At 70.6% G+C, this 57,671-nt stretch carries 48 protein-coding genes (2 of these 48 cut by a window edge); 31 read left to right on the top strand and 17 right to left on the bottom strand.

Features of this window, described 5'->3' with window-relative positions:
• Window positions 1-385 carry the start of a lysylphosphatidylglycerol synthase domain-containing protein gene (locus ABH927_RS21330; protein ID WP_370024017.1) on the bottom strand. Its footprint begins 539 nt before the window's first position, so 385 of the gene's 924 nt are visible here — the first part of the coding sequence; the start codon lies at window positions 383-385; its stop codon lies off the left edge, out of view.
• 328 nt (window positions 386-713) lie between these two features.
• On the opposite strand from ABH927_RS21330, the gene ABH927_RS21335 reads away from it, so the two are divergent.
• The 7 genes from ABH927_RS21335 (at window position 714) to ABH927_RS21365 (ending at window position 10,919) form a co-directional block, all read left to right on the top strand.
• The gene (locus tag ABH927_RS21335; RefSeq protein WP_370024018.1) at window positions 714-1,565 is read left to right on the top strand and encodes a methyltransferase domain-containing protein; all 852 of its coding nucleotides are present in this window, start codon (window positions 714-716) and stop codon (window positions 1,563-1,565) included.
• 121 nt (window positions 1,566-1,686) lie between these two features.
• Window positions 1,687-2,613 (top strand): lysylphosphatidylglycerol synthase domain-containing protein, encoded by a 927-nt coding sequence (locus tag ABH927_RS21340; protein WP_370024019.1) that lies wholly within the window; start codon window positions 1,687-1,689, stop codon window positions 2,611-2,613.
• Between the two features lie 283 nt (window positions 2,614-2,896).
• On the top strand, window positions 2,897-4,024 hold the full coding sequence (locus ABH927_RS21345) for a glycosyltransferase family 4 protein (RefSeq protein ID WP_370024020.1): 1,128 nt from the start codon (window positions 2,897-2,899) through the stop codon (window positions 4,022-4,024).
• A gap of 29 nt (window positions 4,025-4,053) precedes the next feature.
• A complete protein-coding gene (locus ABH927_RS21350) occupies window positions 4,054-5,142 on the top strand; it encodes a sugar phosphate nucleotidyltransferase (protein WP_370024124.1) in 1,089 nt (362 codons plus the stop codon).
• 91 nt (window positions 5,143-5,233) lie between these two features.
• Window positions 5,234-6,187 carry a DNA-3-methyladenine glycosylase gene (locus ABH927_RS21355; protein WP_370024021.1) on the top strand — a complete coding sequence of 318 codons (954 nt, stop codon included), beginning with the start codon at window positions 5,234-5,236 and terminating at the stop codon, window positions 6,185-6,187.
• A 63-nt stretch (window positions 6,188-6,250) separates the two neighbouring features.
• The gene (locus ABH927_RS21360) at window positions 6,251-8,941 is read left to right on the top strand and encodes a bifunctional FO biosynthesis protein CofGH (RefSeq protein WP_370024022.1); all 2,691 of its coding nucleotides are present in this window, start codon (window positions 6,251-6,253) and stop codon (window positions 8,939-8,941) included.
• 220 nt (window positions 8,942-9,161) lie between these two features.
• Window positions 9,162-10,919, top strand: coding sequence for a substrate-binding and VWA domain-containing protein (locus ABH927_RS21365; RefSeq protein ID WP_370024023.1), 1,758 nt, complete (start codon window positions 9,162-9,164; stop codon window positions 10,917-10,919).
• A gap of 11 nt (window positions 10,920-10,930) precedes the next feature.
• Here the strand turns inward: ABH927_RS21365 and ABH927_RS21370 are convergent, their stop codons facing one another.
• Window positions 10,931-12,214, bottom strand: coding sequence for a coenzyme F420-0:L-glutamate ligase (locus ABH927_RS21370; protein ID WP_370024024.1), 1,284 nt, complete (start codon window positions 12,212-12,214; stop codon window positions 10,931-10,933).
• A 135-nt stretch (window positions 12,215-12,349) separates the two neighbouring features.
• A complete protein-coding gene (gene cofD, locus ABH927_RS21375; protein WP_370024025.1) occupies window positions 12,350-13,303 on the bottom strand; it encodes a 2-phospho-L-lactate transferase in 954 nt (317 codons plus the stop codon).
• A gap of 175 nt (window positions 13,304-13,478) precedes the next feature.
• Here cofD and ABH927_RS21380 point away from each other — a divergent pair, with 175 nt between their 5' ends.
• The 4 genes from ABH927_RS21380 (at window position 13,479) to ABH927_RS21395 (ending at window position 21,069) form a co-directional block, all read left to right on the top strand.
• Window positions 13,479-15,968: a hypothetical protein gene (locus ABH927_RS21380; protein ID WP_370024026.1), complete on the top strand. Its 2,490-nt coding sequence runs from the start codon at window positions 13,479-13,481 to the stop codon at window positions 15,966-15,968.
• 192 nt (window positions 15,969-16,160) lie between these two features.
• Window positions 16,161-16,418 (top strand): WhiB family transcriptional regulator, encoded by a 258-nt coding sequence (locus tag ABH927_RS21385; RefSeq protein WP_370024027.1) that lies wholly within the window; start codon window positions 16,161-16,163, stop codon window positions 16,416-16,418.
• Between the two features lie 245 nt (window positions 16,419-16,663).
• Window positions 16,664-19,528: a glycosyltransferase gene (locus ABH927_RS21390; protein WP_370024028.1), complete on the top strand. Its 2,865-nt coding sequence runs from the start codon at window positions 16,664-16,666 to the stop codon at window positions 19,526-19,528.
• Window positions 19,525-21,069: a DUF5719 family protein gene (locus ABH927_RS21395; RefSeq protein WP_370024029.1), complete on the top strand. Its 1,545-nt coding sequence runs from the start codon at window positions 19,525-19,527 to the stop codon at window positions 21,067-21,069. The genes ABH927_RS21390 and ABH927_RS21395 overlap by 4 nt, the downstream gene beginning before the upstream one ends.
• 249 nt (window positions 21,070-21,318) lie before the next feature.
• Here the strand turns inward: ABH927_RS21395 and ABH927_RS21400 are convergent, their stop codons facing one another.
• Window positions 21,319-21,714: a metallopeptidase family protein gene (locus ABH927_RS21400; RefSeq protein WP_370024125.1), complete on the bottom strand. Its 396-nt coding sequence runs from the start codon at window positions 21,712-21,714 to the stop codon at window positions 21,319-21,321.
• Between the two features lie 341 nt (window positions 21,715-22,055).
• Between ABH927_RS21400 and ABH927_RS21405 the strand changes: the two genes are divergently transcribed.
• The 5 genes from ABH927_RS21405 to ABH927_RS21425 all read left to right on the top strand — a co-directional run bounded on the left by ABH927_RS21405 (window position 22,056) and on the right by ABH927_RS21425 (window position 26,209).
• Window positions 22,056-22,421 carry a DUF3499 domain-containing protein gene (locus ABH927_RS21405; protein WP_370024030.1) on the top strand — a complete coding sequence of 122 codons (366 nt, stop codon included), beginning with the start codon at window positions 22,056-22,058 and terminating at the stop codon, window positions 22,419-22,421.
• A gap of 116 nt (window positions 22,422-22,537) precedes the next feature.
• Window positions 22,538-23,899, top strand: coding sequence for a phosphomannomutase/phosphoglucomutase (locus tag ABH927_RS21410; protein WP_370024031.1), 1,362 nt, complete (start codon window positions 22,538-22,540; stop codon window positions 23,897-23,899).
• Window positions 23,900-23,904: 5 nt separating this feature from the next.
• A complete protein-coding gene (locus tag ABH927_RS21415; RefSeq protein ID WP_370024032.1) occupies window positions 23,905-24,078 on the top strand; it encodes a Trm112 family protein in 174 nt (57 codons plus the stop codon).
• The gene (locus tag ABH927_RS21420) at window positions 24,075-25,241 is read left to right on the top strand and encodes an SIS domain-containing protein (RefSeq protein WP_370024033.1); all 1,167 of its coding nucleotides are present in this window, start codon (window positions 24,075-24,077) and stop codon (window positions 25,239-25,241) included. Before ABH927_RS21415 ends, ABH927_RS21420 begins: the two co-directional genes overlap by 4 nt.
• A 32-nt stretch (window positions 25,242-25,273) precedes the next feature.
• A complete protein-coding gene (locus ABH927_RS21425) occupies window positions 25,274-26,209 on the top strand; it encodes a cation diffusion facilitator family transporter (protein ID WP_370024034.1) in 936 nt (311 codons plus the stop codon).
• Between the two features lie 140 nt (window positions 26,210-26,349).
• On the opposite strand, the gene ABH927_RS21430 is transcribed toward ABH927_RS21425, so the two are convergent.
• On the bottom strand, window positions 26,350-26,964 hold the full coding sequence (locus ABH927_RS21430) for a LuxR C-terminal-related transcriptional regulator (protein WP_370024035.1): 615 nt from the start codon (window positions 26,962-26,964) through the stop codon (window positions 26,350-26,352).
• A gap of 337 nt (window positions 26,965-27,301) precedes the next feature.
• Complete coding sequence (locus ABH927_RS21435) at window positions 27,302-27,634, bottom strand: MerR family transcriptional regulator (protein ID WP_370024036.1); 333 nt, start codon at window positions 27,632-27,634, stop codon at window positions 27,302-27,304.
• Window positions 27,635-28,110: 476 nt separating this feature from the next.
• Here ABH927_RS21435 and ahcY point away from each other — a divergent pair, with 476 nt between their 5' ends.
• Both ahcY and ABH927_RS21445 read left to right on the top strand, forming a co-directional pair.
• Complete coding sequence (gene ahcY / locus ABH927_RS21440) at window positions 28,111-29,538, top strand: adenosylhomocysteinase (RefSeq protein ID WP_370024037.1); 1,428 nt, start codon at window positions 28,111-28,113, stop codon at window positions 29,536-29,538.
• A 249-nt stretch (window positions 29,539-29,787) separates the two neighbouring features.
• Window positions 29,788-31,059 carry an adenosylhomocysteinase gene (locus tag ABH927_RS21445; RefSeq protein ID WP_370024038.1) on the top strand — a complete coding sequence of 424 codons (1,272 nt, stop codon included), beginning with the start codon at window positions 29,788-29,790 and terminating at the stop codon, window positions 31,057-31,059.
• A 153-nt stretch (window positions 31,060-31,212) separates the two neighbouring features.
• Here the strand turns inward: ABH927_RS21445 and ABH927_RS21450 are convergent, their stop codons facing one another.
• The gene (locus ABH927_RS21450) at window positions 31,213-32,151 is read right to left on the bottom strand and encodes an RDD family protein (RefSeq protein WP_370024039.1); all 939 of its coding nucleotides are present in this window, start codon (window positions 32,149-32,151) and stop codon (window positions 31,213-31,215) included.
• A gap of 41 nt (window positions 32,152-32,192) precedes the next feature.
• Here ABH927_RS21450 and ABH927_RS21455 point away from each other — a divergent pair, with 41 nt between their 5' ends.
• Complete coding sequence (locus ABH927_RS21455; RefSeq protein WP_370024040.1) at window positions 32,193-33,185, top strand: stage II sporulation protein M; 993 nt, start codon at window positions 32,193-32,195, stop codon at window positions 33,183-33,185.
• Between the two features lie 34 nt (window positions 33,186-33,219).
• On the opposite strand, the gene ABH927_RS21460 is transcribed toward ABH927_RS21455, so the two are convergent.
• The 5 genes from ABH927_RS21460 to ABH927_RS21480 are packed head-to-tail and all read right to left on the bottom strand — an operon-like array spanning window position 33,220 to window position 39,265.
• Entirely contained in the window at window positions 33,220-34,701 is a 1,482-nt protein-coding gene (locus ABH927_RS21460; protein WP_370024041.1) for a DUF58 domain-containing protein, read from the bottom strand.
• A gap of 28 nt (window positions 34,702-34,729) precedes the next feature.
• Entirely contained in the window at window positions 34,730-35,791 is a 1,062-nt protein-coding gene (locus ABH927_RS21465; RefSeq protein ID WP_370024042.1) for an AAA family ATPase, read from the bottom strand.
• The gene (locus tag ABH927_RS21470; RefSeq protein ID WP_370024043.1) at window positions 35,788-36,987 is read right to left on the bottom strand and encodes a DUF4350 domain-containing protein; all 1,200 of its coding nucleotides are present in this window, start codon (window positions 36,985-36,987) and stop codon (window positions 35,788-35,790) included. Before ABH927_RS21470 ends, ABH927_RS21465 begins: the two co-directional genes overlap by 4 nt.
• Complete coding sequence (locus ABH927_RS21475; protein WP_370024044.1) at window positions 36,984-37,622, bottom strand: DUF4129 domain-containing protein; 639 nt, start codon at window positions 37,620-37,622, stop codon at window positions 36,984-36,986. Before ABH927_RS21475 ends, ABH927_RS21470 begins: the two co-directional genes overlap by 4 nt.
• Window positions 37,619-39,265 (bottom strand): glycerophosphoryl diester phosphodiesterase membrane domain-containing protein, encoded by a 1,647-nt coding sequence (locus tag ABH927_RS21480; RefSeq protein WP_370024045.1) that lies wholly within the window; start codon window positions 39,263-39,265, stop codon window positions 37,619-37,621. Before ABH927_RS21480 ends, ABH927_RS21475 begins: the two co-directional genes overlap by 4 nt.
• Window positions 39,266-39,594: 329 nt before the next feature.
• Between ABH927_RS21480 and mtrA the strand changes: the two genes are divergently transcribed.
• The 6 genes from mtrA to ABH927_RS21510 all read left to right on the top strand — a co-directional run bounded on the left by mtrA (window position 39,595) and on the right by ABH927_RS21510 (window position 46,937).
• On the top strand, window positions 39,595-40,272 hold the full coding sequence (gene mtrA / locus ABH927_RS21485; RefSeq protein WP_030509347.1) for an MtrAB system response regulator MtrA: 678 nt from the start codon (window positions 39,595-39,597) through the stop codon (window positions 40,270-40,272).
• Window positions 40,273-40,288: 16 nt separating this feature from the next.
• A complete protein-coding gene (gene mtrB, locus ABH927_RS21490) occupies window positions 40,289-42,082 on the top strand; it encodes an MtrAB system histidine kinase MtrB (protein ID WP_370024046.1) in 1,794 nt (597 codons plus the stop codon).
• A 10-nt stretch (window positions 42,083-42,092) separates the two neighbouring features.
• On the top strand, window positions 42,093-43,814 hold the full coding sequence (locus ABH927_RS21495) for an LpqB family beta-propeller domain-containing protein (protein ID WP_370024047.1): 1,722 nt from the start codon (window positions 42,093-42,095) through the stop codon (window positions 43,812-43,814).
• Between the two features lie 146 nt (window positions 43,815-43,960).
• Complete coding sequence (locus ABH927_RS21500; protein WP_370024048.1) at window positions 43,961-44,707, top strand: ComF family protein; 747 nt, start codon at window positions 43,961-43,963, stop codon at window positions 44,705-44,707.
• A gap of 536 nt (window positions 44,708-45,243) precedes the next feature.
• A complete protein-coding gene (gene hpf, locus ABH927_RS21505) occupies window positions 45,244-45,915 on the top strand; it encodes a ribosome hibernation-promoting factor, HPF/YfiA family (RefSeq protein WP_370024049.1) in 672 nt (223 codons plus the stop codon).
• 317 nt (window positions 45,916-46,232) lie between these two features.
• On the top strand, window positions 46,233-46,937 hold the full coding sequence (locus tag ABH927_RS21510) for a response regulator transcription factor (protein WP_261581394.1): 705 nt from the start codon (window positions 46,233-46,235) through the stop codon (window positions 46,935-46,937).
• Here ABH927_RS21510 and ABH927_RS21515 read toward each other — a convergent pair.
• A complete protein-coding gene (locus ABH927_RS21515; RefSeq protein WP_370024050.1) occupies window positions 46,930-48,279 on the bottom strand; it encodes a winged helix-turn-helix domain-containing protein in 1,350 nt (449 codons plus the stop codon). The genes ABH927_RS21510 and ABH927_RS21515 overlap by 8 nt on opposite strands.
• A gap of 67 nt (window positions 48,280-48,346) precedes the next feature.
• Complete coding sequence (locus ABH927_RS21520; protein WP_261581396.1) at window positions 48,347-48,625, bottom strand: HGxxPAAW family protein; 279 nt, start codon at window positions 48,623-48,625, stop codon at window positions 48,347-48,349.
• A 231-nt stretch (window positions 48,626-48,856) separates the two neighbouring features.
• Here ABH927_RS21520 and secA point away from each other — a divergent pair, with 231 nt between their 5' ends.
• Complete coding sequence (gene secA / locus ABH927_RS21525; protein WP_370024051.1) at window positions 48,857-51,658, top strand: preprotein translocase subunit SecA; 2,802 nt, start codon at window positions 48,857-48,859, stop codon at window positions 51,656-51,658.
• An 86-nt stretch (window positions 51,659-51,744) separates the two neighbouring features.
• Here the strand turns inward: secA and ABH927_RS21530 are convergent, their stop codons facing one another.
• From ABH927_RS21530 to ABH927_RS21540, 3 genes are all read right to left on the bottom strand, one after another.
• Entirely contained in the window at window positions 51,745-52,236 is a 492-nt protein-coding gene (locus ABH927_RS21530; RefSeq protein WP_370024052.1) for an Rv3235 family protein, read from the bottom strand.
• 272 nt (window positions 52,237-52,508) lie between these two features.
• Window positions 52,509-53,843 carry a PTS transporter subunit EIIC gene (locus tag ABH927_RS21535; protein ID WP_370024053.1) on the bottom strand — a complete coding sequence of 445 codons (1,335 nt, stop codon included), beginning with the start codon at window positions 53,841-53,843 and terminating at the stop codon, window positions 52,509-52,511.
• 39 nt (window positions 53,844-53,882) lie between these two features.
• Window positions 53,883-54,623: a GntR family transcriptional regulator gene (locus ABH927_RS21540; protein WP_261581400.1), complete on the bottom strand. Its 741-nt coding sequence runs from the start codon at window positions 54,621-54,623 to the stop codon at window positions 53,883-53,885.
• A gap of 155 nt (window positions 54,624-54,778) precedes the next feature.
• Here ABH927_RS21540 and ABH927_RS21545 point away from each other — a divergent pair, with 155 nt between their 5' ends.
• The 5 genes from ABH927_RS21545 to ABH927_RS21565 form a co-directional block, all read left to right on the top strand.
• Window positions 54,779-55,813, top strand: a complete 1,035-nt coding sequence (locus ABH927_RS21545; RefSeq protein ID WP_370024054.1) for an SIS domain-containing protein — start codon at window positions 54,779-54,781, stop codon at window positions 55,811-55,813.
• 13 nt (window positions 55,814-55,826) lie between these two features.
• Window positions 55,827-56,063 carry a PTS glucose/sucrose transporter subunit IIB gene (locus tag ABH927_RS21550; protein ID WP_261581403.1) on the top strand — a complete coding sequence of 79 codons (237 nt, stop codon included), beginning with the start codon at window positions 55,827-55,829 and terminating at the stop codon, window positions 56,061-56,063.
• A 246-nt stretch (window positions 56,064-56,309) separates the two neighbouring features.
• Window positions 56,310-56,756 carry a PTS glucose transporter subunit IIA gene (locus tag ABH927_RS21555; RefSeq protein ID WP_370024055.1) on the top strand — a complete coding sequence of 149 codons (447 nt, stop codon included), beginning with the start codon at window positions 56,310-56,312 and terminating at the stop codon, window positions 56,754-56,756.
• A complete protein-coding gene (locus tag ABH927_RS21560; RefSeq protein WP_370024056.1) occupies window positions 56,756-57,382 on the top strand; it encodes an HAD family hydrolase in 627 nt (208 codons plus the stop codon). Before ABH927_RS21555 ends, ABH927_RS21560 begins: the two co-directional genes overlap by 1 nt.
• A gap of 34 nt (window positions 57,383-57,416) precedes the next feature.
• On the top strand, window positions 57,417-57,671 hold the 5' portion of the coding sequence (locus tag ABH927_RS21565) for an HPr family phosphocarrier protein (RefSeq protein WP_370024057.1). The gene runs 3 nt beyond the window's last position; 255 of the gene's 258 nt are visible here — the first part of the coding sequence; the start codon lies at window positions 57,417-57,419; its stop codon lies beyond the right edge, outside the window.

Consider the following 57,671-nt stretch of genomic DNA (forward strand, 5'->3'; position numbering starts at 1 on the left):
GCGCGCAGCCGAGCGAGGTGACGAGGCCCAGCGCGGTCGCGCTGAACGTCCGCCGTGGGGGCGCCCCGTGGTCGCGGGCCAGTTCGATCATGGCCGCGAACGCCCAGACGGAGCCGGGGATGTACTTGCCGAGCTGCCCCACGAACAGGACCCGCGCCGCGATCCGGAGCGGCAGCGGCGAGCCGAGCCCCGCGAGGATGTCCCGCCAGGCCACCAGCATGAGGCCCAGACCGGCCAGGACCGCCGCGAAACACGCGCCCAGCGACCACCAGGAAAGCCTGGATATGGCGGCCGAGGTCTCCGCCCAGTTCCTGGCCAGGCCGTACCCGAGGAAGCCGAGAGCGAGGACCGCGAGGAGGACCCGGAGAAGCGGGCTGGACCGCAAGCGCCCCAGCGGCCCGCTCAGGGATCGGCGCAGGTGTCCGCCCGTGGGTCCGCTGGGGGGTCCGGCAGGTGGTCCGCCTGAGTGTCCGCCTGAGTGTCCGTCCGGGGACCGGCGCGGGAATGGACGCGGCATCCGCCAAGGGTAGAGCCTGAAGCTACCGGCCGGTAGGCCCATGTGGGCCAACCGCGCGGGGGCGGGGCCCTGCGAAGGTACTGTTGGGCACCGTGGAACGGAACCGAGCGATCGCGGCACCCGGCGGGGGATCGCGGCAGACCATGCTCCCGGACACGGGTGTGAGATCGGGAGAAAGCGGAGCGGTGATCGACCGGTGAGCAGAGAACGGGCCGCCCAGCTGGAGTACTCCGAGTTTCAGGCCGCGATGCTGGACGAGGAGAAGCGCCGCCGGAAGGCCGCGAAGATCATCGCGGTGCTCGGTCACTTCCTGGGGAGGGACGCCGCCGACCCCGGTGACGTGCTGTCGGGGCTGACGGTCGCCGATGTCGGCTGCTCGGCCGGGTTCATCGCCGACGAGCTGGCGGGCGCGGGCGCGAGCCGTACGTTCGGGGTGGACATCGACGTCCCCGGCCTGAGGAAGGCGGCCGAGCGGTTCGGCGAGCGGGTCGAGTTCCTGTGCGCGGACGGCAGCGCCCTGCCGTTCCCGGACGGCTCGGTGGACGTGCTGGTCTTCAACCACATCTATGAGCACGTGGTGGACCCCGACGCGGTCATCCGGGACATGCGCCGGGTGCTTTCCGACGACGGCGTGCTCTACCTGGGGCTCGGCAACCGGCTCGGCGTCATCGAGCCGCACTACAAGCTGCCGTTCCTGTCCTACCTGCCGCCCGCGGCCGCCGACCGCTACGTCCGGGCGTCCGGGCGGGCGGACCACTACTACGAGCGCTTCCGCACCCGGCGCGGCCTGCGGCGGATGCTCGCGGAGTTCCACATCTGGGACTACACGTTGCCGGTGCTGGCCTCGCCGGAGCGGTTCGCCGGGGGCGAGCTGTTCCCTGGGGGCGTCGGCCGCGCCGCCAAGGCCACCCTGGAGAGGACGCCCCGCCCTGCGCTGGCGGCGCTCCTTCCGGTCGTGCCGACGTACCTGTGGGTCGCGACGAAGACCCCGAAGCGCCCCCTGGGCGCCCCTCTCCCGCAGCCGCCCGAGCCGGTCCGCACACCATGACGTACGCCATGACGCCCGCGATGACGCCCGCGATGACGCCCGCGATGACGCCCGCGATGACGCACGGGACGCGGCCTGCCATGACGTCCGTACGGCGAGCGCGACGCGGGGTGGGGACGGGATGAACCGGCGGAAGATCGTCCGGCTGGGATTCCTGCTGGTCGCGCTGGGGTTCGGCGCGTGGGCGGTCGCGGGGCAGTGGACGGCGGTCTCCGCGGGCTTCGCCCGGCTGTCGTGGGTGGAGCTGGTGGGATCGCTGGCAGCCGTGCTGGGGGCGCTGGTCTCCGGAATGCTGATGTGGCGGGCCCTGCTGGCCGACCTCGGCTCGCCGCTGGCGTTCCCGGACGCCGCCAAGATCTTTTTCGTGGGACAGCTCGGCAAGTACATCCCCGGCTCGCTCTGGCCCCTCCTCGCCCAGATGGAGATGGGCCGGGACCACGGCATCCCCCGGTCGCGCAGCGCCGCCGCGTTCTTCCTGACGTACCCGATCTACCTCGCGAGCGGCCTGCTGGTCGCGGCCGTCACCCTGCCCGTGCTCGCCGGGGAGTCGGTCGCGCGGTACGCCTGGCTCCTGCTCCTGATCCCCGTGCTCGTGGTCGCGCTGCATCCCAAGGTGGTCAACGGGGCGATCGGCTTCGGGCTCAGGCGGCTGCGGAGGCCGCCCCTCGAACGGCCGCTCAGCCGCCGCGGCGTCCTCATCTCGGCTGGATGGGCCCTCGCCGGGTGGGTGGCGTACGGCACGCATCTGGCGCTGATCGTCCACGGCCTGGGGGCGACCGGTCCGGGCGCCGTGGTCCTCAGCTTCGGCGCGTTCGCGCTGGCGTGGTGCCTGGGGTTCCTGGTGGTCATCGCCCCGGCGGGTGTGGGCGTCCGCGAGGTCGCTATGTGGGCGGCCCTCGCGCCCGTGCTGGACAAGCATTCGGCCACCGCGGCCGTTGTCTGCTCCCGGCTCATCGTCTCCGTGGGGGACCTCGTCTGCGCGGGACTCGCCGGCCTCGCCTCGCGGAGCACGGTCGCCGTTCATCGCGAGCCCGCCGGAAAGAGCTGAGCCGAGCGCCCGCCGGAAAGAGCTGGGCCAAGAGCTGACAGGGCCGGCAATCCATGGAATCGCCACGGATTCAGTGCCGATGGCCTGAAAGGCACGTGATATCCCTCACCTTTCCGGGGAAGCGACCAATAGAGTGAAGGGTGGAGGGTGCCGGGGGAGGAAGGTCCGTCGTCGACGGGCGTGCTCGCCCTCAGGTCTCCTCGCCGGGTTGGCGCCGGTTTACAAGGCCACGCGGGCAGGACCCGGCTCCTGCCGGTGAGGCTCGTGGAGGGGAGCGATCTTCTTGAAACCCCGAGTGCTCATCGACGCCGCGGCGGTTCCCGCCGACCGCGGCGCACTGATCCGGTACGTCGACGGACTGGTCGCCGCTCTCCACGAGGCCGGCGCTGATCTCGCGGTCGTCTGCCAGCGGTCGGACGCCGAGCGGTACGGCAAGCTCGCCCCGTCGGCGAGGATCCTTCCGGGGCCGCCCGCGATCACCAACAGGGGCGCCCGTCTCGTCTGGGAGCAGACCAGCGTGCCCGTTCTCGCCAAGCAGGTCGGCGCGGACGTGATCCACGCCCCCTTCTACTCGATCCCGCTCCAGCCCGGCCTGCCGACCGTGGCCACCGTCCACGACGTCACCTGCTTCACCGAGGAGGAGCAGCACGGCTCGGTCAAGGCGTCCTTCTTCCGCTCGGCCACCCGTACGGCGGTGCGCCACGCGACGCGGGTGATCGTGCCGTCGAAGGCCACACGGGAAGAGCTGGTCCGGGTGCTGGCCGCCGACCCCACGAGAATCGACGTGGCCTACCACGGGGTGGATCCGGCGCTCTTCCACCGGCCCACCGAGCAGGAGAAGAGGCGGGTGGCCGACCGGTTCGGCCTGCACGGGCACCCGTACGTCGCTCACCTGGGCGCCCTCGAACCGCGCAAGAACGTCCCCAACCTGGTCCGCGGTTTCGGCGAGGCCGTCCGGCACCTGTCCGTGCCGCCCGCGCTGGTGCTGGCGGGCGGCCAGAGCTGGGACGACGAGGTGAACGCCGCGGTGGCCGGCCTCCCGCCGAAGCTGCGGGTGGTCCGCCCGGGCTACCTGTCCTTCACGGACCTCCCAGGCTTCCTCGGGGGCGCGCTCGTCGTCGCGTTCCCGTCGAGGGGCGAGGGGTTCGGACTGCCCGTGCTGGAGGCCATGGCCTGCGGCGCGCCGGTGCTGACGACGCACCGGACGTCCCTGCCCGAGGTCGGCGGCGACGCCGTCGCCTACACCGAGCCGGACGCCGACAGCATCGCCGGCGCGCTCCGCGCGCTGCTGGAGTCGCCGGAGCGCCGGGAGTCGCTGTCTTCCGCCGGGTCCGCCAGGTCGCAGGAGTTCACGTGGCACCTGTCCGCCGAAGCGCATCTCGTGTCGTACCAGCGGGCGGTGGAGAGCTAGGCTAACCTCTCGCTGTGAGGGAGACTTCTTTGCCTTCGTCGGAGCGGCTTGAGGCGATCCTGCTCGTTGGCGGTCAAGGCACCCGCTTGCGGCCAATGACGCTGACAACCCCCAAGCCGCTGCTTCCGACGGCGGGGGTGCCCTTCCTCGCGCACCAGCTCGCCAAGGCCCGCGCGCACGGCGTGAGCCGGGTCGTGTTCGCCACGTCCTACCGGGCCTCGATGTTCACCGACGCCTTCGGCGACGGGTCGGCCTTCGGGCTGGAGATGGAGTACGTGACGGAGGACACCCCGCTGGGCACCGGGGGCGCCATCCGCAACGCGGCCGACGCGCTGACCTGCTCCTCCGACGCGCCGGTGCTGGTCCTCAACGGCGACATCCTGTCCGGCCACGACATCTCGGCCCAGGTGGACCTGCACCTTTCACGCGGGGCCGCAGTGACCCTTCACCTGACCGAGGTGGAGGACCCGTCGCGGTTCGGCTGTGTCCCGACCGCTCCGGACGGCCGCGTGACCGCGTTCCTGGAGAAGACGCCCAATCCGGTGACCAACCGCATCAACGCGGGCTGCTACGTCTTCCAGCGTTCGGTCATCGACTCGATCCCCGCCGGTGAGGTCGTCTCCGTCGAGCGGGAGACCTTTCCCGGCCTGATCGACGCGGGCGAGCTGGTCCTCGGCTACGCCGACGCGTCCTACTGGCTCGATGTCGGCACGCCGGCGGCCTTCGTGCAGGGGTCCTGCGATCTGGTGCAGGGCAGGCTCCTGTCGACCGCCTTGCCGGGGGTCACGGGGGAGTCCCTTCTCCTCGACGGCGCCAACGTGTCGCCCGAGGCCAAGGTGACCGGCGGCACGGTCGTGGGCGCCCGCGCCACCGTGGAGGCCGGGGCCAGCGTGCGCGGCAGCGTCCTCGCCGACGACGCGGTCATCGAGTCGGGGGCCATCGTCGTCGACTCGGTGGTGGGCGCCGGTGCCCGCGTCTCGTCCGGCGCCGTGCTCCGGGAGGTCGTCGTCGGCGACGGCGCTCAGATCGGCCCGGGCAACGAGCTCACCTCCGGTGTCCGCGTCTGGCCCGGCGTGACCCTCCCCGAGTGCTCCGTCCGCTTCTCCAGCGACGTCTGATCCAGCGACGTCTGAGGTTCCCCGGGGCGGCACACTGGTGGGTGGGGAGGCGAGGCCGATGCCGTCGACTGGTGCCGTTACGACTGGTGCCGTGACGACGCTCAGAGAGCGCAGGTGGTGCTCGTCGGCGGCGATCGACGTGGCGCTGACGCTGTCGCCGCACCGGCACGGTGGGGGCGACCCGGCGTGGCGTAGGACGCCCGACGGGGCGATCTGGCGGACATCCCGCACGCCCGCCGGGCCCGGCACCTTACGGGTGACCGCCCGTTCCGGGGAGATACACGGGCAGGCGTGGGGCCCCGGCGCGGACTGGCTCCTGGAGACGCTGCCGCAGGTGCTCGGTGCCGATGATGACATCTCCGGTTTCGCGGCGATGCTCGCCCGGCTGTGCCGCGACTCCGGCGCCTCCCCGGCGATGTTCGTCGCGGACCTGGCCGCCCGGAACGCGGGGCTGCGGATCGGGCGGACGCTCCGCGTGTTCGAGGCGCTCGTGCCCGCCGTGCTGGAGCAGAAGGTCGTCGGCAGGGAGGCCTGGCGGGCGTGGCGGTGGCTCATGCGGAAGTACGGCGAGCCCGCCCCCGGTCCGGCCCCCGAGGGCATGGTGGTGATCCCCACACCAGAGGTGTGGCGAGCGATCCCGTCCTGGGACTGGCACCACGCCGGGGCGGAAGCCGTACGAGCCAGGACGATCGTCAATGCCGCCCGCCACGCCGCCAAGCTGGAGGCCACCCTGGCGGTGGACACGGGGTCGGCGGAGGCGGACCGGCTGTTACGGGCTCTGCCGGGGATCGGGGTGTGGACGTCGGCCGAGGTGCGGCAGCGCTCCCACGGCGATCCGGACGCGCCGAGCGTGGGGGACTTCCACATCCCCGGCATCGTCGGCTGGGCGTTCACCGGTCAGAAGACCGACGACGCGGGCATGCTGGAACTGCTGGAGCCGTTCCGCGGTCATCGTCACCGCGTGGTGAGACTGATCGAGCTCAGCGGCGTCCGGCCTCCGGCGCGCGGCCCTCGAATGGCCGCCCGCGACTACCGGTCGTTCTAATCTGCGGCTGATCGCGGGGGGCTGGGTAAGCCTGCCGGACTCAGGGGGCCGTAGTGTGCGCGTATGACGGCACAGAAGGCTTTGAACGGTGGCAGTCAGGTCGGTGGCGGTGTGAGCGGCGGATCGAACGGTGACAGTGGTACGCGCCGTGCGCTCGCCCGGGCCCGCGACGGCAAGTCCCTCGACGTCGCGGAGGCCGCGATCCTGCTGCGCGCTCGGGGTGACGCCCTGGAGACCCTGCTCGAACACGCCTCCCGGGTCCGGGACGCCGGGCTGGCCGCGGTGGGACGGCCGGGGATCGTCACCTACAGCCGGAAGGTCTTCATCCCGCTGACCCGGTTGTGCCGGGACCGCTGCGGCTACTGCACGTTCGCCACCGCGCCGCACAAGCTGGACAGCCCCTTCATGTCGCCGGACGAGGTGCTCGAGGTCGCCCGCCAGGGGGCCGCGATGGGCTGCAAGGAGGCCCTGTTCACGCTGGGCGACCGCCCCGAGGACCGGTGGCACCAGGCGGCCGACTGGCTCCACGCGCACGGCTACGACGACACGCTGTCGTACGTCAGGGCCATGGCGATCCGCGTCCTTGAGGAGACCGGGCTGCTGCCCCACCTCAACCCCGGGGTGATGACCTGGCGCGACCTCCAGCGGCTCAAGCCGGTCTCGCCGTCCATGGGCATGATGCTGGAGACGACCTCGGAGCGGCTGTTCACGGAGAAGGGGCAGGCCCACTACGGCTCGCCGGACAAGGACCCGGCGGTACGGCTCCGCGTGCTGGAGGACGCGGGCCGGACCAACGTGCCGTTCACCACCGGGATCCTGATCGGCATCGGCGAGACGATCGAGGACAGGGCCGAGTCGATCTTCGCGATCCGCCGGGTGGCCAGGGAGTACGGCGGGGTCCAGGAGGTCATCGTCCAGAACTTCCGCGCCAAGCCCGACACGGCCATGCGCGGCATGCCGGACGCCGACCTGCACGAACTGGCCGCGACGATCGCGGTGGCCCGGCTCATCCTCGGTCCCAAGATTCGGATCCAGGCCCCGCCGAACCTCATCGGCGACGAGTTCACGATGATGATCCGCGCGGGCATCGACGACTGGGGAGGCGTCTCCCCGCTTACGCCCGACCATGTCAACCCCGAGCGCCCGTGGCCGCAGATCGACGATCTGGCCGCCCGCACGGCCGCCGCCGGGTTCACGCTCCGGGAACGGCTCACGATCTATCCGGAGTACGTGCTGGCCGGGGAGCCGTGGCTCGATCCCCGGCTCCGGGAGCACGTGGCCGCCCTCGCCGACCCGGACACGGGGCTCGCCCGTGAGGACGCCGTGCTTCGAGGCCGACCGTGGCAGGAGCCCGACGGCGGGTTCCAGAACCTCCGGACGACGGGCCGCGCCGACCTGCACGTCGCCGTCGACTCCGAGGGCCGGACGAACGACCGCCGTGACGACTTCGACAACGTCTACGGCGACTGGGACGCACTGCGTGACCGACTCCCAAAGGACCGACCCTCAAGCGGAGGCGGCAGCCGTACGGGACGGGTGGACGGTCGAGTGGACGGAGCCGTCCGCGCGGCGCTGCGGCAGGCCGAGAGCGACCCGGCCCGGCTGACCGACGAGCAGGCCCTCGCGCTGCTGGACCTCGCGGGCGACCCGACCGGCGCCGGCGCGGACGACGCGGGCCTGGACGAGCTGACCCGCATCGCCGACGGGCTGCGGCGGGAGGTGACGGGCGACGACGTCACCTACGTCGTCAACCGGAACATCAACTTCACCAACGTCTGCTACACCGGCTGCCGGTTCTGCGCGTTCGCGCAGCGCCGCACGGACGCCGACGCCTACACGCTGTCGCTGTCGGAGGTGGCCGACCGGGCGCAGGAGGCGTGGGAGGCCGGGGCCACCGAGGTCTGCATGCAGGGCGGCATCCACCCCGACCTGCCCGGGACGGCCTACTTCGACATCGCGCGGGCCGTCAAGGAGCGCGTCCCGGACATGCACGTCCACGCCTTCTCCCCAATGGAGGTCATCAACGGCGCGAGCCGGACGAACCTGTCGATCGCGGAGTGGCTGCAGGCGGCCAAGGAGGCCGGGGTCGACTCGCTGCCGGGAACGGCCGCCGAGATCCTCGACGACGACGTGCGCTGGGTGCTGACCAAGGGCAAGCTCCCGACCCGCGAATGGGTCGAGGTCATCACCACCGCCCACAAGGTCGGCATCCCCACGACCTCGACCATGATGTACGGCCACGTGGACACGCACGACCACTGGGTGCGGCACATCCGGCTCATCCGGACGATCCAGGAGGAGACGGGGGGCTTCAGCGAGTTCGTGCTGCTGCCGTTCGTCCACCACAGCGCGCCGATCTATCTGGCCGGGATCGCCCGCCCCGGGCCGACCGCCCGTGAGAACCGGGCCGTCCACGCGCTGGCGAGGATCATGCTGCACGGCGCCATCCGGAACATCCAGTGCTCGTGGGTCAAGCTCCAGGATGACCTGTGCCGCGTCGTGCTCGAAGGCGGCGTGAACGACCTCGGCGGCACGCTGATGGAGGAGACGATCAGCCGCATGGCCGGATCCGAGAACGGGTCCTACCGGACGATCAGCGAGATCGCCGCGATGGTCGCCCCCACCGGCCGCCCGCTGCGGCAGCGGACCACGTCGTACGGCACGCCGAGCGCCGAGCGCCTGGCCGCGGCCGAACGGAGCGACGGCGTCTGCCGCAGCGTCCGCAGGACGCTGCCGCTGGCCTCCCAGGTCTGACCCGTTGCCGTGATCATGCATGGGTTCCCGGCCGGGCCGCCCGACCTGCCGCAACCCTTGCCGTGATCATGCGCGGATTCCTCTATCCAGCTCTCAGTGCGAGTTATAACAAGTTCTATATATTTGCGTTCGAGACACTTGCGCCCGGTGCGGTGGCGATGGGGAGAATCGTCCTCCGTGCTCGCGGATCCGCTCCGAGAAACTGTGAAGGATCGTCACCGTGCCCTCCGGTCGTCACCGCGCCGCTTTCACCGCTGAGCTGCGCCGCAGGAGGGCCAGGTGGCGCAGCGTCGTCGCGGGCCTCACGGTTCTCGCGGTCCTCGGCGGGCTGGGGTTCGTGTTCGCGAGCCGTACTGGAGGAACGTGTTCCTCCCGCGCCCCGATCCTCGTCAGCGTGGCCTCGGCCGTGGACATCGCGCCGGCCGTGATGGAGGCGGCGGAGCGGTTCAACACGCGAGGCGCGGGAGTGTCCGGGCGGTGTGTGAAGGTCCAGGTCGCCGAGCAGTCGCCGGCCCCGGTGCTGCGGACGCTGATCGGCGACCGCGCCGGGATCCTGCCGGACCGCCCCGACGGCTGGATCGCCGACTCCTCCGCCTGGGTGCGGCTGGCCCGCAAGCAGGGCGCCCAGGACATCGCGGCCGACGAGACCGTCGTCGCGACCTCCCCGCTCGTGTTCGCCACGCGCCCGGCGGTCGCCCAGCGGTTCGCCACGGGGAAGACCGCCATGAGCTGGGACATGGTCTTCCCCGCCACCGTCCACGGGCGGCTCCAGCCGACGGACGGCGAGCCGGACATCGTGCGGATCCCCGACCCGTCGGTGTCCGGGGCGGGCATCGCGACCGTCGCCGCCGCGCGGGACATCGTGGGGTCGGGGGAGACGGCCGACAAGGACCTCACCGCGTTCGTGCGGATGGCCCAGGCCGGGTCCGCCCCGGACTACCGCAGCATGCTGGAGGCCGTGGACCAGCCCAGCATCTGGACCCGCCCGGTGGTCATCGTCCCCGAGCAGTCGGTCTGGGCGCACAACCGCGACATCCCCGCCGACCCCCTGACCGCCCTCCAGCCGAAGGAGGGCACGATCAACCTCGACTATCCCTACGTCGTGACGGCGGCGGACCCGGACGAGGCGGCGGGCTCGCGGCTGTTCGGCGACTGGCTGCGCTCGGCCGCCGTCCAGGAGGCCGTGCGGCACGACGGTTTCCGGACGGCCGACGGCCGGGAGCCGCCCTACTCGGCGGGTACGGACATCCCGACCGAGCAGCCGAGGCCCCGGCCGTCCATCACGCCGGAGGTGATCGACGAGGCGCTGGAGGCGTGGAGCCGCCTCGCCCCGCCGAGCCGGATCCTCGTCCTCGCCGACGTGTCGAAGGAGAACGCCGAGCCCATCAGGGCTGGTGGCAAGACCCGGATGGACGTCGCCGTCGAGGCCGCGAAGCTCGGCCTGCAGATGTTCCCCAACGAGACCCACATCGGCCTGTGGGAGTTCGCCAGGGATGTCGCCGATGGCGAGAACGAGCGGAAGCTCGTGAGCCTCGGGCCGATCACCGAGCCGGGGAGCGGCCAGGAGATCCGCAAGACCGCGCTCTACCGGGTGGCGGACGGCATCAAGGCGCGCGGCGACAAGACGAGCTCGCTCTACGACTCGATCAACGAGGGCTTCCAGTCGGTCTCCGAGGGTTACAACCCGCTGATGAGCAACTCCCTGCTCCTGCTCACGGCCGGGCGGGACGACGGGAAGGGCATCTCGCGGCAGCGGCTCGTCGAGCGGCTCCACAAGGAGTGGAACCCCGACAAGCCCGTCCAGATCATCGTCGTCGCGTTCGGGAAGGGCGCCGACCAGCAGGCCCTCAACGAGATCGTCTCGGCCACCAACGGACAGCTCTACGTCGCCCAGGAGCCGGGCCAGATCATCGATGTGTTCCTCTCCGCCCTGGCCCGGCGGCTCTGCCACCCGACCTGCCGGCCGTCCAGCAACTGATCGGGGCGTGCTCAGCGGGTGACGATGAAGTCGGCGGCGTCCCTCTGGGGGCGGTCGCGGGGTGGCCCGGCGGGGTGGCCGATGGCGACGGCTCCCATGGGGTCCCAGGTCGGCGGCAGGTCGAGCACCTTGCGCACGACGTCGCGGCAGAACATCGTGGACGACACCCACGCCGAGCCGAGGCCCTCCACGGCGAGTTGGACGAGGAAGTTCTCCACGCCCGCGCCGGTCGCGACCACGAACATCTCGCGCTCGGACGCGTTCCTGCGGTCGTCGCGGTAGGTGTGGGAGCCCTCCATCACCAGGCAGGGGACCGCCAGGTAGGGGGCGTTCCTCAGCACGTCGCCCCGCCTGACGCGGCGCGCGATCGACTCCTCGGAGAAGCCGTCCGACCGCAGGTCGTCGATCCAGGCGTCCCGCATGGCGTCGAGGAGTTCCGTACGGATCCCGGGGGTTTCGAGAAGGACGAAGCGCCACGGTGTGGTGTGGTGCGGGGCCGGGGCGGCGATGGCGGCCGCCACCGCCCGCCGTACCGCCGCCGGGTCGACCTCTCGCCCGGAGAACTCCCGGATCGTGCGACGGGCGAAGACGACGTCGGCCGAGCCGTATCGGAACATGTCCTCGTCGGCGGGCCTGATGAGGGCGCGGGCGCCCGGGCCGTCGTCGGCGGTGACCAGGTCGCGGAGCCCCCGGACCACCGCCACCGGGACCCCGGAGAGCTTGCCCTTGGCGAGCTCTCCGGCCGCCGCGATCTCGTCGATCAGCGCGGTGACGGTCGCGCTCAGCGGGTTGCCGTACGTGTCCGAAAGGCCGCGGAAGTCGTCGAGCGGCCGGACGCCCGCCGCGCCGATGGCCACGTCGGTCAGCCCGTGCCGCCAGGGCCGCCCGAACGTGTCGGAGACGATCACGCCGACCTCGACGCCGAGCCGGTCGCGGAGGCCTTGCCTGATCCGCCGGGCGGAGCCGTCGGGGTCCTCGGGGAGCAGCAGGATGGTGCCGGGGGCGGTGTTCGAGGCGTCCACGCCCGCCGCCGCCATCACGAAACCGTGCCTGGTCTGGGCGATGACCGTCTCGCCGCGCCGGGCCACGACGCGGGCGGTCTCCTCCTCGATCGCGGCGGTACGGCTGTCGCCCTGACGGACGCGGCCCTCGGCCTTGCTCACGATCTTCGAGGTGACGACCAGGATGTCGCCGTCCTCCAAGGTGGGCGCGGCCTGGGCCACGAGTCCGGCGATGTCGTCCCCGGCCTCGACCTCGGGCAACCCGGGAATCCCGGTGATGGTGATGGGAGCCACGACTCGACTTCCTCTTGAGACGGGATCGATATGTCTGACGCTAATGCATGATCGCGAAGCTGATACTCGCAGGTCGGCGCGGTCAACCGGGAACCCGTGCATGATCACGGCAAGGTCTCAAGGGCTTTGGCGTGATCATGCAGAGGGGGACGTGAGGGACTGGGCGAGAGTGAGGGCGGCGGCGGCGATCTCCCTCGTCGCGTCCGGAGAGTCCATGAGGATCGGCCGGGCCTCGACGGCCACGCCATCGAGGGCGACGCCCTTGTCCTCCTCCGCCACGAGCCACCCGTCGACCAGGCGGGAGCCGTACAGCTCCAGCACGGCCTGCGCGCTTGTCTCCACGCCGATCGCGGTCAGGCAGGCGTCGGCCATGCCGCGTACGGGTGCGCCGCCGATGATGGGGGAGACTCCGACGACCGTCTTCTCTTCCACGGCCGCCCGGATGCCGGGGATCTGAAGGATCGTCCCGATACTGACGACCGGGTTCGATGGCGGAAATATCACGACATCGGCGTCTCGGATCGCGTCGAGGACGCCGGGAGCCGGGCTGGCCTCCTCCGCGCCCACGAGGGCGATCTGCTCGGCCGGGACGGACGCCCGCAGGCGCACCCACCACTCCTGGAAGTGGATCGCCCGCCGGCCGTCCGCGTCCGCGTCCGCGATGACGACGTGGGACTCCGTCCGGTCGTCGGACATCGGCAGGAGCCGGACACCGGGCTGCCACCGCGCGCACAGCGCCTCGGTGACCTGGGACAGCGGATAGCCCGCCGACAGCATCTGGGTCCGCACGATGTGCGTCGCGAAGTCACGGTCGCCGAGGCCGAACCACTGGGGCTCCACACCGTAGGCGGCCAGCTCCTCCTTGACGGTGTGGCGCTCGTCGGCCCGCCCCCAGCCCTGCTCCTCGTTGATGCCGCCGCCGAGGGTGTACATGACGGTGTCGAGATCAGGGCAGACGCGGAGGCCGAAGAGCGTGATGTCGTCTCCGGTGTTGCCGATGACGGTGATCTCGGAGTCGGGGGCCGCCGCCTTGAGGCCGCGGAGGAAACGGGCGCCGCCGATTCCGCCGGCGAGGGACACGATGCGCATGCCGACAGTCTTCCACCGGGCCTTCGGCGGGCTGTGAACACCCACCCCGGAATAATGCGGCAAATATGGGTAGTTGGGCACTGGCGCGTCGAATGAGGTTCTTGGGTCAGCCGACACCAAAGTCAGGCATGTGCAAAACTTCCCCGAGTGCCGTTTGGACGCATTGGGGGTAGTTGTGCTGAAGGTCGATACCGGCCGGCTGCGAGAGCCGGCGGCGTGGATCATGCTGTCCGTCGTGTCCACCGGCATTCTCGTTGGCGTCGGACGCTTGCTGAGCAGCCCCGGCCCGGGGGCGCTGACCTTCGGCTACCGGGCCGGTCTGAGCCTTGTCGGGAATCTTGCCTCTCCGGTCTCCACCGCCTTGGGCGTGGGGGCGGTGCTGCTTGTGACGAAGCTGGGCGAGCCGACGCCTCGGGCGAGGCTCGTCACGCTCGGCGTCGCGGGCGCGCTCGGAGTGGGCGCCCTTTTCGGTCTGATCGGTGTGCTGGGGATTCTGTTCGGCGATCTTCCGGGCTTCCGTGACAGGTTTGAATTTCTGATCACCGGCCTCCCCATGCTCGCTCTGGCCGCTCTCGGTGTGGTTTTCGCGACAAGTACGGCCGCCGCCCTCCAGCCGGTCCGCCGGCCCGGCCGCTCCGGCGAGGGCTTCTACGGCGGCCAGCGCAACGACGCCCACGTGCCGCATGCCCAGGCCTACCCCCAAGGCCCCGAGCATGGGCAGCCCCAGGGTTTCAATCACGCCCACGGTCATGGCGAGGGCAACGGCTCCGGGGACCGGCATGGCCAGCAGCCGGCGCCGGGCGCGGCCGTTCCCGCGCCCGCCGCGTCCTACCCCCAGCTTCCGGCCCCCGCCGAACACCAGCAGCAGCACCAGCAGTACGAGCAGCAGCCACAGTACGGACAGCAGCAGGGTCCCAGTCAGCAGCCGGGTCAGCAGCCGGGTCAGCAGCCGGGTCAGCAGCCGGGACAGCCCCAGTACGCGCAGGAGCCGTACGGCACGCACGAGCCGTTCCGCCAGGACCGCTCTCCGGAGCCCTACGGCGCGTCCCAGCACCAGGGTGAGGGTTACGCGGGCCAGCACCAGAGCGACAGCTATGCGGGCCAGCCCGCCTCGTTCTCGCAGGCGGGCACGGGGAGCCACCAGGCGTCGCACGCGCTTCCGTCCGGAATGCCGCCCGCCCAGCCGTCGCCCCCGCAGGCTCAGCCTTCGCACGGCCAGCCGGGAACCTCCTACTCGGACTACTCGGAGCAGTACGGCACGCCCGGCTTCCAGCAGGACCGGCCCGGACCCGAGGGCTTCGGCCCGGATCGCGGCTCCCAGGGTTACGTCCCGGAAGGACCGGCCCAGGGCTATGGCCCCGAAGGCCAGAGGTTCGGCGCTGAGGGCCGGCAATTCGGGGATGGTCAGCGGTTCGGGCCGGAAGGCCAGTGGCCCACTCCCGAGGGCCAGGGGTTCGCGTCGAATGGCCAGGGATTCGGCTCCGATGGCCAGAGGCCGGGCGCTGACGGTCAGCGGTTCGGCTCTGAGGGTCAGGGGTTCGGGCCGGATCGGGCGGGGGGGCTTTCCGGTTCCTACGGCACGCAGGCCGACTCGGCCCCGTCCGCCTACTCGTCCGCGCTCTCGCCGGGCCAGCCCGACCACCTGGGCCAGCCCGGCCAGTCGTTCGACGGCTTCCCGCAGCCGTCTCAGGGCCAGGCGAACGAGCAGTACGGCTATGCCGGGCGGCAGTCGGAGACGGGCGGATACGGTCAGCCGTCGTTCGGCGGCCAGCCGGAAGGTCCCGGCTTCCACCAGTCGGAAGCGTCGGGATTCCCCAGCGCATCCGGGTTCCCGCAGTCCGGGGGATCGGACGGGCGCGGCTTCCCCCAGAGCCCCTATGGCGATTCCGGCTTCGGCCAGCCCGCCTCCCAGGCCCCGGCCCAACCCGCCGCCGAGGCCCGGCCGTATGAGCAGCGCGACCACGGCCAGCCGTACGACCGGGACCAGAGCCAGGCGTACGACCAGCAGGGGTCGCCTTTCGCCGGATACTCCGGCCCGCAGTTCGCCAGGCACTCGGCCGGGCCGCAGCCCGTCGGCGAGGACGGCTCCCACACCGGTTCTCACGCCGGTTCTCACGCCGGCTCTCACAACGGCTTCGAGAACGGTTTCCACAACGGTTACGAGTTCGACAAGCCGTCCCCGTATGAGGGCGCGGCCGATCCGAGGGAGCAGCAGATCCAGCAGGCCTACCAGCAGGCGCAGAGCTATCAGCAGCTCGGGCAGCCGGCGCCGGTGACCGACTATCCCACCGGACCGATGCCCAAGGCCCCGGACTACCCGTCGCAGGACTACCCCTCGCAGGACTACTCCTCGAAGGACTACGCAGGCCAGGAGTTCCCCAAGGCTCAGGACTACTACGACAACCCCCTGGGACACCCCCAGCGGCCCGAGCCCACGCCGTATCCGGCGTCCGGTGGCGAGCCCGCCGACCGTACGCTGCGCTTCGATCCGCCCAGCTACCAGGGGGATCCGCTGAGCGGGCCGCTCCGGCGGGAGGAGCCGATCGACCCCACCGCGATCTACACCCCCGACCGGTCGCAGGCAAAGTATGAGGAAGGTTCCGGCACAGAGCAGGCAGGCCACAGAACCGAGCCCGATCTCCCTTGGTATGGTTCCGAACGCTGATAGGACCGAAGATCGGGGCGTACGAACCGGGGCAAGCGGGTCTTTCCCCGGGTATCGTTATGCCGCTTGACGCCACACGCGGCACGCGCGTGTAATTACAGACGTGTTGTTACGGCTCCCCGAGGGTGGGTACAGGGGAGACGTTTTATGGGGGGCTCCATTGTGGGCGGGCGAGCGACAGGGAGGTGTGCAATGACCGAATTGGTCGTGGCACAGGCGCTCGATGGTGAAGATCTTGGTTGGCAAGAGCGGGCATTGTGCGCTCAAACCGACCCGGAGGCGTTCTTTCCTGAGAAGGGCGGCTCCACCAGAGAAGCCAAGAAGGTGTGCCGTTCGTGTGAAGTGCGGGCGGAGTGTCTTGAGTACGCGCTCGAACATGATGAGCGGTTCGGCATCTGGGGTGGGCTGTCGGAACGGGAACGGCGCAGGATCAAGCGTCAGGCGGTTTGAGACCACGGGCGAGGGCCACGCGGAGGGCGCGTGGCCCCGCCTGACGGTTTCCGCTCGTGGGGGTCTACCAGCCGTGGCGGCGTTTGACCGGCACTGACCGGCACTGACCGGCACTGAACGGTGCTGAACGGCACTGATCGAGTCGAGGGCCCATGCGCTAACGGTTTGGCGCGGGTGTGATCGAGTGAGCCGGGCTTGCCGTATCGTGGTCCGCGCTCAGCCGTACGACCCCCCTAGGACTCGACTTGCACTCGGTCACCGCGATCGTCGTCGCCCATGACGGCGCCCGCTGGCTCAAGGAGACGCTGACGGCGGTTCTGCGTCAGACCCGTCCGCTTGACCGTGTCGTCGGCGTCGACAACGGCAGCCGCGACGGCAGCGGACAGCTGCTGACCGAGGCGTTCGGCCCCAGCAACGTGCTCAGCATGTCGAGGTCCACCGGGTTCGGCGAGGCCGTACACGAGGTGCTGCGGCGGCTGCCCCGCGCGCAGGTCCAGGAGCAGGGCCACGAGTGGATCTGGCTGCTCCACGACGACTGCGCTCCCGACGCGCAGGCGCTGCAGGCGTTGTTGTGGGCGGCCGACCAGGACCCGAAGGCCGCGATCCTCGGCCCGAAGCTTCGCGACTGGCTCGACCGGCGCGTGCTGCTGGAGATGGGCGTGACCGTCGGCAGGTCGGGCCGGCGGGACACGGGCCTCGAACCGAGGGAGTACGACCAGGGCCAGCACGACGACATCCGTGACGTCCTGTCGGTCTCGACCGCCGGCATGCTGATCCGCCGCGAGGTCTGGGAGGCGCTTTCGGGCCTCGACCCGGAGCTGCCGCTGTTCCGCGACGACCTCGACCTGTGCTGGCGGGCACGCGCGGCCGGGCACCGGGTCCTCAACGTGCCCGACGCGGTGGCGTGGCACGCGGAGGCGTCGGCCCGCCGCCGGAGGCGGATCTCCGCGAGCAACGAGCATCCCCGCAGGCTGGACCGGCGCAACGGCCTGCTCGTCATCATGGCGAACCTGCCGTTCTGGGCGCTGCTGCGCTCCATCGCCCGCAACATCTCCGGCTCGCTGGTCAGGACCGTGCTGTTCCTCCTGGCCAAGCAGCCCGCGAACGCCCTCGACGAGGTCGCCGCCCTCAGCTCGATCCTCGCCCATCCACGCCGCCTGGGGCGCTTCCGCAAGGCCCGCAAGCAGGGCAGGAAACAGGGGTACGCCGCGGTCGAGCGCCTGCTCACCCCGCCGGGGGCGGCGTTCCGGCGGCTGGCCGACATGGTGCAGAGCTTCATCGCCGGGGAGGGGCCCGTCGACTCCGCGGGCCGCCACCACGCCGCGGCGGGGGAGCCCTCCCAGGAGGACGGCGACGAGCTGCTCACCGACTCCGGTGGGTTCCAGTGGGTGTTCGGCAACCCCGGCGTGGCGCTGTGCCTCATCCTCATCGCCATCACCGTGGCGGCGGAGCGGTCGCTGCTGTTCGGCGGCCTGCTCGGGGGCGGCGCGCTGGCGCCGGTCACCGGAGGTGCGTCCGACCTCTGGCGGCTCTACACCGAGAACCACCACACCGCCGGGCTGGGGTCGGACACGTGGGCCCCGCCGTACGTCGCGGTGCTGGCCGCCCTGTCCACGGTCTTCTTCGGCAAGACCTGGCTGGCCGTCTCGGTGCTGCTGCTCGGGTGTGTGCCGCTCGCCGGCCTCTCGGCGTACGCCGCGACCAAGAGGATGATCGCCTACACCCCGGCGAGGGTCTGGCTGGCCGCGACCTACGCGCTGCTGCCGGTCGCGACGGGAGTGATCGCGAGCGGCCGCCTCGGGACGGCGATCGTCTTCGTCCTGCTCCCGGTCTACGCGGCCCTCGCCACGAGGGTCGTCGCGGGATCACGCCGCGCCGCCTGGGGGTTCGGCCTGCTCCTCGCGGTCGGTACGGCTTTCGCCCCGCTGGTCTACGTGCTCGTGGCCATTCTGGGCGGGCTCGCCGCGGTGTCGTTCGGCGGCGTACGGCGGGGCGTGGGCCTGTCGCTCGCCATCGGCCTCGGAACCCCGCTGGTCCTGCTGTTCCCCTGGCTGGCCGAGATGGTGCGGGATCCGGGCCGCATCGTGCTGGAGGCGGGGCTGCGCGACGCCACGCTGGCCGATCCCCGGCTGGGGGCCGATTCGCTCCTCATGCTGAGCCCCGGTGGCCCCGGTGTGCCGCCGGTATGGGTGACCGCCGGCCTGGTCGCCGTCGCGCTGGCCGCGCTGCTGCTGCGCCGTCACCAGATGGTCGTGGCGATCGGGTGGGGGGCCATGCTCTTCGGTGTGCTGGTGGCCACCGTGGTCAGCCGCCTGAACGTGGGCGACGTCCCGGCGTGGCCCGGTGTGCCGTTGGCGCTGGCCGCGACCGGCCTGCTTGTGGCGGCCGCGCATCCGGCCCACCGGATCGCGGAGTTCCGCGCCGCCGGAGGCCTCCGCCGCGCGGGCGCCCTCCTGATCGTCGCGGTCGCCTTCGCGACGCCGCTGGCGGCGGCGTCGATGTGGATCAAATCGGGAGCGGAAGACCCGCTGCGGCGCGGCGTGCGCGACCCGATGCCCGTGCTGGCCGCGGTCGGATCCGCCAAGGGGCAGAGCACGCTCCTGATGCGTCCCAAGGAGGGACGCCTCGCCTACACCCTCCTGAGCGGCAGGGCGCCGCTCATCGGCGAGTCGGAACTGCGGCCTCCGGAGCGCGCGCGCCTGGGGCTGGAGAGCGCCGTGGCCGGGCTCGCCTCCGGCAGGGGCGGCACGTATGCCGCGACGCTGGCGTCCTACGGCGTCCAGTTCGTCACCGTGCCCGGACCCGTCGACCCCGCGTTGCAGCGGGCGCTCGACTCCGATCCCGCTCTCGTGCGGGTCAGCCTGTCGCAGACCACCGGGCTGTGGCGGATGGCCGCGCCCGCTCCCGTCCCGCCGCCGGCGGGCGGACCGGCGGGCACGGACTCCCGGCACAGGATCTGGCTGTGGGCCCAGGCGGTCCTCGTCGGCCTCGTGCTGATCCTGGCCTCTCCGGGGGCCCGTACGGATGACCTGGACGAGCAGTACGCCGACGCCCCGGCCGAGGAGTCCCGGGGGCGCCGCCGGGCTCGGGGAGACCGGGTGCCGGCGTGAAAGGCCTGATCGAGAACCGCTTCGGCCTGCTCGCCCTCGTCCTGGTCGCGCTCGCCGCGCTGTACGGCGTGGCCTACGCGAGCCGTCCCGCACCGGTGGTGCACAAGCCGCCCCAGGCCGTGCGGGCTCCCGTCGGCTCCGTCACGACCGTGTGCCCGGCCCCCGGCGGCAGCCGGGTGAGCGTGGTCACCCCGCCCGGCGCCCAGGCGCCCGGCGCCGCCACCGTCGCCGAGATCCAGCCCCCCACCGCCACGCCGGAGGCGCAGCCCACTGGCAAGCCCGAGGGTGGTGCCGACGGGACCACCAAGCCAGGGACCACGGGCCAGCCAGGGACCACGGGCCAGCCAGGGACCACGGGCAAGCCGGTGGCGACGGTCCAGCGGCCCGGGGTCTTGTGGCAGCAGGAGATCGCTCCCGGCAGTGAGCCGCTCGCCATCGCCGCGACCGGTTCGATGGCCGCGGGACTGGAGACCGCGCAGACGGCCAGGGAGAAGTCGGGCAGCCAGCGCGGGCTTGCCGCCGTGCGCTGTGTCGAGCCGGGGGCGAACGCCTGGTTCGTCGGCCCGGGGCCGGCCGCGGCCGACGTGACGCTCTACGTCACGAACGTCGACGCGGCCCCCGCCGACGTCGAGATCATGATCTACTCCGGTGAGGGGCCCGTGCTCAGCGACCGGGGGAGCGGCCTTGTCCTCCAGCCCGGCCAGCACCGCGCGGTCAAACTCCGCGACCTCGCCCCGTCACCCCTCGTGATGGCGGTGGAGGTCAGCACCACAAGCGGCCGCGTGGCCGCCGCGGTGAAGGCGGTGCTCGGCGAGGGCAAGGGCGTCGACTGGCTGCCCATCGCCGCTGAGCCGGCCACCAGGGTGGTCGTCCCGGGAATCCCCGGCACTGCCGGTCTCCGCGAGCTCTACGTCACCGCCCCCGGCGAGCAGGACACCGTGGTCCAGGTGAAGGCCGTGCTCAAGGACGGGTCCTACGCGCTCAAGAACAAGGAGTCCGTCGACGTCCCGGCCGGGTCGACGGCCACGCTCGACATGTCCACGGGCATCGGGGGACAGCCCGCCGCGCTCGTGCTGTCCGCAGACGTGCCGATCGTCGCGGGCTTGAAGATCACGGGCACCGGCACGAGCCAGGACGTCGCGTTCACCGCCGGAGTGCCGCCCATCGACCTCGGCAGCGTCGTGGCGGACGCCCGCGCGGCCCGTAAGCAGAGCTCCGGCCTCGTGCTGTCGGCGCCCTTCGCGGCGGCCACAGTCAAGATCCAGCTCCTGCCGAAGGAGGGGCCGATGCCCGCGCCGTTCGACGTCCAGATCCCCGCCGCCCGGACGAAGGAGATCACGCTGAAGGCGCCGCCGGGCAGCAAGGCCGGATTCAGCGTCGCGGTCCAGCCCCAGCCCGGGTCGGGCCCCGTCTACGGCGGGCGCGTCCTCACCGAGGCGACTCCCCAAGGGCTGTTCATCACCACGCAGCCCCTCGCCCTGGCACGCACCTGGGCCCTCGTCCCTCCCACGGTCGACTCTCCCAGCGCCGTACTCCCCTGAAGCCCGCCCCTTGCCGCGTGATCATGCACGTGTTCCCGCAGGCGTCGTCCTGCCTGGTGGTTTGTGGAGCGTGATCATGCATGGCGAGGGTGCGCCCGACGGGCAGACACCGCATGATCACAAACGGCACCGGCCCTGAGCAGACCGCGTACGGCGGAATCCATGCATGATCACGATCCGGGAAACCCACGTCCCCGGGCTTCCCGGGAAACTCTGCATGATCACGGCGACGGTGGGCGGGCTGGGGCTTTAGTGGCGGTCGTCGTATCCGGGGTCGATCGTTTCGGGGGTGAGGCCGAGAAGGCTGGCGACCTGCTCGACGACGACGTCGAAGACGAGCGTGCCGAGCTGGTCGCGGTCGCGCGCTCTGGCCTCGATGGGCCTCCGGTAGACGACGATGGCCGCGGGGTCGTCTCCGGCGGCTGAGTCCGCCCGGCCGAACGGAATCGGGTCGGACGCCAGCCGCGCCGGGCCGTCGATCAGCTCGCTCGCCGGAGGAACCTCCTCGACGGCGAACTCGACGGTCGCGAGCTGTGTGCCCCAGCGGGGCTTCAGCCGGTCCACGGCGTCGAGCACCAGGTCGTCGAAGCGCTCGCCACGGGACTTGGCGATCGGCACGTGCGCGGGCGCGAGGGGCCCACGCATGCCGCGGCCGTGCCGGTCACGCCGGCGCACGCGCCGTTTCGGGGCCGGCCTCTCGCCGGGCTCGCTCCGCTCGCTCACGGAGCCAGCTTAGAGCGCCGCACACGACCGCGGCGGAGCCGTACGGCGGTGCCCGCTTTTGTGGGTGATCTTGGCCTAACTTGGGAGATCGCCGGTTCCGGCTGAACCGTCCATTCCGAGTGGTTTTCACTCATCACGTGGGGTACTGACTGGGTTGTCCTGCAATCTCCTGCCGACTTCGGAACTTGCTGGATTGTGGCGACACGCTCGATAAGAGCGGCGGGGTGGTGGCAATGTGAACGCGGACCGGATACGGTCCCTCCGTGAGCCCCGTCCGCAGCTGTTCCCGTACCGCCTGCAGGCAGCCTGCCGTCTTCACACTCACGTATGTCTACGCCGACTCGACCGCCGTTCTCGGCCCCCTGGCGACGTACGTCGAACCACACTGTTACGACCTGTGCGCGGAACACGCGGAACGGCTCACGGCCCCTCGCGGGTGGGAGGTCGTGCGGCTCCCGTCGGAGCCCGGATCGCCCAGCGGAGACGATCTGGAGGCGCTCGCCAACGCGGTTCGCGAAGCCGCCCGTCCCGCTCCCAGCGCGGGCGAGCCCATCGGCCAGGCGGTCGAGGTCGGTCGCCGCGGCCATCTCCGGGTCCTCAAGTCGGCCCAGCCCAACAGGGAGCGCTGAGATCGCGCCTTGAGAACGCGCGTTGAGATCGCGCGCACAGCGTCGGCTCGGTCGTCGTGGGGACTGTCGGGCGCTATAGGCTCAGGTCCGTAGACAGACGACTCTTAGGGGCAGCGGTGGCCGACCTCACGAAGATCTTCAAAGCGTACGACGTGCGCGGCGTGGTGCCGGACGAGCTCGACGAGAACATAGCCCGAGCCGTCGGGGCGGCCTTCGTCGAGGTGACAGGCGCGGAGTCGGTGGTCGTGGCCCATGACATGCGCACCTCCTCCGGACCGCTGGCGGCCGCCTTCGCGCGCGGGGCGACCTCGCGTGGCGCCGACGTGGTGAGCGCCGGCCTCGGTTCGACCGACCTTCTCTACTACGCCAGCGGCAGCCTCGGCCTGCCCGGTGTCATGTTCACGGCCAGCCACAACCCCGCGCAGTACAACGGCATGAAGATGTGCCGCGCCGGCGCGGTCCCCGTGGGCACCGACACGGGTCTCACCGAGATCCGAGACCGCGCCTCCCAGCTTCTCGACGGCGCCGGGGAGGACACCGGCACCGCCGGCAAGGGCACGGTGACGGAGCAGAACCTTCTGAAGGGGTACGCCGAGCATCTGAAGACGCTGGTCGACCTTTCCGGCATCCGGCCGCTGAAGGTGGTCGTGGACGCCGGGAACGGCATGGGCGGCTACACCGTCCCCGAAGTGTTCCAGGGCCTGCCGATCGAGCTGACCTCGCTCTACTTCGAGCTCGACGGCAGCTTCCCCAACCACGAGGCGAACCCGATCGAGCCGGAGAACCTGCGCGACCTGCAGAAGGCGGTCGTCGACAGGGGCGCCGACATCGGCATCGCGTTCGACGGCGACGCCGACCGCTGCTGGGTGATCGACGAACGCGGTGAGTCGGTCTCACCGTCCACGATCACCGCGCTGGTCGCGGTGCGGGAGCTGGCCAAGCACCCGGGCGCGACGATCATCCACAACCTGATCACGTCGAAGGGTGTGCCCGAGATCGTCCGGGAGCACGGCGGCGTCCCGGTCCGCACCCGAGTGGGGCACTCGTACATCAAGGCCGAGATGGCCCGCACGGGAGCCGTCTTCGGAGGCGAGCACTCGGCTCACTACTACTTCCGCGACTTCTGGTTCGCCGACTCGGGCATGCTGGCGGCCCTGCACGTCCTCGCCGCGCTCGGCGAGCAGGACCGGCCGCTGTCGGAGGTCCTGTCGCAGTACACCCGGTACGCCGCGTCCGGGGAGATCAACAGCAGGGTGGGCGACCAGGCCGCCGCCCTGGAGCGCGTCCGGGAGACCTTCGCGGCCCGCGAGGGTGTTACCTTCGACGAGCTTGACGGCCTCACCGTGAGCGGTCCGGACTGGTGGTTCAACCTCCGCCCGTCCAACACCGAGCCGCTGCTGCGGCTCAACGCCGAGGCGGCCGACGAGGACAAGGTGGCCGCCGTGCGAGACGAAGTGCTCGCTCTCGTAAGGAGCTGACAGAGTTGAAGATCGACGACTGGCTGCTGGACATCCTGGCCTGCCCGGCGTGCAAGTCTCCGCTGCGTGTGGAGGCCGACACCGACGAGCTGGCCTGCACCTCGGAGGCGTGCGGGCTGGTCTATCCGGTCCGTGACGACATCCCGGTCCTTCTCGTCGACGAGGCGCGCAAGGCATGAGCGACGCCGGAGGGGCGCGCTTCGAGCCGGACAGGCTCGACGACCAGTCGTATCTGGCGGAGGGCGACCCCTCCGGGATGCTCCGGTCCGTGGCGTCCGCGGCTGCTCAGGTGCGCACCGCTTACCGGGCCGCCGTCGAGGCCGGGGTGGCGAGGATGGTCGCGAACGGCCGGCCCCGGGCCATCGTGGTGGCCGGGATGGGCGGCGCCGGCATCTCGGGCGACGTGCTCGACGCCGTCTGCGGGAACGGCACGCCCCTGCCGATCATCACGGTCCGTGGCTATCGGCTGCCCGGCTGGGTCGGCGCGGCCGATCTGGTCATGGTCGTCTCCCGCTCCGGCAACAGCGAGGAGACGCTCGCTCTGGCCGCGGAAGCCGTACGGCGCGGCAGCCCGACACTCGGGGTCGGCGCGGCCGACTCGCCTCTGGCGGCGCTGGTGGCACGGGGCGGCGGAACCTTCGTCCCGGTGTCGAGCGGGGCGAACCAGCCGAGGGCGGCGCTGTGGGAGCTGCTGGTCCCGCTCGTCGTCGCGGCCTCCGAGATGAACCTGGTGAAGGCCGGAGAGGACGTCTTCGAGGCGGTGGCCACGCGGCTGGAGGACATCTCTCACCGCTGCCGCCCGTCGAGCGAGTCGTTCATCAACCCTGGAAAGACGCTCGCGATGGAGCTGGCGGGGAGCATCCCACTCGTCTGGGGGACGTCTCCCATCGCCGCGGTCGCGGCGCACCGGCTGGCCTGCCAGCTCAACGAGAACGCCAAATATCCCGCCATCTGGGGAGAGATCCCGGAGGTGCACCACAACCAGGTCGCCACCCTGGACGGCCCGCTGGCCGGGCGGGACATCTTCGCGGACCCCTTCGCCGACGAGCCCGACGAGCCCGGCGGCCCCGGCGGTCCGGCCGCCCGGCTGCGGCTCGTCCTGCTGCGCGACGTCGAGGAGCATCCGCAGGTCGCCAAGCGCCGTGTCGTGTCCGTACGGCTGGCCGAGGACCGGGGCGTTCCCGTCTCGGAGGTCCTCGCCGAGGGCGGCCACCCGCTGGAGCGGCTCGCCACGCTGGTCGGCCTGGGCGACTACGCCAGCGTCTACCTGGCCCTCGGGTATGGCATCGATCCCACGGCGGTGTCCGCCATCGCGGAACTCAAGGCCCGAATTTCCCAATAGGATCGCTCTGGCCGATTACTGAGGAGTTTCGTGTGAGTGCGGGCGGCGGTACCAAGGCGATCATCGCGGCGTTGGGCGCCAATCTGGCGATCGCGGCCTCGAAATTCGTGGCGTTCCTCTTTACGGGGTCGTCGTCGATGCTCGCGGAGTCCGTCCACTCGGTCGCCGACTCCGGTAACCAGGCGCTGCTGCTTCTCGGCGGTAAGCGGGCTGAGAGGGGCCGCACGCGCAAGCACCCCTTCGGCTACGGGCGCGAGCGGTACTTCTACGCCTTCGTGGTGGCCGTTGTGCTGTTCACCATCGGTGCCCTCTTCTCGATCTACGAGGGCTGGCACAAGATCGCCGATCCGCATCCGGTTGAGTCGCCGCTGTGGGCCTTCATCGTCCTGATCTTCGCGATCGTGGCGGAGGGCTTCTCGTTCCGGACGGCCATCAAGGAGTCGCGGGAGATTAAGGGCGATCACTCGTGGGTGTCGTTCATCCGCAGGGCGAAGGCTCCCGAGTTGCCCGTCGTCCTGCTGGAGGACTTCGGCGCGCTGCTCGGCCTCGTCCTCGCCCTCTTCGGCGTGACGATGGCCGTGATCACTGGCAACGGGATCTGGGACGGCGTCGGCACGGTCATGATCGGTCTTCTGCTCGCCGTCATCGCGGTGATCCTGGCCGTGGAGACGAAGTCGCTGCTGATCGGTGAGAGCGCGACTCCCGAGGTCGAGAAGCAGATCTGCGCCGCCCTGGAGGACGCCGGCGTCGCCAAGGTCATCCACCTCCGCACGCTCCACCTGGGGCCGGAGGAGCTCCTGGTCGCGGCGAAGATCGCGGTGGATCACGACGAGACGGCGGCCGAGGTGGCCAAGGGCATCGACGAGGCCGAGCAGCGCATCCGCAAGGCGGTGCCCATCGCCCGTGTCATCTACCTGGAGCCCGATCTCTACCGAGCGGACGCCGGCACCGCCGCGTCCCACACGTGACTCACCGTCGGTCCTGAGCCGCGGGGGCGGCCGTTGAGCGCTGAGCCGCCGTCACGACGAGTTCGTACGGCTCGGCGCCCGGTATGGCCGGGAGCATGGCCAAGAGCCGGTTCTCGTCGTGACGGCGGAGTTCGTGAGGATCAGCCGGTGAGGGGATCGCGGTCGCCCGCCTGGACGAGCCCGGTCTCGTAGGCGTGGATCACCGCCTGAGTGCGATCCCTGAGGCCGAGTTTGGACAGCACCCGCGCGACGTGCGTCTTCACGGTGTGCTCGGTCACGACCAGCTCGGCCGCGATCTCGGCGTTGGACAGCCCTCGGGCGATCAGGCGGAGCACCTCGGACTCCCGTGGCGTCAGCAGGGTCTCCGCCTGGACGCGGCGGCGGCGGGTGAACTCGGCGATCAGGCGTCTCGTCATCTTGGGGGCGAGCAGGGCGTCCCCGCGGGCGACGATCCGCACGCTGTTCGCCAGCTCCTCCGCTCTGATGTCCTTGAGCAGGAAGCCGCTCGCCCCCGCGAGGAGCGCGTCATAGACGTACTCGTCCAGGTCGAAGGTCGTGATCATGATGGCCTTGGCGCCCAGCTCGGTGATGGTCCGGGCGGCCTCGATCCCGTTCAGCACCGGCATGCCATCCGCTGGAGTGTGTACAGGGAGAGCAGCCCCGACAGGAAGACCGGGATGGCCCAGAAGTCCGGGCGCGGCGCCACGGCCAGGAGGAGCACGGCCCCGAGGAGGGTCAGCCCGATCGTGAGCCATGGGTAGGCGTGGCGCATGACGTGCGGCGCGGTGGCCAGCAGGACGGCGATGGCGGCTCCGAGCCCTTCGTTGTCCGAGACCATGCCCAAGCCCGCGACAGAGGCCAGAGCCGCGCCGATGATGATGTCCAGGGGCGAGGAAAGAGCCCTGCGAAGATCGAACGACGAGAGACTCGCCTCCAGCTTCGTGAGTCGTGTTGTCTGATTCACGCCCGAGATTCTCCGATGCGGCAGTGTCCCGTGTCGTCACTCCCAGGAGCGATCAGCGGGCCGTACAACTGCGGGGCCGAGGTTGTGCCGGCCGTACGGCTGTGTGTAGTCGGGTGGGGGTGGTGCGGCTAGCGGGAGCGGAGGAGGCGCAGGGCCTTCTCCTTCTCGAAGTCCAGGGCTCTGCGCGGCGCCTGGATGCGGCCGATCCTGATCCCGAGGTCCCGTACGGCCTGCGCGACCACAGGCTCCGACAAGGCGCGCAACGCGAAGGCGAGCTCCGCCGGTGACACGTCGAAACGGCGCTCCAGCTCCATGGCCTGGCTGACGGCGGCCAGTTCCTCGGGGCCGAACCTGCGATGCGAACCCCGGTCCCGCACCGGGGGGAGCAGGCCGAGGGCCTCCCGGTAGCGCAGCATGCGGGGGGACATGCCGAGCCGCTTGGCCGCCTCCGTTATCCGCATCGGTGCCCCCTTCGGTTCTGGGCCGCAGCCGGGTCGTCCCGCCGCATCCGCTTCTCCGCCGCTTCTCCACCGCTTCTTCCGTCACGGTAGAGCCCGCCGTCCCGCGACCCAACCCGTCGTCGATCGCCTGGTGGACGCCCACGGTCGTCAGGAGGCACGACTGATGGTGCCGGTGTACCGGGCTGAGCTCTCCCCCTCCCGGCTCACCTCGAGTGTGGCCTCCCGGTCGCGGGGCCCGTCCGAGGCGATCGGACGTTGCCCGGTTTGAAGTCACGGTGGACCACGCCTGCCCGATGGATTGCGGCGAGCGCGGTGCAGGTCCCCACCGCGATCCGGTCGAGCGCGCCGTCCGTCCGCGGCCCGCGCGCACTGGGATCAAACCTAACATTTTCATGTCAGGTTCCTGCATCTGCGCGTGCGCCGGGCCGTACGGGGCGCCTAAAATCTCAGACGACGGACAACGGAGGGACACAGTCATGGACTTCAAGGTCGCCGACCTTGCTCTTGCGGAATTCGGCCGTAAGGAGATCCGCCTCGCCGAGCACGAGATGCCGGGCCTCATGGCGACCCGGAGGGAGTACGCCGCTTCGCAGCCGCTCAAGGGTGCGAAGATCATGGGCTCGCTGCACATGACCATCCAGACGGCTGTGCTCATCGAGACGCTGGTCGCGCTCGGCGCCGATGTCCGCTGGGTGAGCTGCAACATCTTCTCGACCCAGGACCACGCGGCCGCCGCGGTCGTCGTCGGCCCGAACGGCACGGTTGACAACCCCTCCGGTGTTCCGGTGTTCGCCTGGAAGGGCGAGACTCTGGAGGAGTACTGGTGGTGCACCGAGCAGGCTCTCGCGTGGCCTGACGGCTCCGGCCCGAACATGATCCTCGACGACGGCGGCGACGCCACGCTTTTGGTCCACAAGGGCGTGGAGTTCGAGAAGGCGGGCGCCGTGCCGGCCGCGGGCGAGGACGACCCCGAGGAGTGGGGGATCATCCTCGACACGCTCCGCCGTACGGTCTCGGACGAGAAGCGCTGGACCAAGATCGCCGAGGCCATCAAGGGTGTCACCGAGGAGACGACGACCGGTGTCCACCGGCTCTACGAGATGCACAAGGGCGGGCAGCTCCTCTTCCCGGCGATCAACGTGAACGACTCGGTGACCAAGTCGAAGTTCGACAACAAGTACGGCTGCCGCCACTCGGTGATCGACGGGCTCAACCGGGCCGTCGACGTGCTGATCGGCGGCAAGGTGGCCGTGGTCTGCGGCTACGGCGACGTGGGCAAGGGCTGCGCCGACGCGCTGCGCGGCCAGGGCGCCCGTGTGGTCGTCACCGAGATCGACCCGATCTGCGCCCTGCAGGCGGCCATGGACGGCTTCCAGGTCACCACGCTGGAGGACGTCGTCGGCATCGCGGACATCTTCGTCTCGACGACGGGCAACTTCGGCATCATCACCGCCGAGCACATGTCGCAGATGAAGCACCAGGCGATCGTGTCCAACATCGGGCACTTCGACAACGAGATCGACATGGCCGGGCTCGCCCGCATCCCGGGCATCGTGAAGAACAACATCAAGCCGCAGGTCGACGAGTGGGTCTTCCCCGACGGGCACTCGATCATCGTGCTCGCCGAGGGCCGCCTGATGAACCTGGGTTGCGCCACCGGCCACCCGTCGTTCGTCATGTCGAACTCGTTCACCAACCAGGTGATCGCCCAGATCGAGCTGTTCACCAAGACCTCGGAGTACCCGATCGGCGTCTACGTGCTGCCCAAGCACCTCGACGAGAAGGTCGCCCGTCTCCACCTGGACGCCCTCGGGGTCAAGCTCACCAAGCTGACCAAGAAGCAGGCCGAGTACATCGGTGTGGACGTCGAAGGCCCCTACAAGCCGGACCACTACCGTTACTGATTTTTCGACTCGGCGTGATCATGCACTGGTTCCTGGATCGCCGGGCGGAGCTGGGACGACGCGATTCGTGATCATGCACATGTTCCCGTGCGGCTCGCTTGAGCTGCGGATCCGCAATTCGTGATCATGCGGTTGACCGTTGGATGACCACGCGGGCATCGGCGGTCAGCTGCATGATCACGAAGGCGGTTTCCCTGGCAGGAGCCCTGCCGGGGGACTCGTGCATGATCACGGCCGATGAAGGGCCACGTGAGGGCGGTAAGCGAGGAAGTTGTGCATGATCACGGCGGGATGGTGGAGGCGGGGGAGCGGCGGATCGGATGGGCCGCCCGTTCCATGCCGGTCCTGGAGGCCATCGGCGCCGGGTTCGCCAAGGACCGGCCGCTCGACGGGCTGCGGATCGCGGCCTGTCTCCACGTGACCGCCGAGACCGCCGTGCTCATGGGCGCCCTCAAGGCCGGAGGCGCGGAAATCGCCCTGGCCGCGTCCAACCCCCTGTCCACTCAGGACGACGTCGCCGCCGCTCTCGCGGACTACGGCATCGCCGTCCAGGCCCGTGCCGGGGTGGACAGGGAGACCTATTACCGCCATATCCATCAAGCGCTCGATATTTCGCCAAATATCGTGCTTGACGATGGCTGTGACCTCGTCAATATCCTCCACACCGAGCGTGTGGAGTTGCTGGAAGCCGTCATCGGCGGCTGTGAGGAGACGACCACCGGCATCATCCGGCTCCGCCAGATGGCGTCAGAGGGCGCCCTCCGGTTCCCCATGGTCGCGGTGAACGACACCCGGACGAAGCGGATGTTCGACAACAGGTACGGCACGGGCCAGTCCACGCTCGACGGCATCATGCGGGCCACGAACGTCCTCCTCGCCGGCCGGACCATCGTCGTCGCCGGGTTCGGGTTCTGCGGCCGGGGGGTGGCCGAGCGAGCCAAGGGCCTGGGAGCCCGGGTGGTCGTGACCGAGATCGACCCCGTGAAGGCCCTCGACGCGTCCCTGCAGGGCTACGACGTCCAGACCATGAGCCGGGCCGCCGAGATCGGCGACGTGTTCGTCACCGTGACCGGCAACCGCGACGTCATCCGGGCCGAGCACCTCGCCGTCATGAAGGACGGCGCGATCCTGGCCAACGCCGGTCATTTCGACGTCGAGATCGATGTGCGCGCGCTCGAAGAGATGGCGCAAACCGTAAATTTCGGGATTCGTCCGAATACGGATGAGTACGTCCTGGAGGACGGCAGGCGGCTGCTCCTCCTCGCCGAGGGCCGCCTCGTCAACCTGACCGCCGCCGAGGGTCATCCGGCGGCCGTCATGGACATGTCCTTCTCCGCCCAGGCCCTCGCCGTCGGCTGGCTCGCCCAGGAGTCGGTACGGCTCTCGCCCGGCGTCTACGACGTCCCGGCGGACATCGACGCCGAGGTGGCGCGGCTCAAGCTGGCCGCCGCCGGGATCGCGATCGATGCCCTCACCACCGAGCAGGAGGACTACCTCCACTCCTGGCGGCTCGGCTCCTGACCTGTCCGGCGCTCCGGCGGCCCCCATTTTGAGAGGGCGGGCACGACCGGTGCGGCCTCTCCCACCGACCGATCGTGCCCGCCTTAACCCCACTGCAGGCATGCCCCATGTCCTGCAGTCGTCTCCCGTGCCCCGCATATCGGGGTCTACACCTCATACGGGTGGAAGAAATCCTCCGGGTGTCGGACCGGCCGGTTCCGAGCCGGCCGGCCGCGCTTCCGGCGCGGGTCGCGGCTGCCACTGGGGCGCTCCGCCATGCTGGGGCGCTCCGCCGTTCGCGGGTGCTGTGCCGTACGCGGGTGCCGCGCCGTAGTTCTGGGGTGCTGTGCCGTACGGCATGGCGGGGCGGCGGGCCTGGGCGAGCCTGATCTCCTCGCGGCGGCGGCGCTCGGCCAGGACGGCGGCGAGGTAGGCGTGCGGCGGCACGCCGGGCGGGGGCGGCGGGGCGACGCGCGCGCTGACCTGTTCCGCGATCCGGACGCCCATCTCGTGCCGCGTGACGGGGGCGAGCTGATGCCAGCGGGAGAGGTACTGCCGGGCGGTGTTCGCCAGATCGTCGGAGAGCTGGGAGAGCTCCAGCGAGGAGGCCCAGGCGGCGAGCTGCGGCGGCATGGCGGGCGGGGGAGCCTGACGCGGCGCCCGCTCCCCGATGACCATGGTGCCGGCGAAGATGTCGCCGAGCCGCTTGCCCTTCTCGTTCACCAGCGACGTGATGAGCGCCGGGGCGCCGAAGAAGATCCAGAACTCCACGAAGCCCGCCAGCCCGCGGAACAGCGCCTGCCGGAAGCGCTCGGGGCCGCCGTCGTCGCCCACCACCCGGAGGCCGAGCGCCAGCTTGCCCAGGCTGCGGCCTCTGCTCACGGTCTCGAAGATCACCGGATAGCCGACGATCACGAGCACGGTGAACAGGATCACCAGCCCTCTGGCGAGCGCCGTGTCGGTCACGATGGAGGCGTTGGAGAGCAGTATGTACGCCACGATGAGGACGGCCCATTGCAGGACCCAGTCGATGATGTAGGCCACGGCACGGCTGGGCAGCTGAGCCACCCGGACCTCGACGACGACGGCCTCACCCGTCACGACTTCCGACACACTCCGCACCCTACTGTGCCGCCGTCGATAGGGTCTGATCTGTGGACATCGATGCGTTCGTCACCGCCAGCAAGCCGATGTGGGACCGGCTTGAAGATCTGGTACGGCGGCGCCGCTCGCTGAACGGCGCGGAGGTCGACGAGCTGGTCGAGCTGTACCAGCGGGCCGCGACGCACCTGTCCATCGTGCGTTCCGGCTCGACCGACGCCATCCTCGTCGGCCGCCTGTCGGCCCTGGTGGCGCGGGCGCGGTCGGCGGTCACGGGGGCGCACAGCCCCGCATGGCGGGAGGTCGTGCGGTTCTTCGCCGTCTCGTTTCCCGTGGTGGCCTACCGCGCTCGGAGGTGGTGGCTCGGGGCGGCGCTGGCCTCGCTGGCGGTGGCCTACGTCATGGGTGTGTGGGTGGCCAGGAACCCCGACGTCCAGGCGGCCATCGGCACCCCGGACGAGATCAGGCAACTCGTCGACCATGACTTCGCGGACTACTACTCCGAGAACCCGGCGGCGTCGTTCGCCGGACAGGTGTGGATCAACAACGCGTGGGTGTCGATGCAGGTCATCGTCTCCGCCATCCTGTTGGGGCTGCCGATTCCGTACATCCTCTGGCAGAACGCCGCGAACGGCGGCGTCCTCGGCGGGCTGATGGCCGCACACGGGAAGGCCGACGTCTTCTGGGGGCTGATCCTCCCGCACGGCCTGCTGGAGCTGACCGCGGTGTTCCTCGCGGCGGGCGTGGGCATGCGGCTGGGCTGGACGGTCATCGATCCCGGTCCTCGGCGGCGCGGTGAGGCGCTTGCCGAGCAGGGGAGGGCGGTGATGAGCGTCGCCCTCGGACTCGTCGTCGTGCTGCTGATATCGGGCCTGATCGAGGCCGGAGTGACGCCTTCGGGCCTGCCCACGTGGGCGCGCATCGGGATCGGCGCGCTGGCCGAGGCGCTCTTCCTGGCCTATGTCATCGTGTTCGGCCGCCGGGCCATGAGGACCGGTGAGACAGGGGACATCGAGCACGCCCCCGACCTCGCCCCCACGGCGTGACCGCGGCACAGAAAGCTATTCAGAACGTACGGAATCAGAGGCGGCCCGCGGCCTTGAGAGCCAGATAGGCGTCGGCCAGGGCGGGGGCGATGTCCTCCGGGAGCGCGTCGACCACCTCGACGCCGTGACGGCGCAGCAGCGAGGTGACCCTCCGGCGCTCGCCGCGCAACTGCTCGGCCGCCGCCGCGTCGTAGACGAGCTCCGCCGTACCCCTGCCCGACGCCATGGCGGCCACCCGCGGATCCGCGACGGCGGCCACCAGCACCAGGTGACGCGATGACAGTTGCGGGAGCACCGGGAGCAGTCCTTCCTCCATCGCGGCAGAGTTCAGATCGGTCAGCAGCACGACGAGGCAACGCCGCTTGGCTCTGGCCAGCACGGCCGCGACCATGCCGGGGGAGTCCGCTTCGACCAGCTCGGCCTCGATCGGGGCCATGACGTTGACCAGTGAGGAGAGCAGCTCGGTCCGGGCGGCGCCGGAGAGCCAGGCGCGGACGGCTCGGTCGTAGGCGAGGAAGTCCACCCGGTCACCGGCGCGTGCCGCGAGGGCGGCGAGCAGCAGCGCGGCGTCCATCGACCAGTCCAGCCGCGGCCACCCCGGCCTCGCACCCGCCGCACCCGCCGCACCCGCCGGGCCCGCCGGGCCCGCCGGGCCGGCCGTACCGGCGGTAGCGGCCGCACCCCCCGTGCCCGCCGTACCGGCCGTACCGGCGCCCGCGGCTGAGGCCTCGGTCGACGTGGATGGCGCGCCGAGGATGGCCGGCACGCCGAAAAGGGGAGGTGTGCCGACGCGGCCGGCGGACGTGCGGCCTGTGTCGAGCACGATGAGCACCCGCCGGTCGCGTTCCGGCCGCCAGGTGCGGACGACGACGTCGCTGCGCCGGGCGCTGGCCCGCCAGTCGATGGACCGGACGTCGTCGCCGATGACGTATTCCCGCAGAGAGTCGAACTCGGTGCCCTGGCCGCGCACGAGCGCCGGGTGCTGACCGTCCAGCTCTCGCAGCTTGGAGAGCTTGGCGGGCAGATGCTTCCGGCTGAGGAAGGGCGGCACCACTCGCACCGACCACGGCACGTGATGCGTTCCCTGCCTCGCCGCCAGGCCCAGCGGGCCCAGTGAGCGGACCGTCACAGTCACCGCCTCCCGGTCGCCCCTCCTGGTCGGCGTCAACGTCGTGACCAGGCGCCGCCGCTCGCCGCGCGGCACGTTGACCTTGAGATGGCGGGGCGTCGCTCCGGCCGAAGGCGGCCAGGCGTCCCGCAGCACGCCGCGAACCCCGCGACGGCCGGGATTGTCGACGATCAGGCCGACCGTCACCGACTGCCCGAGCCGTACCAGCCGCTCGCCGTCACGCCGGAAGCGCAGCGCCCGGACGCTGCCCGCGAACAGCAGGTCGATCACGATCAGCGCGGCCAGCAGGAGCGCGATGCCGAGCACCGCCATCGCCGGTCGTGGCGCCACCAGCACCGCGACGGCGCCGAGGGCGGCGAGAAGCCCCGCGCGTGCCGTCAGTGCCACAGCGCGGCCCTCCCGGCTTGTACGGACATCATCGTGGGACGGGGACGGAGGCGAGGATGCCGTCCAGGATGCCGTCGGGGGTGGCGCCTTCCAGCTCGGCCTCGGGACGCAGCTGCACCCGGTGCCGCAACGCCGGCCGGGCCAGCGCCTTGACGTCGTCCGGGGTGACGTACGTCCGGCCGGACAGCCAGCCCCACGCGCGGGCCGCCGCCAGGAGCGCGGTGGCCCCTCGCGGTGACACGCCGAGCTGCAGCGACGGCGACTGCCGGGTGGCGCGGGCGAGGTCGACGACGTACCCGAGCACCTCCGGCCCCACGTGCACGCGCTTGACGGCCTCCCGCCCCGCTTCCAGGTCCGCCGCGGACGCCACCGCCTTGATGTGCGACAGGTCGCGCGGGTCGAATCCGAGCGCGTGCCGTTCGAGCACGGCGATCTCCTGGTCCCGGGGCGGCAGCGGAACGGTCAGCTTGAGCAGGAACCGGTCGAGCTGCGCCTCCGGGAGCTGGTAGGTGCCCTCGTACTCGATGGGGTTCTGGGTCGCCGCCACGATGAACGGGTCGGGCAGCTTGCGGGCGGTCCCTTCGACGCTGACCTGGCGCTCCTCCATCGCTTCGAGCAGGGCGGCCTGGGTCTTCGGCGGGGTCCGGTTGATCTCGTCGGCGAGCAGCAGGTTCGTGAAGACCGGCCCCTCGCGGAACTCGAACTCGGCCGTCCTGGCGTCGTAGACGAGCGAGCCCGTCACGTCGCCCGGCATCAGGTCGGGGGTGAACTGCACCCGCTTGAAGTCGAGCGACAGCGTGGCCGCGAGGGTCCGGACCAGCAGCGTCTTGGCCACGCCGGGAACGCCTTCGAGCAGCACGTGCCCCCGGCACAGCAGCGCGATGACCAGGCCGGTGACGACGGCGTCCTGCCCGACCACGGCCTTGCCGACCTCTGCCCGGAGCGTGCCGAGCGCCTCCCGCGCGGCGTCGGCCGCCGTCGCATGTTCCGCCCCCGCGTGGCTGGGGTCCGCGTGTCCCGGAGCCGTGTGTCCCGGAGCCGTGTGTCCGGGTGCCGTGTGTCCCGGTGCCCCCGGTCCAGGTGTGGTCACGAGTCGCTTACCTGCCTTTCGATTGCGTCCAAGTATCCGGCCAGGGCCACGAGAGCGGCGTCGTCGGCCGGGGCCGTGCCGTACAGCGCGAACCGCACGTGCTCCATCTCCTCCCCGGTCCGTACGGCTGTCGCCGCGACGATCTCGTCGGGGGAGGCGGTGCGGGACAGCCCGAGGCGTGGCGTGACGCGGTCGACGGCGGCCGCGCGGAGCGCGAGAGCCGCCCGGTCGCGTGCCCTTCGTGCCCGGTAGAGGCGGCCGCGCCCTTCCACGGTCTCCGCGGCACGCACGACCACCGGCAGGCGCTCGGCGACGACGGGGCCGAGCCTGCGTCCCCGCCACAAGGCGACCACGCCCACGGCGACGATGAGCTGGACAACGGCCCAGTCCACCCCCGGAGGGATGAGAGAGCCGAGGCTCTCGTCCCCGGAGCCGGTGTTCACGCCGGGCTCGGGCTCCGCGGGAGGGACGAGCCAGATCAGCCGCGGCTTCGTCCCGGCCAGGTTCATCGCGAGCGCGGCGTTGCCGTCCTCGGCCAGCCGCAGGTTGCTCATGAAGGAACCGTCGCCCACAACCGTCACCGTGTGGCCGTTCGTGACGTATCGGACCAGGGTCGGCTTGCCCCCGGCCGGGTAGCAGCCGGTGGCTCCGGCCGGCGCCGTGTACGCCATGCCGCCCATGAAGGCGCTGCCCGCCCGGGTTGCCTCCCGCAGCGCGCAGTCAGGTTCGCGCGACCGGACGCGCGCGCCGCGGTCCTTGGGCGTGACCCCGCTCGCCAGGACGTCGAGGTACGGCACGGCGCCCACGAGCAGCCGGTCGCCCGGCGCGGCGGCGAGCCGGGTGGCCTCGTGGCGGCTGAGGAGGCTCGCATAGGTGATGAGGAGCTGGCTGTCCGTGCCGCTGCGGGCCAGAGCGTCCGAGACGCTGTCCACCCGCTCGACCGTGATTCGGTGGTCCCCGAGCGCTTCGGCGAGCGCCTTGCTCCCGTACAGAGTGGCGTCGGCGGGGTCGGCCTCGTGCCCTTCGGTGCCCGGTGAGGACACCAGCACCGGGACGAGCGCGGCGGCCACCACGAGCAGCCCCACCAGGAGGATCCCGCGCAGCCGCCGCCAGAGGCCGCCCGCCGAGGGCGATGTGGGGACCGACCGCTCGGCCGGGGCCGGGGTCTGGCTCACCGGGGTCGTCTGGGTGATCACGCGGGCGTCTCCAGCGCGACGCGGGCGGCCTGGAGGCGCTCATCCAGGCCGGTCAGCGTCATGTACGCCTCGCGGGTTCCGGGAGCCTCGCCGTACGTCACATCGTCGAAGATCCGGGCGGCCGACAGGAGGCCGGCGGCATGGGAGGGCAGCGCCCGGCCCGCCGCCTCCGCCAGCTCAAGGGCGGTGCGGCCGGGCAGCGGGCTGACGATGGCCCGCTCCTCCAGATCACGGGCGATCGCGCGGAGCCGTTCCTGGATGGCCCGGGTCCAGTCGCCCTCGGCGGCCAGCCGTCCGGCCTCCGCCCGATGCTCGGCGGCGGTCCGCTCCCGCCCGTCGAAGACGACGGCCTCGCCGGCTCTGCGGCCGCGCGACATCCGGCGCAGGGCCCACAGCAGCAGCGCCGCCAGGACGGCCAGGATCACGACGATGACGATGAGCGACACGACGCCGCCCGTCACGCCTGATCCGGCGTCCATCAGGTCGCCGAGGAGCTGCGTGAACCCCCGCCACAGCCGGTCGATCAACGACTCCTGTTGGTAGCCCGGCTTCAGGAGCTCGCCGGAGACCTCCCGCTGAGCCTCGTCACGTCCGATGTCGACGGGAGGATCGAGCAACCACAGGACGAGCGTCACGGCTGCGGTCCGTCCGGAGGGGTCGGCGGGTTCCCGTACGGCCCCGGGTTACCGTACTGGCCGGAATTCCCGTACGGCCCTTGACCCTGGTAGGCCGACCCGCCCGGGGTGGCGCCGTAGCCGGCTGAGCCGGCGGCGTAGGACGGATGCCAGAGATCGTCGACGCTCGCGTGGACCCAGCCCTGCTCCTGGTTCCGCACGGCAGCCGTCTGGAGGACCAGATCGAACGCCTCGGCCCGCATCCGGCGGTCGGCGTAGAGAAGCCCGTTCACACCCGCCTGGATCGGATAGGTGATCATCGCGCTGAGCACGCTGCCGATGGCCAGCAGGAGGGCGGCGCCGACCACCGACCCGGCCGAGCCCGGACCGAGGACGCCGAGGAGCGCACCGCCGATCGAGAACGGCACGGACAGCACGGCGCCGATGATCCCGGCGAGCAGGCCGGTGAGCAGCAGGATGCCGAACACCCGCCACGAGTCGCCCTTCACCAGCCCCCACGAGCGGCGCATGGCGTCGGTGACACCACGCCGTTCGAGCACGATGGCCGGGGCCGACAGGGCGAGCTTGGTGTTGAAGAACAGCACGTAAGGGATGTAGGCGGCGATGAACAGCAGAGCGAGGCCCACGACGGCCCCCACTCCGCTTCCGTCGCCGAGCCTGTCGAAGCCGCCGGACACCCCGATAGCGACCACCACCGCGATCAGGACCAGCAGTGGGAGCAGCATGATGAGCCCCTGCAGCAGGACCAGCCCGAGCAGGGCGGGGACCCGTGACCTCGCCAGCCGCCAGGCCTCGCCCACCGTGATCCGCCCGCCGAAGACGGCCCGGCCGAGCACCCGCGTCAGGATGCCGGTGAGGATGGTCGTGGCCACGAAGGTCATGACCAGGGAGATGAGCGTGCCGAGGTTCTGGGCGATGAGGCCGTCGAGGGGGTAGCCCGCGCTCGTGGCGGCCTCCGGATTGGTGATCAAGCTGTTGGCCGACCGGAAGTAGATCGCCTGCCCGATCGCGACCGGAAGCGTGGTGATCGCCGCGACGATCGCCGAGAGGCCGAGGGTGGCCTTGGGGTTCGAACGGATCAGCTTGATCGTGCCGTCGAGGATGTCGCCGAGGGCGAGCGGCCGCAGCGGGATGATGCCCGGCCGGGGCGCCTGCGGCGGCCGGTAGCCGTACGGAGCGTACGGGCCGGACGGGTAGGCCCCGTAGCCCGGCTGGCCGTACCCCGGCTGGCCGTACCCCGGTTGGCCGTAGCCAGGCTGACCGCCGTACTGCTGCTGGCCGTAAGCCGTCCCATAGCCCGGCTGGCCGCCGTACTGCTGCTGCCCGTAGCCCTGCCCATAGGTCTGCCCATAACCCTGGCCGTAAGCCTGCCCGGGGTCCTGGCCATGACCCTGCCCATACGGCTGGCCGGGCGGTTGCCGCCCCTGCTGGTGGCCCTGCTGTCCGCCCTGCTGTTGTCCGGCGGGCTGGTCTCCGGGCTGGTCTCCGGGCTGGTCTCCGGGGCCCGGTTGGGCGTAGGGGCCGCCGGGGCCGCCGGGGCCGGCGGGGGAGGCCCACGACCCTGAGGCCCCGCCGTACGGAGGAGGCTGGTCGGCCGCCCAGCCGGGAGGCACGTCGGGAGTGGGTTCGGAGCCGTCCGTCATGCCCCAATCCTGGCATGATGTACGGCCAGGTGCAGCGGGAGTGATCGAGTGGTCACGAAGACTGCGAACGTCGTGATCAGGCCGTGATCAGATGGCGTGAGGGATGGCCGTAAGGCTACGTCTGAGCGCAGACTTGGACCGTGACATCGCCATGGGATGCTCTGCCCAGTGGCCGTATCTGGTCAGGACATCGCGCGTTCCCCCCAGCGCGCCTAAACTGCATCCTTTGTCATGGTCGTGTATCACCTAAGTGGTGGCGACCAGTAACCTTCGGATGAACCCGTGATAAACGCCCAAATCTCCCAAACGCGTAGAACGAATGAGGGGCCATGAAAGGACGCGTGCTGGTCGTCGACGACGACGCCGCTCTCGCCGAGATGCTCGGCATCGTGTTGCGCGGGGAGGGTTTTGAGCCGTCTTTCGTGTCCGATGGCGACAAGGCGCTCGACGCGTTCCGGGACACCCGGCCGGATCTGGTTCTTCTCGACCTCATGCTCCCCGGCGCCGACGGCATCGACGTGTGCCGCCGCATCCGCGCCGAGTCCGGAGTCCCCATCGTCATGCTGACGGCCAAGAGCGACACGATCGACGTGGTGCTCGGCCTGGAGTCCGGCGCCGACGACTACATCGTCAAGCCGTTCAAGCCCAAGGAACTGGTCGCCCGCGTCCGCGCGCGGCTCCGCCGCACCGACGAGCCGACCCCCGAGATCCTCCAGATCGGCGACATCACGATCGATGTGGCCGGCCACAGCGTCAAGCGCGGCGAGGAGACCATCAACCTCACACCGCTGGAGTTCGACCTGCTCGTCGCCCTGGCCCGCAAGCCGCGCCAGGTGTTCACCCGCGAGGTCCTCCTGGAGCAGGTGTGGGGCTACCGGCACGCGGCGGACACCCGCCTGGTGAACGTGCACGTCCAGCGGCTCCGCGCCAAGATCGAGAAGGACCCCGAGCACCCGGAGATCGTGGTGACGGTCCGCGGCGTGGGCTACAAGGCCGGTCCCGCCTAGCCTCCCCGCTTCGACGATGCCCGCACCCGCGAAGACGAGGCCGCGCCGCAGGACACCGCGCCAGATCGCGCGCGGCGTCCGCAGGCGCGCCCGGCGTGTCGCGGGGAGCCTGCGGCGAGTCTGGCGGCGTTCCCTCCAGCTCCGGGTGGTCACCAGCACGCTGGTGCTGTCGATGGCCGTGGTGGCGGTGCTCGGCGTCTTCCTGATGCAGTCGATCATCACGTCGGTGCTCAAGGGCAGTGAGCTGGCCGCGCTTGAGGAGTCGCGGGCCAACATCGCGACCGCGAGCGGCTATCTGGCCCCGCCGCCGGCCGAGGTGACCGACGCGTCGCAGGACAGCGGCTCGGGCGGACAGAACGGAAATCCGATCGAGGAGGCCGCGAACGCCCTGGTCATCAGGGCCGGGGGCCGCTACGACGTGGTCATCTACAACGATGCGACTGTCGGCGCCGGCCGGGCCTCGGGGAAGATCGACTACAGGAGCGTGCCCGACAGCCTGCGCGCCAAGGTGCAGAACAGCGACCAGGAGGGCACGCTCTTCAGGCAGATCGTGCAGCTCAATTACCTGGGCAAAAGGCAGCCGGAGAACGGGATCGTCGTCGGCGCCCGGGTGAACGGAAGCTACGAGATCTACCACCTCTTCCCCCTGGGCGAGGAGGAGAGGACGCTCTACGCGGTCCAGCGCATGCTGATCGGCGTCGGCGTCGCTCTGGTGCTGCTGCTCGCCGCCATCGCGTACCTGGTCACCCGGCAGGTGGTCACCCCCGTACGGCTGGCACGGCAGGCCGCGGAACGGCTGGCGGCCGGGCGGCTGGAGGAGCGGCTCAGAGTCCGCGGTGAGGACGACCTCGCCCGGCTCGCCACGTCTTTCAACGAGATGGCGTCCAACCTGGCCGTGAAGATCCACCAGCTTGAGGAGCTGTCGCAGGTCCAGCGGCAGTTCGTCTCCGACGTCTCCCACGAGTTGCGCACGCCGCTGACGACCGTCCGGATGGCCGCGGACCTGCTGTACGAGAGCCGGGAGGACTTCGACCCGGCCGCCGCCCGGTCGGCCGAGCTCATGCAGAACCAGCTTGAGCGGTTCGAGTCGATGCTCGCCGACCTGCTGGAGATCAGCCGGTACGACGCCGGGGCGGCGACTCTGGACGTCGAGTCCGTCGACATGCGCGACGTCGTCCTGCGCGCGGTCGGCGACTCCGAGGCCCTGGCCGAACGGCAGACCACCCGGTTCGAGCTCCGCCTGCCCAGCGAGCCGTGCATGGCCGAGGTGGACAGCCGCCGGGTCGAGCGCATCCTGCGCAACCTGCTGTTCAACGCCATCGAGCACGGCGAGGGCCGCGACATCGTCGTCACGCTGGGGGCCGACCGCGACGCGGTCGCGGTAGCCGTACGGGATCACGGGGTCGGGCTGAAGCCCGGCGAGGAGAACCTGGTCTTCGACCGTTTCTGGCGGGCCGACCCGTCGCGGGCGCGGACGATCGGCGGCACCGGCCTCGGCCTGGCCATCTCGCGCGAGGACGCCATCCTGCACGGCGGCTGGCTGCAGGCCTGGGGCTCGCCCGGAGATGGCACCCAGTTCCGCCTGTCACTGCCCCGGCTCGCGGGCTCCGACCTCAAGGGATCGCCGCTGCCGCTGGTGCCGCCGGAGGTCGAGATGCGCCGCACCTGGCGGCCCCACGTCACGCCGGCCCTGCTCCCGGTGGCCATAGCGGTCTCCGAAGTCGGCGTGAGACTGCAGGAGAACGCCGCCTCGGACATCGGCATGAGGTCGCAGGAAAGCACGGACCCGGGCGGCTTCAATGTGGACTAGGCCCGTCGTCGTGGGTGTCGCCCTGGCCCTGGTCTCCGGCGGGTGCGCCATCGTGCCCACGAGCGGCAGCCCCCGGGCCGCCGAGGAGGACAACAGCAGGGACACGCTCAGCCAGCCGTACGTCCGCATGATCGCAGAGCCGCCCAAAAGCGACGCCTCGCCGTCGGACATCGTCAGGGGCTTCCAGTCCGCGATGGCGAGCTTCGAGGACTCCAGTCTCAAGATCGCCCGGCTGTACCTCACCCCCGATTCGGCCCAGAAGTGGAACCCGTGGGAGGAGACGAGGATCTACGAGGGCAAGGTGTCGGAGAAGGCGGCGCCGGACCCCAAGGACCGGGACGCGACCGTGACGCTGAAGGGCAACGCGGTCGCCACCATCGACCCGGAGGGCCGCTACACGCCCACGTCCGGCGAGGTGGTTCAGACGTTCACGCTGATCAAGGTCGACACCCGGTGGCGGATCCTCTCGCCGCCCAACGCGCGGCTGCTTTCGGCCGACGATCTGAAGCGGGCCTACCGGCAGATCGATCTCTACTACCCTCTGGCCACCCGTGCCACCGGGTTGGTGGCCGATCGGGTGTGGGTGCCGATCGACCCCAGCTCGGGCGTCCCGGAGACCCGCGTCCGGAGGCTGCTCGGCGGCCCGACCAGGTCGATCAGGGACGCCGCCAGCAGCGCGTTCCCGAGCAGCACCGAGCTCAACCAGATCACCGTCGAGGGTGACACCGTCGTCGTCGATTTCTCCCCCGCCGTGGAGTCCGTCTCCTCCGACCGGATCGACGCGATGGAGGCGCAGCTCGCGTGGACCCTGCGGGATCTGGTGACGGGCAGGACCATCGAGATCCGGGTCAACGGGGAGCCGTTCCGAGGGTCGGGGCTGCGGTTCAAACCGACGGACTACTCCCAGTTCGACCCGAATGTGCTGCCCGCCAAGCCGCAGGCCTACTACATGCAGGGCGGCAAGCTTCACCGGGTGAAGGACAACGGCGGAGGCGACCTGGTCGCCGGCGCGGCGGGCGAGCAGTCCACGAAGTTCTCCTACCCGGCGGTGTCGGGCGAGTTCCCGGCCAGGGTCGCGGCGCTGGTCAACGGCAACGGCGTGTACGTCGCGGACATGGCCGGCGGCAGCCAGTGGCAGCGCTGGATCGCCGGCAAGAGCCTCACGCCGCCCTCGTGGGACCGCTACGGCTACGTCTGGTCCGCCGAGCGGGCGGACAACGAGACGCGGGTGTGGCAGGCGGCCGGCGGCCAGGCGCGTCGCGTCATCATCCCGGCGGACCTCGCGACGGGCCGCGTCATCTCCCTGCGGGTGTCCCGCGACGGCGCCCGGATCGCGATGAAGACGGACAGCGGCCTCGGCGCCGAGGTGAAGATCGGCACCGTCGTCAGGGTCGGCCAGCAGGCGAGGATCGACAACGTCCAGACGCTCGTCGGGCCCGACAGCGGGCAGGACATCGTGGACATCGCCTGGCAGAACGCCGCTGAACTGCTTGTCCTCTCCAAGGGCAAGGGCGGCCAGCAGCTGGCCAAGTGGTCCGTCATGGAGGGCATGGCGGCCTCCGACACGGTCATCAGGCTCGACCCGCAGACCAAGATCGACTCGATCGTCGGCGCGCCCGACCACGTCCTCGCCGACGGCGACGGCGAGGTCCGGACCTACAGCGTCGAGAAGAGGGCCTGGACGGCGCTGGAGAAGGACGGCGCAACCACGCCCGTCTACCCCCTCGGCTGACTCTGCCGGAGCGTCCCTGCCGGAGCGCTCCCGCCCGCGCCGCTCCAGCGCTGTCCTCGGTTGCTCCTTCCCGTCGCTTGAGCGCGCTCCGCCCCGGGACGCTTCGGTGGAGGCTGTTTGTCGGTGGGGGCTGGCATGGTGGGCGCGTGCTGGGGGCGCTTCTCGATCTGATCCTTCCGCCGAGCTGCGCCGGATGCGGCGAGCCGGGGTTCGTCGCCTGCTCCTCCTGTACGGCGGAGCTCATGTGGGATCCGGCTCCCCGCCCGCCCGATCCGCCGCCTCCGGGCCTGCCGGAGTGCTGGTCGGCGACCGGCTACGACGGCGCGGCCCGCCGCATGATCCTCGCCTACAAGGAGCGTGGCCGTACGGCTCTCGCGCCTCTCCTGGGCAGCTGCCTGGCCGGTGTGGCGGCCGCGGCCCTCGAGGGGAGGTCAGGTCCCGTCGCGCTCGTCCCCGTGCCGAGCGCCCGTGCCGCCTCACGGAGGCGCGGCCACGATCACGTCCGGGCGGTCGCGGCGGCGGCCGCCGGGAAACTGCGCGAGCGGGGCATGCCCGTATCGCTTCTCCCGGCGCTCCGGCAGGCGAGGCGGGTGGCCGACCAGGCGGGGCTCAGCTCCACTCAGCGTGCCGCCAACCTGTCCGGCGCCTTCCAGGTCAGCCGCGGCCGTCCGGGGCTGTGCCGTCCCCCTCAGGGCCGTCCAGCGACCCTCGTGCTGGTCGACGACGTCGTCACCACGGGCGCCACGCTGGCGGAGGCCGCCCGGGTGCTGCGCGCCGCCGGCGCCGAGGTGCCCTTCGCGGTCACCGTGGCCGCTACACGGAGAAAAGCGGCGACCAGGAAAACGACGGCACAAGCCACGACACGCCGGGAATGGTCAAATTCCGGACCATGACGCAGAGTAAAGATGGCCCCAAATCCCGACCTGACCGGCAGGACACATGTCTGTGCCGGCGTCGCGGCGAACGCCCTGTTCAGTGGAGCAAGAACGCCCGGCCCCTGGGGAATTCGGAACGGCGGGCCTTCTTCCGGGCCGCCGGAATCTCGCTCGAACGTCACGCAAAGTGATCGTTTCGTCGATCTCCTGGCTGACATTCGGGCCGCCAAGGACTAGCGTTCAGACATGGCACCCGTTCGGGTCCGTGGTTGCGCCGGACCGTCCCCCGACAGGGGATCGGTCTGGCTAGCCGATGCCAGCCGCAGGCGAAACGGCCCACGTAAGGCGACTCTTGGTCGACCGATCACGGTGCGGCTTAGAGGTAAGTCCTGCCCTCCCGGGGGTCCAGATGTCCCCCGCCAGAGGAGAAGGGCAGTAGTGGCAAGTGAGCTGCGAACCCCTCAGCAGGCGGATGTGGGGACGAAGACCAGGTCGGCCGGACGGGTGCTTCCAAGCGCCGTGCACCACAGTCGAGATGCGAAGGGGGGCTTTGCGTGGACATCATCGTCAAGGGACGGCACACCGGAGTGAGTGACCGATTCCGTGATCATGTGACTACCAAGCTGGCCAGAATCGAACGACTGGACAACAAGCTCATCCGAGTGGATGTGGAGGTCTCCAAGGAACCCAACCACCGGCTGAGCGGCCAGCGGGAACGGGTGGAGCTGACCATCCACTCGCGCGGGCCCGCGATCCGGGCGGAGGCGTCGGCGGACGACCGGTTCTCCGCACTGGACATCGCGCTCGGCAAGCTGGAGGAGCGCCTCCGGCGGCTCAGCGACCGGCGCAAGATCCATCACGGGAAGAACTGCCCTCCGTCGGTGGCCGAGCTCACCGCCGTGACCGGTGACAGTCAGGTGGCCATGGAGCCCCAGTGGGTGCCCGAGCCCGAGCCGGTCCCCGCGATCGAGATCGAGATCACCGAAGAGCGGAACGAGTACGCGGAGTCGTCCATCGTTCCCATCGAGATGGACGGCGACGGACCGCTCGTCGTCCGCGAGAAGTTCCACCCGGCCGACCCCATGACGATTGATCAGGCCCTCCTCGAGATGGAGCTCGTGGGCCACGACTTCTACCTGTTCCGCGACAAGGAAGGCGGGCAGCCCTGCGTCGTCTACCGGCGGCGCGGCTACCACTACGGCCTCCTGAGACTGGTCGAGAGCTAGGTCGTGTCCTGGTTCGCGTCCGGCTGATGACGCCCTGCCGGGCGCGGTCCGGAGAGCGTCCCGCTTCGCGGAAGCCGCCTTCGCGTCCGCCGGCCGGAGGTTCCGCTCCGGCCTCTTCCTCCGCCTCGCGACGCGTTCATCCGGATCCGCGCCCGTGACGGGCACCATTCGCCGGACGGTTCTCAGCCTTTCTCGCGGCGCGCGACCCGTGGGTAAACCACGGGTCCGCGCGTTCCGCCGCGACGAAGATCCTCTTCCACCCCGGAACCCGTGTAATGATGGCGATCCAGCGTCCTTGGCCCCCGCAAGGAGGTTCCGTGACCCGACCCGACGAAGCGGCCCGAGCATCTGGTCGCTGCGAGCCGATCCGCGTGCTGATCGTTGACGATCATGCGCTGATCCGCCGCAGCCTGGAGCTGGCACTGGCCGCGGAGCCGGACATCGAGGTGGTAGGTGAGGCCAGCGACGGTCAGGAAGCGGTCGGCCTCGCCGATCGTCTCCTGCCGGACGTGGTCCTGATGGACGTACGGATGCCGAGGCAGGACGGGATCGAGGCGACCCGGAGCATCAAGGAGTCGGTCCCGAGCACCCGGATCATCATGCTGACGGTCAGCGACGAGGAGGAGGACCTCTTCGAGGCGATCAAGGCCGGTGCCACGGGATACCTGCTCAAGGACGTCCAGATCGACGAGGTCCCCGACGCCGTCCGCGGCGTCCACGAGGGCCAGTCGCTCATCAACCCCGCGATGGCGGCCAAGCTGATCAACGAGTTCGCGAACATGAGCCGCAAGGAGGCCGAACGGCCGCCGCAGCTGCCCGTTCCGCGGCTGACCGAGCGCGAGATGGAGGTCCTCCGTCTCGTCGCCAAGGGGATGAACAACCGCGAGATCGCCAAGGACCTGTTCATCTCCGAGAACACGGTGAAGAACCACGTCCGCAACATCCTGGAGAAGCTCCAGTTGCACTCCCGCATGGAGGCCGTGGTCTACGCCGTACGGGAACGCCTGCTGGAGATCACCTAGGTTCTCCGGAGAGCGGCGGGCCTGACCCTCCGGCCAGGGCGGCGCGGAGCGCCGGCTCCAGGCCCGGCGCACCGTCGGGCGCGGTCACGCGCTCGACGCGGACGTCCGTGCAGCCGACCCAGCTCGCGGCCTCCCACAGCGCGTCCCGCATGCCCTGGACGGCGCTCGTACGGCTGCCGCCCGGCTCGAAACCGACCTGGCGGGCGACCAGGGTGGTGCCCTCCCGAGCCGGATCGACCCGGCCGATGATCCGGCCGCCGGCGAGCACCGGCATCGCGAAGTAGCCGTGGATCCGCTTGTCCTTCGGCACGTACGCCTCCAGGCGGTGGCTCAGGCCGAAGATCCGCTCTGCCCGGGCGCGCTCCCAGATGAGCGAGTCGAAGGGCGACAGCAGCGTCGTGCGGTGGCGGCCGCGGGGCTCGGTCTCCAGGGCCGCGGGGTCGGCCCAGGCGTTCGGCGTTCCGGAGACGGCCGCGCCTCGCCGCGCTCGCGGTAAGGGCCAGCCGGAGACGTGGACGGGCACGAGCCCGGCGGCCCCGCTCAGGAGGGCGTCGTCGAGCAGCGCGGCCTGCTTGCCCGTCACGCGGGTGAAGTCGACCAGGTCGGCTCTGGTCGCCACGCCGAGGGACCGCCCGGCGATCCGGGTCAGGCCCGCCACGCCCTCGGCGTCGGACAGGTCATCGGCGAGAAGCTCCGGGGGGACCACCCGCTCGGCCAGGTCGTAGACGCGCCGCCAGCCGACCCTGCGGGTGCAGACGACCTCGCCGATGTCGAGCAGGAACTCGATCGCGATCTTGGAGTCGGACCAGTCCCACCATTCGCCCGCCGCTGTCGTGCCGGAGGCGCGCTCGTCAGCTCGGGCGCCGGAGGCGCGCCGGTCAACTCGGCTGCCGCCGATGTCGGCCGTGGTGAGCGGGCCGTCAGCCCGCACGTGCTCCAGGACCTTGTCGACCGTGGGCGGCACCTCGTGCCAGCGGAACCTGCGGTCCCGGTAGACCCGGCGGCGGAAGCCGTACAGGGGCCAGTGCTCAAGGGGAAGGACGCAGGCGGCGTGGCACCAGTACTCGAAGGCCGCGGGCGGGTTGTGCCAGTAGGCCCGCTCCACCGTGGCCCTGCCGACCGGCCCGAGCCTGGCGTAGGCGACCAGCTCGTGTGAGCGCGCGAGCACGGAGATGGTGTCGAGCTGCACGGCGCCCACGCGCCGGAGCATCGCGGGCACGCCGCCACTCCGCGCGCCGGACCCGAGGAAGCCCTGAGCCCGCAGCACGATCCGGCGAGCCTCGTCGGCGGTGAGATCGGTCAGGTGGGTCGGGTCGGCCGGGTCGCTCAGGTGGTCGGTCACAGCCAGAGATGCTAGACGGCGTGACCGACAAAATCCCTACGACGGTGTGCGGCGGGCCGCCCGGCGCTCAGGACCGCCTGAGGACGTGGTGGTGCTCGAACGGCGAGTGGTGCTCCATCGCGGGGATCTCGCGTGGGGCGTCCACGATCACGTCCGAGAAGATGTCGAAGGCGAGGGCGAGGATCCCGCCGACGGCGCAGATCCCGGCGCCCACCCAGAAGACGAACCAGTTGGGGCCGGCCGTCAGGGCCACGCCTCCGACGACGAAGCCGATCAGGATGGTGGTGACAGCCAGCCAGGATTTGGCGCTTCCCCCGTGGCTGCCTTGGTGTGCGCTCTGTGCCATACCCCGTTTTCTACCTGATGGGCCCGGTGGTCGGTACATCGGGGGAACCTCAAGCGGCCATTTCCCGTTATAAGCAAGGCGATTAGCACGCGCTCGGTGACGCGCCGCTCCGGCCGATTGCCGGTGGCTGTGTCTGGTGATGGAACGGCCTACGATGGCAACGGGGAAGTATGTCTCGTCCTCACACCCCGGTGGATCCGCCGGGGTAGACCTGCGAGGAGCTTTACAAAAGTGGCAGCCATTCTCGACAAGATCCTTCGCGCCGGCGAAGGCAAGACTCTGCGTAAGCTCAAGCGCATCGCCGAGCAGGTCAACTCCGTCGAAGAGGACTTCAAGAGCCTGTCCGACTCCGAGCTTCGCGCGCTCACAGCCGAGTACAAGCAGCGTCATGCCGACGGGGAGTCCCTCGAGGACCTGATGCCGGAGGCGTTCGCGACCGTTCGCGAGGCCGCCCGCCGGGTCCTCGGGCAGCGTCACTTCGACGTGCAGATCATGGGCGGCGCCAACCTCCACATGGGCAACATCTCGGAGATGCGCACCGGTGAGGGCAAGACGCTCACCTGTACGCTGCCCGCCTACCTCAACGCCATCTCGGGCAAGGGCGTCCACGTCGTCACGGTCAACGACTACCTGGCCAAGCGCGACGCCGACACGATGGGCCGCGTCCACCGCTTCCTCGGTCTCGAGGTCGGCGTGATCCTGGCCAACATGCCGCCCGAGGAGCGCCGCAAGCAGTACAGCGCGGACATCACCTACGGCACGAACAACGAGTTCGGCTTCGACTACCTGCGCGACAACATGGCCTGGTCCATGGAGGAGTGCGTCCAGCGCGGCCACAACTTCGCCGTCGTCGACGAGGTCGACTCCATCCTCATCGACGAGGCTCGCACCCCGCTGATCATCTCCGGCCCCGGCGAGCAGTCCGGCAAGTGGTACGCCGAGTTCGCCAAGATCGTGCCCCGGCTCCGGCGCGGCGTGGAGGGCAAGGACGGCGAGGAGAGCACCGGCGACTACGTCGTGGACGAGAAGAAGCGCACCGTCGGCATCCTCGAGGCCGGTGTCGAGCGCGTCGAGGACTGGCTGGGCGTCGACAACCTCTACAAGCCGGAGCACACCCACCTGGTGCAGTTCCTGAACAACGCCCTCAAGGCCAAGGAACTGTTCAAGAAGGACAAGGACTACATCGTCGTCGACGGCGAGGTCCTGATCGTCGACGAGTTCACCGGGCGTGTGCTGCACGGCCGCCGCTACAACGAGGGCATGCACCAGGCCATCGAGGCCAAGGAAGGCGTGAAGGTCAAGGACGAGAACCAGACCCTCGCCACCATCACCCTGCAGAACTACTTCCGCCTCTACGAGAAGCTCGCCGGCATGACCGGTACGGCCGCCACCGAGGCGAACGAGTTCCACCAGACCTACAAGCTCGGCGTCGTCCCGATCCCGACCAACCGTCCGATGATCCGCAGGGACGTGGCTGACGTGGTCTACAAGACCGAGGACGCCAAGTTCCAGGCGTGCGTCGACGACATCAAGGACCGCTACGAGAAGGGCCAGCCGGTCCTGGTCGGCACCACGAGCGTGGAGAAGTCCGAGAAGCTCTCCCGCATGCTGAAGCGCCAGGGCGTGCCGCACGAGGTGCTGAACGCGAAGAACCACGCGCGCGAGGCCGCGATCATCGCCGAGGCGGGCCGCAAGCACGCCGTCACGGTCGCCACAAACATGGCCGGCCGAGGCACCGACATCATGCTCGGCGGCAACCCCGAGTTCCGGGCCGACCTGGAGCTTCAGCAGCGCGGCCTGTCGCCCTCCGAGACCCCGGAGGAGTACGAGAAGGCCTGGCCCGAGGCTCTGGAGAAGGCCAAGGAGGCCGTCAAGGCCGAGCACGAGGAGGTCGTCGAGCTCGGCGGTCTCTACGTGCTGGGCACCGAGCGGCACGAGTCCCGGCGCATCGACAACCAGCTTCGCGGCCGTTCCGGCCGTCAGGGCGACCCCGGCGAGTCCCGCTTCTACCTGTCCCTCGAGGACGACCTGATGCGGCTGTTCAACTCGGCCCGGGTCGAGACGATCATGACGCGGCTCAACATCCCGGACGACGTGCCGATCGAGTCCGGCATCGTGTCGAAGGCCATCGCCTCCGCCCAGCACCAGGTCGAGCAGCAGAACTTCGAGATCCGGAAGAACGTCCTCAAGTACGACGAGGTCATGAACCGGCAGCGCAAGGTCATCTACGGCGAGCGGCTCCGGGTGCTGGAGGGCGCCGACCTGCATGAGCAGGTGCGCGGTTTCGTCACCGAAGTGATCGACGACTACGTCAAGGCGGCGACGGCGGAGGGCTTCGCCGAGGAGTGGGACCTCGACAAGCTCTGGAAGGCGTTCGGCCAGCTCTACCCGATCTCGCTGACGGTGGACCAGCTCGTCGAGGAGGTCGGCGGGGACAAGGAGGACCTGTCCGCCCAGCTCCTCGGCGAGAAGATCCAGGAGGACGCGCTCCGCGCCTACGACCAGCGCGAGGAGGAGCTCGGCTCCGAGGCCATGCGCGAGCTGGAGCGCCGGGTCATCCTCTCGGTGCTCGACCGCAAGTGGCGTGAGCACCTCTACGAGATGGACTACCTCCAGGAGGGCATCGGCATGCGCGCCTATGCCCAGAAGGACCCGCTGATCGAGTACCAGCGCGAGGGCTTCGAGATGTTCTCGGCGATGCTCGACGGCATCAAGGAGGAGTCGGTCGGCTACCTGTTCAACCTCGAGGTCGAGGTGCAGGCCAACCCGATCGTGGAGGAGAACGCCGAAGTCGACGCGGCGGTCGCGGAGACCGGCTCGATCATCGCCCGGGCGCTGCGCCAGCCGGCCAGGCCGACCGAGATGGTCTACACCGCGCCGGGCGAGAGCGGCGACGTCGAGGTCAGCCGGGTCCGGTCCACTCCGGAGCAGCGAGCGGCCTACGGCAACGTCGAGCGCAACGCGCCCTGCCCGTGTGGCTCGGGCAAGAAGTACAAGCGCTGCCACGGCGACCCCAGGAACGCCGGCGCGTAGTGAGCGACGAAACCCCCGCCGGGCAGGTCCCGGCGGGGGTTTCGCGTCTCCGCACGCGGCCGGTCGCCGTTTCTCTCACATGCGGCCTATGCCGTCTCGAAGTCGGTGACCAGCCACTGCACGCCGTACCGTTCGAGGCGCAGGGCGAGCACGCGGCTGCGCGTGCCGCAGTGGATCAGCAGGCACATCTCGACCACGCCGGCGCGTGGCTGCTGGATGTGCGGCAGGCCGACCAGCGGCGGACGCTGGGTCTCGATCATCCTTCCGGCCCGGATCAGCTCCCGGTAGGCCCGCTCGGACAGCCGGTCCTGGACGGTCTCCGGTGGCCGGCGCCCGCAGAGGATCTCCGCCACCGCCTGGCCCAGGCCGCGCAGCCGCCGCTCGTCGGGCAGCGACCCGGGTGGTGCGATGATGATCGAGCCCCTGGAGGCCGCCGTGCCGTTCTCGCCGGGATCCCGGGCCAGGGCGAGCGAGCCGTACGTTCTGGGCGTGGCGCCCCTGACCTCCCGCTCATCGTCGTACGGAGGCTCCGCGGAGGGGACGGACACGAGCCGGGGCAGGGGGATCGGCTTGGGCATCGGGACTCCGTTGTCGTCGTCGGACCTGACGACTAATAGAGGTTCCGGGCGCGCGGCCTGATACAGCGGCCGCCAACTTTGCCGATCACCGGGCCGTTATGAGCGAATTCGCGGGGGAACATTCTGTGCGGTTGGCGCGGACCAAGGGATGTCGATACCGTTTCCGGCGCATAATCGCCGCGATAATCGGCAGCCGGAATTGCGGGGAAGACGGCAGGGGCGCCCGGGATCATCGGACGCCCCTGCTCATGAGGTGAGGTGCTGCGAAAGGGTCAGACGCGGGTGCGCGGTGATTCGATTGCTTCGCCGGAGTCCTCGTCGGGCTCCGGCTCGCGGCCCGGCGTCATGATGTTCAGCCTCTTGATCAGGAAGCTGAAGACCGCGTAATAGACGAAGAAGTAGACGACGCCTATCAACATGATCAGCAGGAAGTTGTGCGTGTTCCCCTTGGTCGCGTTGAGCCCGGCGTCGATCACACCCGCGGAGAACCCGAAGCCGAGCCGCCCGTCGAGCGCCGCGACCAGGGCCATGGAGATGCCGGTGAGGAGCGCGTGCACGACGAACAGCACCGGGGCCACGAAGATGAACGCGAACTCGATCGGCTCGGTGATGCCGGTGACGAACGAGATCAGCGCCGAGGAGATCATGATCGAGCCGACAGCCCCGCGACGGTGCGGCGGGGCGGCCCGCCAGATGGCGAGGGCGGCGGCCGGCAGGCCGAACATCATGACCGGGAAGAAGCCCGCCATGAACGCGCCCGCGCCGTCCTGGCCGGCGAAGTAGCAGTTCAGGTCGCCCGCGGCGTGGGTCGCGCCGACGGCACACTCCGGCACGGTGAACCAGACGATCGAGTTGACGAAGTGGTGCAGACCGAAGGGGATCAGCGCCCGGTTGACCACGCCGTAGATTCCCGCGCCCACCGTGGAGTTGTGGGCCAGCCAGTCACCGAAGGTGGTGAGGCCCTGGCCGATCGGCGGCCAGATGAGCCCGAAGATCACGGCGAGGATCAGCGCGGCCAGCGCGGTGAGGATCGGGACGAAGCGGCGGCCGCCGAAGAACGCCAGCCAGGCGGGCAGCTTGACCCGGTAGTACCGCTGCCACAGGACGGCCGCGACGATGCCGATCAGGATGCCGCCCAGCACGCCCGTGGGGTTGGCGGAAGCGAGGTTGAGCACCTCGTTGGGCTTGCCGTCCCCCCCGACGACGTTCTGCGCCACCTTCTTGTGCACGGCCAGATCCGCCGACGCGTCGAAGAACATCAGGTGCGTGACCCGGTCCCAGACGAGGTAGCCGACGACGGCGGCGAGCGCGGTCGAGCCGTCGGACCGCCGGGCGAAGCCGACGGCGACACCGATGGCGAACAGCAGCGGCAGGGCGGCGAAAAGCGCGTCTCCGGCGCCGCCGACGATCTGCGCGATCTTGTCCAGCGTCGCGTTGTCCGTACGGCCCAGCAGGTCGTCCTGGCCGACGCGGAGAAGGATGGCCGCGGCGGGCAGCGCCGCGATGGGAAGCATGAGGGAGCGGCCGATACGGGACAGCACGGCCATCGCCGGGGACTGCTGTCCGGGAGCGGCGGGCAGACCCGCGTCAGCGGACGTGGAACTCATTTCGTTTCCTCCAGGGAGGGGGGATACGGGAGGAGACCGTTAGGAGCGTCTGGTCGGAATCTCGAGAAGAGTCCGGAGCTGGTAGCGGTCAGCGCGATAAGTGGAGACCCCGAGTTCGGCGCATACCCCTCCGGCGAAGGACCGGCGCTGCAGCAGCAGGACGGCCCCGCCACGGGGCAGCTTGAGCAGGTCGGCGTCGCCTGGATCGGCGATGCCGCCGTCGATGGTGAGCTCCCCGCCGTCCAGCACGAGGCCGTATCGGGACTCGAGCAGGGCGTACAGGGATAGGCCGGTCAGGTCATAGGCATCGAGATCAGGAGCGAGCACGACCGGGATGTGGGCGCGCTCGATGCTCAGCGGTTCCCCGTCCGCTGTGCGCAACCGCTCGATGAAGTGCACGGCGTCCCCAGGCTGTATACCGAGTTCCCGTGCGAGATGGGCGCTGGCCCGGACCACTCGGCGGTCCAGGTCGCGGGAGCCCGGCTCCATGCCGCGCGCCCGCATGTCGTCGCTGAAAGAGGTGAGCTGGAGGGCCAGTTCGATCTTCGGACGCGCGACGAACGTGCCCTTGCCGGGGACCCGGTGCAGGCGGCCCTCGGACACAAGGTGGTCCACGGCCTGACGTACTGTCATCCGTGACAGGCCGAAGCGCTGGCACAGCTCGCGTTCCGAGGGGATCGCCGCACCGATCGGCAGCTCGTTGCTCTCGATGAGGTCGAGCAGAATCTCCCGAAGCTGGAAGTACTTCGGCACCGGGCTGTCCGGATCGATCTGGGCCACTGATCCCTCCCCTCTCGATCTGACCAGACGAATAAGTTATGGTTCGTACTGGTCTAGTCCGGACTAGACCACAGCCCAGAAATGTGTGTCAATGTGTGGGCCGGCGTCGGATCGGTAACGGCCCTCTCCCTCTCGCCACCAAGGATGAGCACCGGATGACGACCAAGATGCGCAGCGAGATCGCCGAGCAGCCTGCCGCGCTGCGGGCGACGCTGGACGCCCTGCTTCCTCGAACCGGGGAGGTAGAGGAGCTCGCGCGAGACACCCGTCAACTGCTGTTCATCGCGCGCGGCACCTCCGACAACGCGGCGGTGTACGGCCGCTACCTGATCGAGGCGCGGGCGGGCCGCCTGTCGGCGCTCGCCGCCCCCTCGATCGCCACGACGTACCGGCGCAGACTCGACCTCGACGGCGTGCTGGCCGTGGGCCTGTCCCAGTCCGGCCGCACCGAGGAGATCGTCGAGACCCTGCAGTGGGCGAAGGACTGCGGCGCGAAGACCGTGGCCATCACCAACGGCGGCGAGCAGTCGCCGCTGGCCCTGGCCGCCGACCTCGCCCTGTGCACGCTCGCCGGCGAGGAGAAGGCCGTCCCGGCGACCAAGACGTACACCACGCAGCTCGCGGCGCTGGCCGTGCTCGCGCTCGGCCTCGGCGCCGACGTCGACCGCGACGACCTTCAGCGGGTGCCGGACGCGGTGGAGAAGCTCATCTCCGACCCCGGCGACCTGGACGCGATCGTCGAGGGCCTCGCCGACAAGCCCGGCGTGGTCGTGTCCGGCCGCGGCCTGGCGTTCTCGACCGCGCTGGAGATCGCGCTCAAGCTCAAGGAGGCGTGCTACCTGCACGCCATGGGCCTGTCGTACGCCGACCTGCTGCACGGCCCGATCGCGGTCGTGGACGAGGACACCCCGGCGATCCTCGTCGCGGCGGGCGAGGGCCCGACGCTGGCGGGCACGGTGTCGCTGGCGCAGCGGGTGACCGCCGCGGGCGCGTCGGCCTTCGGCGTCGGCGGCGGAACCGAGCTGGCCGCCGCCTCCACAGCCGCGCTCAACGGACCTGACCTGCCCGAGTGGGTGGCCCCGCTGGGGCTCATCGTTCCCGGGCAGTTGCTCACCGAGGCGCTCGCGCGCAGGCTCGGTATCGACCCGGACGCCCCCCGTGGTCTGAACAAGGTCACTCAGACCGACTGAATGGAGAACCCCCATGGCTGCGGACGCCGAGGCGATCATCGCCGGGCTCGGTGGTGCTGACAACATCATCGAGATCGAGCCGTGCATCACACGGTTGCGCACCGAGGTGCACGACGCCTCGAAGGTGGACCAGGCCGCCCTCAAGGCCGCCGGGGCCCATGGAGTGATGGCGGCCGGCAACGTCGTGCAGGTCGTGGTGGGCCCGGAGGCCGACACGATCGCCAGTGACATCGAGGACATCATCGGCTGACGCTCGTGCGTGCGGCTCACGCCGGCTGCCCGCTCCATGGGGCCTGTGCCGGCGTGAGACCGCTAGGACAGGGGCGAACCCGCATCGGCTCCGCGCTTCGCCGGCGGGCCGGTGCCGGGTTCGGGGATGTCACACGCGAACCCCCCGCCGGCATCGAGCTCGGCGACGCGTCGCCGACGCGTCGGCGGATGTTCGGCGGACGCTTCGACGGGGATGCCTGACGGGATCTCAGGGAAGGGCGCTTCATTGACGACTGTTCTCGCCCCGGTCGCCGGGACGGTGATCGGCCTCGTGGCCGTGCCGGACCCGGTGTTCTCGCAGGCCATGGTGGGCCCGGGAACGGCGATCGACCCCGCCCGCGAGCCCGTTGAGGCCGTGGCCCCCATCGACGGCACCATCATCAAGCTGCATCCGCACGCCTACGTCGTCGTCGGGGACGACGGCAGGGGGGTCCTCGTGCATCTCGGCATCGACACGGTCCAGCTCAAGGGCGAGGGCTTCCGGCTGCTCGCGGCCGAGGGCGACCACGTCGAGGCCGGTCAGCCCGTGGTGGCCTGGAACCCCGCGACCGTCGAGGCGGGCGGCCGGTCACCGGTCTGCCCGGTCGTGGCGCTCGACGCCTCCGCCGATGCCGTTCACGTCCTCGCCGAAGGCCCCGTGAGCGCCGGCGACGAGCTCTTCCAGTGGGCGTGATGGAGGCCGCGCTCTTCGACCTGGACGGCACGCTGATCAACACTGAGCCGCGGAGCCTCGCCCTGTGGCGCATGCTGCTGGAGAACCACGACATCCCGCACGACGAGGACCTGCTGCGGCGCTTCATGGGCCGCCGCAGCTCCGACGTCCTGCCCGAGCTGTTCCCGGACGCCGACATCGAGGCGCTGATCGCCGAGGTTCGCTCCTATTACGACCGTCCCGGCCTGCCCGGCATCCTGCCGGTTCCAGGTGCGGCCGACCTGGTCCGGCGGGTGGTGGAGGCCGGCTCGCCGGTCGCGCTGGTCACCTCGGCCCATCGCAGCTGGGCCCTCGACCGGCTCAACGAGGTGGGCGTCGCCCATCTGGTCCAGACCATTGTGACGGCGGAGGACGTCGCGGTGGGCAAGCCCGACCCCGCCGGGTTCCTGACGGCCGCCGACCGGCTCGGGGTCGAACCCGTCCGCTGTGTGGTGTTCGAGGACTCCCTCGCCGGGATCGCCGCCGCGCGGGCGGCGGGGATGACATGTGTCGGAGTGGCGACCACGCATCATCCCGATGAACTTTCCCACGCAGACCTGGTAATCGCCGATCTGTCGGGTATTGATTGGCCTTTGACCGAGATATAGGTGGTCTGGACCGCCTGCAGCAAGAGGAGGAATCGTGGCCGAACGCAAGGTCAGCGTGGCATCCGAGGTCGGGTTGCACGCCCGCCCGGCGGCGACGTTCGTGCAGACCGCGGCCAAGGCGCCCTTCGACGTGACCATCGCGAAGGCGGGGGGTCAGCCCGTTAACGCGAAGAGCATCCTGTCGGTGCTCGCCCTCGACGTCCGTCAGGGGGAGTCCGTCGTCATCACCGCCGAGGGCGAGGGCGCCGAAGAGTTGCTCGACCAGCTCGCCGAGATCGCGTCGGCGTCC

Source organism: Planotetraspora sp. GP83 (assembly GCF_041262585.1).
Lineage (GTDB): Bacteria > Actinomycetota > Actinomycetes > Streptosporangiales > Streptosporangiaceae > JAOEGB01.

Excerpts from the sequence above, each read along its gene's own strand:
- ABH927_RS21340 (WP_370024019.1), top strand. The coding sequence starts at position 1,687 with ATGAACCGGCGGAAGATCGTCCGGCTGGGATTCCTGCTGGTCGCGCTG.
- ABH927_RS21360 (WP_370024022.1), top strand. The coding sequence starts at position 6,251 with ATGACGGCACAGAAGGCTTTGAACGGTGGCAGTCAGGTCGGTGGCGGT.
- cofD (WP_370024025.1), bottom strand. The coding sequence starts at position 13,303 with ATGCGCATCGTGTCCCTCGCCGGCGGAATCGGCGGCGCCCGTTTCCTC.
- ABH927_RS21385 (WP_370024027.1), top strand. The coding sequence starts at position 16,161 with ATGACCGAATTGGTCGTGGCACAGGCGCTCGATGGTGAAGATCTTGGT.
- ABH927_RS21400 (WP_370024125.1), bottom strand. The coding sequence starts at position 21,714 with ATGCGTGGGCCCCTCGCGCCCGCGCACGTGCCGATCGCCAAGTCCCGT.
- ABH927_RS21420 (WP_370024033.1), top strand. The coding sequence starts at position 24,075 with ATGAGCGACGCCGGAGGGGCGCGCTTCGAGCCGGACAGGCTCGACGAC.
- ABH927_RS21430 (WP_370024035.1), bottom strand. The coding sequence starts at position 26,964 with ATGGCTCACGATCGGGCTGACCCTCCTCGGGGCCGTGCTCCTCCTGGC.
- ABH927_RS21435 (WP_370024036.1), bottom strand. The coding sequence starts at position 27,634 with ATGCGGATAACGGAGGCGGCCAAGCGGCTCGGCATGTCCCCCCGCATG.
- ahcY (WP_370024037.1), top strand. The coding sequence starts at position 28,111 with ATGGACTTCAAGGTCGCCGACCTTGCTCTTGCGGAATTCGGCCGTAAG.
- ABH927_RS21480 (WP_370024045.1), bottom strand. The coding sequence starts at position 39,265 with ATGACGGACGGCTCCGAACCCACTCCCGACGTGCCTCCCGGCTGGGCG.
- mtrA (WP_030509347.1), top strand. The coding sequence starts at position 39,595 with ATGAAAGGACGCGTGCTGGTCGTCGACGACGACGCCGCTCTCGCCGAG.
- mtrB (WP_370024046.1), top strand. The coding sequence starts at position 40,289 with ATGCCCGCACCCGCGAAGACGAGGCCGCGCCGCAGGACACCGCGCCAG.
- ABH927_RS21520 (WP_261581396.1), bottom strand. The coding sequence starts at position 48,625 with ATGGCACAGAGCGCACACCAAGGCAGCCACGGGGGAAGCGCCAAATCC.
- ABH927_RS21530 (WP_370024052.1), bottom strand. The coding sequence starts at position 52,236 with ATGCCCAAGCCGATCCCCCTGCCCCGGCTCGTGTCCGTCCCCTCCGCG.
- ABH927_RS21535 (WP_370024053.1), bottom strand. The coding sequence starts at position 53,843 with ATGAGTTCCACGTCCGCTGACGCGGGTCTGCCCGCCGCTCCCGGACAG.
- ABH927_RS21545 (WP_370024054.1), top strand. The coding sequence starts at position 54,779 with ATGACGACCAAGATGCGCAGCGAGATCGCCGAGCAGCCTGCCGCGCTG.
- ABH927_RS21550 (WP_261581403.1), top strand. The coding sequence starts at position 55,827 with ATGGCTGCGGACGCCGAGGCGATCATCGCCGGGCTCGGTGGTGCTGAC.
- ABH927_RS21560 (WP_370024056.1), top strand. The coding sequence starts at position 56,756 with ATGGAGGCCGCGCTCTTCGACCTGGACGGCACGCTGATCAACACTGAG.